General features: G+C 70.0%; 48 protein-coding genes (1 of these 48 running past the window's edge). 24 read left to right on the forward strand and 24 right to left on the reverse strand.

The window, feature by feature from the left end; all coding sequences use genetic code 11:
* Positions 1–2,512 precede the first annotated feature (2,512 nt).
* Complete coding sequence (locus tag ACWDR4_RS35425; protein WP_450414539.1) at positions 2,513–3,127, forward strand: hypothetical protein; 615 nt, start codon at positions 2,513–2,515, stop codon at positions 3,125–3,127.
* Here the strand turns inward: ACWDR4_RS35425 and ACWDR4_RS35430 are convergent.
* The 4 genes from ACWDR4_RS35430 to ACWDR4_RS35445 form a co-directional block, all read right to left on the reverse strand.
* Entirely contained in the window at positions 3,054–3,875 is an 822-nt protein-coding gene (locus ACWDR4_RS35430; protein ID WP_450414541.1) for an IS5 family transposase, read from the reverse strand. The genes ACWDR4_RS35425 and ACWDR4_RS35430 overlap by 74 nt on opposite strands.
* 795 nt (positions 3,876–4,670) lie before the next feature.
* Complete coding sequence (locus ACWDR4_RS35435; RefSeq protein ID WP_450414543.1) at positions 4,671–6,047, reverse strand: hypothetical protein; 1,377 nt, start codon at positions 6,045–6,047, stop codon at positions 4,671–4,673.
* A gap of 205 nt (positions 6,048–6,252) precedes the next feature.
* The gene (locus ACWDR4_RS35440) at positions 6,253–7,557 is read right to left on the reverse strand and encodes a hypothetical protein (RefSeq protein ID WP_450414544.1); all 1,305 of its coding nucleotides are present in this window, start codon (positions 7,555–7,557) and stop codon (positions 6,253–6,255) included.
* A gap of 1,137 nt (positions 7,558–8,694) precedes the next feature.
* Complete coding sequence (locus ACWDR4_RS35445) at positions 8,695–9,660, reverse strand: pirin family protein (RefSeq protein ID WP_450414546.1); 966 nt, start codon at positions 9,658–9,660, stop codon at positions 8,695–8,697.
* A gap of 131 nt (positions 9,661–9,791) precedes the next feature.
* Between ACWDR4_RS35445 and ACWDR4_RS35450 the strand changes: the two genes are divergently transcribed.
* Positions 9,792–11,309, forward strand: a complete 1,518-nt coding sequence (locus ACWDR4_RS35450) for a carboxylesterase/lipase family protein (RefSeq protein WP_450414547.1) — start codon at positions 9,792–9,794, stop codon at positions 11,307–11,309.
* 25 nt (positions 11,310–11,334) lie between these two features.
* On the opposite strand, the gene ACWDR4_RS35455 is transcribed toward ACWDR4_RS35450, so the two are convergent.
* The 4 genes from ACWDR4_RS35455 to ACWDR4_RS35470 all read right to left on the reverse strand — a co-directional run bounded on the left by ACWDR4_RS35455 (position 11,335) and on the right by ACWDR4_RS35470 (position 15,285).
* Entirely contained in the window at positions 11,335–12,111 is a 777-nt protein-coding gene (locus tag ACWDR4_RS35455; RefSeq protein ID WP_450414548.1) for an SDR family NAD(P)-dependent oxidoreductase, read from the reverse strand.
* The gene (locus ACWDR4_RS35460) at positions 12,108–13,340 is read right to left on the reverse strand and encodes an amino acid deaminase/aldolase (protein WP_450414549.1); all 1,233 of its coding nucleotides are present in this window, start codon (positions 13,338–13,340) and stop codon (positions 12,108–12,110) included. The genes ACWDR4_RS35455 and ACWDR4_RS35460 overlap by 4 nt, the downstream gene beginning before the upstream one ends.
* On the reverse strand, positions 13,337–14,167 hold the full coding sequence (locus ACWDR4_RS35465; protein WP_450414550.1) for an SDR family NAD(P)-dependent oxidoreductase: 831 nt from the start codon (positions 14,165–14,167) through the stop codon (positions 13,337–13,339). The genes ACWDR4_RS35460 and ACWDR4_RS35465 overlap by 4 nt, the downstream gene beginning before the upstream one ends.
* Before the next feature lie 107 nt (positions 14,168–14,274).
* A complete protein-coding gene (locus ACWDR4_RS35470; RefSeq protein WP_450414551.1) occupies positions 14,275–15,285 on the reverse strand; it encodes an SMP-30/gluconolactonase/LRE family protein in 1,011 nt (336 codons plus the stop codon).
* A 172-nt stretch (positions 15,286–15,457) separates the two neighbouring features.
* Here ACWDR4_RS35470 and ACWDR4_RS35475 point away from each other — a divergent pair, with 172 nt between their 5' ends.
* The 5 genes from ACWDR4_RS35475 (at position 15,458) to ACWDR4_RS35495 (ending at position 20,709) form a co-directional block, all read left to right on the forward strand.
* Positions 15,458–16,051, forward strand: coding sequence for a TetR/AcrR family transcriptional regulator (locus ACWDR4_RS35475; protein WP_450414630.1), 594 nt, complete (start codon positions 15,458–15,460; stop codon positions 16,049–16,051).
* 36 nt (positions 16,052–16,087) lie between these two features.
* Entirely contained in the window at positions 16,088–17,245 is a 1,158-nt protein-coding gene (locus ACWDR4_RS35480) for a lactate 2-monooxygenase (protein WP_450414553.1), read from the forward strand.
* Between the two features lie 204 nt (positions 17,246–17,449).
* Complete coding sequence (locus tag ACWDR4_RS35485) at positions 17,450–18,598, forward strand: ABC transporter substrate-binding protein (protein WP_450414554.1); 1,149 nt, start codon at positions 17,450–17,452, stop codon at positions 18,596–18,598.
* Positions 18,599–18,829: 231 nt separating this feature from the next.
* On the forward strand, positions 18,830–20,047 hold the full coding sequence (locus tag ACWDR4_RS35490) for a sensor histidine kinase (RefSeq protein WP_450414555.1): 1,218 nt from the start codon (positions 18,830–18,832) through the stop codon (positions 20,045–20,047).
* Positions 20,044–20,709: a response regulator gene (locus ACWDR4_RS35495; RefSeq protein ID WP_450414556.1), complete on the forward strand. Its 666-nt coding sequence runs from the start codon at positions 20,044–20,046 to the stop codon at positions 20,707–20,709. The genes ACWDR4_RS35490 and ACWDR4_RS35495 overlap by 4 nt, the downstream gene beginning before the upstream one ends.
* Before the next feature lie 48 nt (positions 20,710–20,757).
* On the opposite strand, the gene ACWDR4_RS35500 is transcribed toward ACWDR4_RS35495, so the two are convergent.
* Complete coding sequence (locus tag ACWDR4_RS35500) at positions 20,758–21,819, reverse strand: DUF2235 domain-containing protein (protein ID WP_450414558.1); 1,062 nt, start codon at positions 21,817–21,819, stop codon at positions 20,758–20,760.
* 112 nt (positions 21,820–21,931) lie between these two features.
* On the opposite strand from ACWDR4_RS35500, the gene ACWDR4_RS35505 reads away from it, so the two are divergent.
* The 4 genes from ACWDR4_RS35505 (at position 21,932) to ACWDR4_RS35520 (ending at position 25,999) form a co-directional block, all read left to right on the forward strand.
* Positions 21,932–23,152, forward strand: a complete 1,221-nt coding sequence (locus ACWDR4_RS35505; protein WP_450414560.1) for a caspase family protein — start codon at positions 21,932–21,934, stop codon at positions 23,150–23,152.
* 22 nt (positions 23,153–23,174) lie between these two features.
* Complete coding sequence (locus ACWDR4_RS35510; protein ID WP_450414561.1) at positions 23,175–24,461, forward strand: hypothetical protein; 1,287 nt, start codon at positions 23,175–23,177, stop codon at positions 24,459–24,461.
* A 28-nt stretch (positions 24,462–24,489) separates the two neighbouring features.
* On the forward strand, positions 24,490–25,533 hold the full coding sequence (locus ACWDR4_RS35515; RefSeq protein ID WP_450414563.1) for a ComEC/Rec2 family competence protein: 1,044 nt from the start codon (positions 24,490–24,492) through the stop codon (positions 25,531–25,533).
* Positions 25,534–25,630: 97 nt separating this feature from the next.
* Positions 25,631–25,999 (forward strand): cupin domain-containing protein, encoded by a 369-nt coding sequence (locus ACWDR4_RS35520; protein ID WP_450414565.1) that lies wholly within the window; start codon positions 25,631–25,633, stop codon positions 25,997–25,999.
* Between the two features lie 25 nt (positions 26,000–26,024).
* Here ACWDR4_RS35520 and ACWDR4_RS35525 read toward each other — a convergent pair whose 3' ends face one another.
* Positions 26,025–27,002: an NAD(P)-dependent alcohol dehydrogenase gene (locus ACWDR4_RS35525; protein WP_450414567.1), complete on the reverse strand. Its 978-nt coding sequence runs from the start codon at positions 27,000–27,002 to the stop codon at positions 26,025–26,027.
* Positions 27,003–27,257: 255 nt separating this feature from the next.
* Here ACWDR4_RS35525 and ACWDR4_RS35530 point away from each other — a divergent pair, with 255 nt between their 5' ends.
* Positions 27,258–27,959 (forward strand): SDR family oxidoreductase, encoded by a 702-nt coding sequence (locus ACWDR4_RS35530; RefSeq protein ID WP_450414568.1) that lies wholly within the window; start codon positions 27,258–27,260, stop codon positions 27,957–27,959.
* Between the two features lie 50 nt (positions 27,960–28,009).
* Here the strand turns inward: ACWDR4_RS35530 and ACWDR4_RS35535 are convergent, their stop codons facing one another.
* Positions 28,010–29,389 carry a vWA domain-containing protein gene (locus tag ACWDR4_RS35535; protein WP_450414570.1) on the reverse strand — a complete coding sequence of 460 codons (1,380 nt, stop codon included), beginning with the start codon at positions 29,387–29,389 and terminating at the stop codon, positions 28,010–28,012.
* The gene (locus ACWDR4_RS35540; RefSeq protein WP_235472846.1) at positions 29,386–30,243 is read right to left on the reverse strand and encodes an AAA family ATPase; all 858 of its coding nucleotides are present in this window, start codon (positions 30,241–30,243) and stop codon (positions 29,386–29,388) included. The genes ACWDR4_RS35535 and ACWDR4_RS35540 overlap by 4 nt, the downstream gene beginning before the upstream one ends.
* Before the next feature lie 146 nt (positions 30,244–30,389).
* On the opposite strand from ACWDR4_RS35540, the gene ACWDR4_RS35545 reads away from it, so the two are divergent.
* The gene (locus ACWDR4_RS35545; protein ID WP_450414571.1) at positions 30,390–30,983 is read left to right on the forward strand and encodes a TetR/AcrR family transcriptional regulator; all 594 of its coding nucleotides are present in this window, start codon (positions 30,390–30,392) and stop codon (positions 30,981–30,983) included.
* Positions 30,984–31,006: 23 nt separating this feature from the next.
* Here ACWDR4_RS35545 and ACWDR4_RS35550 read toward each other — a convergent pair whose 3' ends face one another.
* The 6 genes from ACWDR4_RS35550 to rhaI form a co-directional block, all read right to left on the reverse strand.
* The gene (locus ACWDR4_RS35550) at positions 31,007–31,660 is read right to left on the reverse strand and encodes a LutC/YkgG family protein (RefSeq protein ID WP_450414573.1); all 654 of its coding nucleotides are present in this window, start codon (positions 31,658–31,660) and stop codon (positions 31,007–31,009) included.
* Positions 31,657–33,138: a LutB/LldF family L-lactate oxidation iron-sulfur protein gene (locus tag ACWDR4_RS35555; RefSeq protein WP_450414575.1), complete on the reverse strand. Its 1,482-nt coding sequence runs from the start codon at positions 33,136–33,138 to the stop codon at positions 31,657–31,659. Before ACWDR4_RS35555 ends, ACWDR4_RS35550 begins: the two co-directional genes overlap by 4 nt.
* Positions 33,135–33,890 (reverse strand): (Fe-S)-binding protein, encoded by a 756-nt coding sequence (locus ACWDR4_RS35560; RefSeq protein WP_450414577.1) that lies wholly within the window; start codon positions 33,888–33,890, stop codon positions 33,135–33,137. The genes ACWDR4_RS35555 and ACWDR4_RS35560 overlap by 4 nt, the downstream gene beginning before the upstream one ends.
* A 73-nt stretch (positions 33,891–33,963) precedes the next feature.
* Positions 33,964–35,415, reverse strand: coding sequence for a rhamnulokinase (locus ACWDR4_RS35565; protein WP_450414578.1), 1,452 nt, complete (start codon positions 35,413–35,415; stop codon positions 33,964–33,966).
* Positions 35,412–37,451: a bifunctional aldolase/short-chain dehydrogenase gene (locus tag ACWDR4_RS35570; protein WP_450414579.1), complete on the reverse strand. Its 2,040-nt coding sequence runs from the start codon at positions 37,449–37,451 to the stop codon at positions 35,412–35,414. Before ACWDR4_RS35570 ends, ACWDR4_RS35565 begins: the two co-directional genes overlap by 4 nt.
* A gap of 137 nt (positions 37,452–37,588) precedes the next feature.
* The gene (rhaI, locus tag ACWDR4_RS35575; RefSeq protein WP_450414581.1) at positions 37,589–38,749 is read right to left on the reverse strand and encodes an L-rhamnose isomerase; all 1,161 of its coding nucleotides are present in this window, start codon (positions 38,747–38,749) and stop codon (positions 37,589–37,591) included.
* Between the two features lie 288 nt (positions 38,750–39,037).
* On the opposite strand from rhaI, the gene ACWDR4_RS35580 reads away from it, so the two are divergent.
* The 8 genes from ACWDR4_RS35580 to ACWDR4_RS35615 all read left to right on the forward strand — a co-directional run bounded on the left by ACWDR4_RS35580 (position 39,038) and on the right by ACWDR4_RS35615 (position 48,120).
* A complete protein-coding gene (locus ACWDR4_RS35580) occupies positions 39,038–40,555 on the forward strand; it encodes a sugar ABC transporter ATP-binding protein (protein WP_450414582.1) in 1,518 nt (505 codons plus the stop codon).
* Positions 40,552–41,592: an ABC transporter permease gene (locus ACWDR4_RS35585; RefSeq protein ID WP_450414584.1), complete on the forward strand. Its 1,041-nt coding sequence runs from the start codon at positions 40,552–40,554 to the stop codon at positions 41,590–41,592. Before ACWDR4_RS35580 ends, ACWDR4_RS35585 begins: the two co-directional genes overlap by 4 nt.
* Positions 41,585–42,586: an ABC transporter permease gene (locus ACWDR4_RS35590; protein WP_450414585.1), complete on the forward strand. Its 1,002-nt coding sequence runs from the start codon at positions 41,585–41,587 to the stop codon at positions 42,584–42,586. Before ACWDR4_RS35585 ends, ACWDR4_RS35590 begins: the two co-directional genes overlap by 8 nt.
* A gap of 100 nt (positions 42,587–42,686) precedes the next feature.
* Complete coding sequence (rhaS, locus tag ACWDR4_RS35595; RefSeq protein ID WP_450414586.1) at positions 42,687–43,769, forward strand: rhamnose ABC transporter substrate-binding protein; 1,083 nt, start codon at positions 42,687–42,689, stop codon at positions 43,767–43,769.
* Positions 43,770–43,786: 17 nt separating this feature from the next.
* Positions 43,787–44,107 carry an L-rhamnose mutarotase gene (locus ACWDR4_RS35600; RefSeq protein WP_235472834.1) on the forward strand — a complete coding sequence of 107 codons (321 nt, stop codon included), beginning with the start codon at positions 43,787–43,789 and terminating at the stop codon, positions 44,105–44,107.
* Positions 44,108–44,154: 47 nt separating this feature from the next.
* Complete coding sequence (locus ACWDR4_RS35605) at positions 44,155–45,579, forward strand: BNR repeat-containing protein (protein ID WP_450414588.1); 1,425 nt, start codon at positions 44,155–44,157, stop codon at positions 45,577–45,579.
* 92 nt (positions 45,580–45,671) lie between these two features.
* Positions 45,672–46,703 carry a LacI family DNA-binding transcriptional regulator gene (locus tag ACWDR4_RS35610; RefSeq protein WP_235472832.1) on the forward strand — a complete coding sequence of 344 codons (1,032 nt, stop codon included), beginning with the start codon at positions 45,672–45,674 and terminating at the stop codon, positions 46,701–46,703.
* Between the two features lie 112 nt (positions 46,704–46,815).
* Entirely contained in the window at positions 46,816–48,120 is a 1,305-nt protein-coding gene (locus tag ACWDR4_RS35615; RefSeq protein WP_450414590.1) for an alpha/beta fold hydrolase, read from the forward strand.
* An 18-nt stretch (positions 48,121–48,138) separates the two neighbouring features.
* Here the strand turns inward: ACWDR4_RS35615 and ACWDR4_RS35620 are convergent, their stop codons facing one another.
* Both ACWDR4_RS35620 and ACWDR4_RS35625 read right to left on the reverse strand, forming a co-directional pair.
* Positions 48,139–48,339, reverse strand: coding sequence for a DUF5999 family protein (locus ACWDR4_RS35620; protein WP_450414591.1), 201 nt, complete (start codon positions 48,337–48,339; stop codon positions 48,139–48,141).
* Positions 48,340–48,446: 107 nt separating this feature from the next.
* Positions 48,447–49,922 (reverse strand): cytochrome P450, encoded by a 1,476-nt coding sequence (locus tag ACWDR4_RS35625; protein ID WP_450414592.1) that lies wholly within the window; start codon positions 49,920–49,922, stop codon positions 48,447–48,449.
* Positions 49,923–50,039: 117 nt separating this feature from the next.
* Between ACWDR4_RS35625 and ACWDR4_RS35630 the strand changes: the two genes are divergently transcribed.
* Together ACWDR4_RS35630 and ACWDR4_RS35635 are read left to right on the forward strand one after the other, a co-directional pair.
* Positions 50,040–50,651 (forward strand): TetR/AcrR family transcriptional regulator, encoded by a 612-nt coding sequence (locus ACWDR4_RS35630; RefSeq protein WP_450414593.1) that lies wholly within the window; start codon positions 50,040–50,042, stop codon positions 50,649–50,651.
* 138 nt (positions 50,652–50,789) lie between these two features.
* Positions 50,790–51,515, forward strand: a complete 726-nt coding sequence (locus ACWDR4_RS35635) for a DUF2470 domain-containing protein (protein ID WP_450414595.1) — start codon at positions 50,790–50,792, stop codon at positions 51,513–51,515.
* Here the strand turns inward: ACWDR4_RS35635 and ACWDR4_RS35640 are convergent.
* From ACWDR4_RS35640 to ACWDR4_RS35650, 3 genes are all read right to left on the reverse strand, one after another.
* The gene (locus ACWDR4_RS35640; RefSeq protein ID WP_450414596.1) at positions 51,483–52,718 is read right to left on the reverse strand and encodes a lactonase family protein; all 1,236 of its coding nucleotides are present in this window, start codon (positions 52,716–52,718) and stop codon (positions 51,483–51,485) included. The two genes, ACWDR4_RS35635 and ACWDR4_RS35640, sit on opposite strands and share 33 nt — an antisense overlap.
* A 578-nt stretch (positions 52,719–53,296) precedes the next feature.
* A complete protein-coding gene (locus ACWDR4_RS35645) occupies positions 53,297–54,334 on the reverse strand; it encodes a hypothetical protein (RefSeq protein ID WP_450414597.1) in 1,038 nt (345 codons plus the stop codon).
* A gap of 47 nt (positions 54,335–54,381) precedes the next feature.
* Complete coding sequence (locus tag ACWDR4_RS35650; RefSeq protein WP_450414598.1) at positions 54,382–55,638, reverse strand: FUSC family protein; 1,257 nt, start codon at positions 55,636–55,638, stop codon at positions 54,382–54,384.
* 196 nt (positions 55,639–55,834) lie between these two features.
* Between ACWDR4_RS35650 and ACWDR4_RS35655 the strand changes: the two genes are divergently transcribed.
* On the forward strand, positions 55,835–56,695 hold the full coding sequence (locus tag ACWDR4_RS35655; protein WP_450414600.1) for a DUF3626 domain-containing protein: 861 nt from the start codon (positions 55,835–55,837) through the stop codon (positions 56,693–56,695).
* Here the strand turns inward: ACWDR4_RS35655 and ACWDR4_RS35660 are convergent.
* On the reverse strand, positions 56,692–57,002 hold the end of the coding sequence (locus ACWDR4_RS35660; RefSeq protein ID WP_450414602.1) for a S1C family serine protease. It continues 772 nt past the right edge of the window; 311 of the gene's 1,083 nt are visible here — the last part of the coding sequence; the start codon falls outside the window, past its right edge; the stop codon is at positions 56,692–56,694. The two genes, ACWDR4_RS35655 and ACWDR4_RS35660, sit on opposite strands and share 4 nt — an antisense overlap.

Genomic DNA, 57,002 nt, shown 5'->3' on the forward strand with positions numbered 1-57,002 from the left:
TGGAGTCATTTCTCACCTACAAAATCAGGTCCCCCAGGCGCCGGGTGGAGTCAGAACTGACCTACAAGTGGAGTCCACCGTCACCTACGAAGCCACTTGGTACTCCCCGCCGACGCGAGGGTGAACCGCGCAGGTCTCCCGCAAGCAGAGCGGCAAGCAGGTGCTCCTCGCCGACGCGGGGGTGAACCGCCGTTCTCGACGAGCACGCCCACCACCTCGCCGTACTCCCCGCCGACGCGGGGGTGAACCGGACACGTCTAGCGCGGGCTGCTACAACAACAAGTGGTCCTCGCCGACCTGGGGTGAACCGCCCGGCGAAGAAGGAAAGGCCGTGTAGCTCATGTGGTCTCCGCCGATGAGGGGGTGAACCGGCGTTCGGCATCGGGCTGAAGGGGATCGGCGTGTGGTCCCCGCCGACGCAGGGGTGAACCGGTGACCTCGGTCTCCGACAGGTCGCCGACGTCGTGCTCCCCGCCGACGCGGGGGTGAACCGCGGGCCGGACTCACCATCGAAGACGTAGCCAAGTGGTTCCCGCCGACCCGGGGGGAAACCGGTGGTCAGTCGGCGGCCGTCCTCGATGGTGTGGCCCCTGCCGACGCGGGGGTGAACCGTAGTTCGGACATCAATCAGTAGGCTCTAGGGAGTGGTCCCCGCCGACGCGGGGGTGAACCAGTGGAGGGACCCGCCGGATTTGCCTCGTTGGAGTCCTCCCCGCCGATGCGGGGGTGAACCGCACTGTCTCGTGCGCAGCAGGTCTTCGCCTCGGTGCTCCTCGCCGACGCGGGGGTGAACCGGTGGTCATGTCCTCTGCCCACCACGGGGCTCCGTGGTCCCCGCCGACGCGGGGGTGAACCAGCGGGACTGAGTAGCGTCCCCCGCACGGCTCCCGTGGTCCCCGCTGACGCGGGGGTGAACCGGCAGCAGTGATCCGGTCGAGGTTGCGTCGTGCGTTGTCCCCGCTGTCGCGGGGGTGAATCGAACATCCTCAGCGACGAACCGCGCCTCAAGACGTGGTCCCCGCCGACGCGGGGGTGAACCGACCATCAGCATTCAGCGGGCATGGAGGCGCCAGTGGTCCCTGCCCACGCGGGGGTGAACCGACGATCAAGTCCAAGTCCGCGGCCCCACAGCAGTGCTCTCTGCCGACGCGAGGGTGAACCGTCGAACTCGGGGGCGCGGGTGGCCACCCGTACGCGGTCCCCGCCGACGCGGGGGTGAATCGCCAGCCTCAGCCCATGACTGGAAGCGATCTGAGTGCTTCCCGCCGACGCGGGAGTGAACCGTACCGGGTCCGTCTCGCGGGTGCGCTCCGGGTGTGCTCCTCGCCGATGCGGGGGTGAACCGAGGCCACCCTCGGTCGTCACCCACCCGAGGCAGTGCTCCCCGCCGACGCGGGGGTGAGCCGGTGTCCTTCGAACTGGTCCAGCGTACGAGGACGTGGTCCCCTCCGACGCGGGGGTGAACCGTACTCGTACACCTGGAAAGGCAGGTAGTTGAGGTGATGCCCGCCGACGAGGGGGTGAACCGGCAGCAGTGATCCGGTCGAGGTCGCGTCGTGCGTTGTCCCCGCTGTTGCGGGGGTGAACCTCTCTTGCACACCGTGCCGTGAGGACCGGTCGGGTGTTCTCCGCCGATGCGGGAGTGAACCGTACCCGCAGAACGCGAAGGCAGCTTCTACCTGGTGGTCCCCGCCGCTGTGGGGGTGAACCGGCGCTCGCCGGACAGACGCCGCGAGAGATGACGTGCTCCCCGGCGACGCGTGGGTGAACCGGCGTACGCGTTCGTGCAGGCCGCCCTCGGAGAGTGCTCCCCGCCGACGCGGGGGTGAGCCGACGCAGGGCGAACTCGCGCTGTACCCGCCGGAGTGCTCCCCGCCGACGGGGGGTGAACCGATCACCAATTGGCCGACCCTGAGACATGGCTCGTGCTCCCCGCAGATGCGGGGGTGAACCGGTGGGTCCCCCGGTCATCTCAGGGTCACCTGGTGCTCCCTGCCGACGCAGGGGCGAGCAGCGTTCGCGCGCCGCCAACTTGCCAGACACCTGGTCCCCGCCGACGCGAGGGTGGCTCGGAGTGGCTGGTCCTCGCTGTGACATTGCGGCCGTGATCCTTGCCGACGCGGGGGTGAACCACCCATGGGCAGGTTCGCCATGATGCTGGCGGTGTGGTCCCTGCCGACGCAGGGGTGAGCCGTCCTTGCTGTACGGGAGCGGGTAGACCCCGTAGTGTTCCCCGCCGACCCGGGGTGACCCGGCGATCCTCGTGTTCCTGGACGCGGTCAGCTTGTGCTGCCCGCTGACGGTGGGGATGAACCGTCGTCGGGTAGCAGCTGGACGCGCACCAGTCCGTGGTCCCCGTGTAGGCGGACGGACCTCAGGTCCCGCAGAAGTAGGTAGCGGCGCCACGGTTCACGCCCTCAATGGTGGGACGGACCCCTGCGGTCGATCGGCGGTGCGTCATGAGAAGCCGTTGTCTTTCCGGATGTGGTCGTTGAGTTTCCGCTGATCAGGCATGGTGTGGGCATTGCTGCGGGAGAGTTCGGGCGTCTGGTTCGGTCTCGGTGATGCGGAGTTGAGCGTGACGTCGGTGATGACGCTGGTGGAGGAGCGCGAAGCGGCTGCCCGGGTGCGGGCGGAGGAGCTTCGGGTGGAGGCGGAGCGGGTTCTTGCCGAACTCGCCGAGGCGGAGGCGTTGTTGGAGCGTCGCGTGATCGCCACGGCCGAGCTCGCCGAGACCTTGGCCGGCCGCGACGCGATGCTGGAGGAAGGGGCCGCCCCGGTGGTCGAGGCGACGGCTGCGGCGATGGCCCCGGTCGCGGGGTCGGTCGTTCCGCGCTGGTATGCGGGGGCGACGGTTTTGGCGCTGTCGGCGGACTACCGGCGGATTGTGGAGCTGGTGGAGGCCGAGCCGGGCGCCGGTGAGGGCATCTCGGCGAAGGAGTTGGCCGGGCGGCTGGGGCTTGCGGCGGTGCCGGCGAAGACCGAGGGAGCGCGTTCGAAGGCGAGGCGGCTGGCCGAGCGGGGCTGGGTGACCGCGTTGCCGTCGGGCCGGTTCACGCCGCGCGAGCCCACCGTGCCTGCCCGGGCCGGGGCCGAGATGCCGTCCGGGCGAGGCGGCGGCTCATGAGCATGGCCATCGAGAAGCAGACGAACGTCTCGCTGGAGGCGGGCAGCGTCTCGAAGTCCCGCACCAGACGCCGCGATCGCATCAGCCACCCCAGAGTCCGCTCCACGCACCACCGTCTGGGCAGCACCACAAAGCCGCTCATGTCGTCACTGCGCTTGACGATCTCCAGGGTGAGCTGGAGTTTCTCCCTGGCCCAGGTGACCAGGCGGCCGGAGTAGCCGCCGTCCGTCCAGATGAGGGTGATCTTGCGGAACTTCGCCCGGAGCCGGGGCAGCATCACGCGGGCGGCCTGGCGGTCGGTGACGTCGGCGGCGGTCACCAGGACCATCAGCAGCAGCCCGATGCTGTCCGTGATGACGTGCCGGCCCCTGCCGTTGATCTTCTTGCCGCCGTCATAGCCGCGTGAGGCAGCGGGCACCGACGCCGCACCCTTGACCGACTGCGAGTCGATGATCGCCGCGGTCGGTTCCACGTTTCGCCCTTCGGCCCGACGGACCCGTCCGCGCAGGCGGTCGTGGAACTCGCGGGCCAGTCCCTTGTCGCGCCACCTGCGAAAGAACGCATACACCCGGTCCCACGCCGGAAAGTCGGCGGGCATCGCCCTCCACTTGACCGCGTTGTCCGTGACATAACGGACCGCGTCCAACATCTGCCGGTGGCAGTAGCCCTCCGGCTGTCCGCCCCGCCCTTCGAGCCAGGCTGGGACCGGCATCGCGTCGCGCACCACCTGCCACTCGGCGTCCGTCATATCGGAGGGGTACTGCCGCATCCGGTCGGGGCGGTCGGCCGCGTTCCCGAACCGGTGAGCGAGGCAATCGCACGCCGACACGCGCGAGTTGGACGGGAACAACGTCGTCACGCAAGACTGGGACAACAGGGCCTCCTGGTGCACGAGTTGGCTTCGCAACCCTCGTGCTGCGCCGGAGGCCCTGCTTTCATGCGCCCGCGCGGCCAAGATCACCCGACCAGGGAACCCGTTCGATCAGGACCGTCCTCATGATCGATAGGAATACGGCTTCTCAGATAGGGAGTTGTGTGGGTCGGTTCATTGCCTTGCTGAGGAATGCGGAGCGCAAGGGGAGCGCGGACGCCTGTGGACGGTGCAACACGGAGTGCGAACAGTGGGACCGTGACACGTACTCTGATCTGGGAAAACGGGATCTGGTACGACCACGGAGCACAACCCGCCACGATCTCTAATCGGGCTCACAATGCGTAGGTCCCGCTACCTTCCGGCGGGTGAGGGAGCAGGCCCCGGGGTGGATCGCGCTCCATGGATTCCAGGGACCATCCCCGCCCTTGCGGGTATCCACCATGAACGCCAGTCGGCGAGAGAGCCAGAGATACTCCCCGCACTCGCGGGGGATAGTTCCTCGACGGGTTTGACGTCGGCATCGGGCGGTATGTCTTCAATCGGTCCGGGATCGGCCGAGACTCTGCGAGCCAACGACAGCAGTTGGTTGGGGCAGATGGTGATCGCAGTAGTCGGCGCTGAGTCGAGGGACGAGCGGAGTTGAGGCTCGTCTAACAACTATTTTGGCAGCTACATGTCCGAGGGTTCTTCGATGCCTCGAACGATACCGCGCAGTTCCTTCTCCACCTCGTAGCGGTTGAGGCGCTTGGAGCGTGCGAATTGAGTGACTGCGGCCTGTACCTTGCACGCCGCTTCGAACCACATCCGCCGCTGCCGTTCGCGTTCTTCGTTGCCGTTCAGCTGCTGCAGCTTTCGGTGCTCGTTGTTGGCGACCTGTTGGAGCTCGATTAGTGAGTCAAGGAGTCTTGCTCCGCCGTCTAATCCGGGCTGCTGGAAACGCTCCGCTTCTGAAGGTGCGGTTGAGCGGAATGCGCGATCGCTCCCAGCTTCGATGGCTGGCGCCGCGGGTTGGGCGGGCAGTAGCGAGAGCGGCACAGCATCCTGGTCGGCTTGCGATGTCGACTGACTCTGCGGATTCGCCGAGAGATCGGGGCGGCAGGTAGGCCGGTTGCGGCTGGCTCTGGTCGGAGTGATGTCGTCTTCCCTGGCCGGGGGAAGCTGGGTGGCGTCGCTGAGCAGATCGTTGTAGCGCTCCTGATCTGCGTTGGTGACCCAGAAGCGGTGGAGCTTGGTGGCGGTGCGGAACTGGATCGGCACGATTGTGCCGGCGGCGGTCTGGCGGACCAGGTCGTCGAAGAGGACGTCCTTGGGCGTCGGTGTGGCGTGGGCTTCGCCGCAGCGGCGTACGCCATGGGGGCAGGGGTGGACGGCGTGGACATCACAGCGCCAGAAGTCCAGTTTGCGGAAGCCGGAGATGACGCGGAGGTCGCCGGTCTTGGCGATGACGTAGGCGGGGAGGTTGTTGCTGCGGGTCCAGTGGGTGTCGTGTCGCTGGGCGTAGTCGGAGCGGTCGGTGTGCCAGGCGGGAGTGATCCCGTTTTTCTCTGCCTTGGCTGCGCGGGCGCGGACACCGCGAAGTCCATCGCTGCCAACTGAGGAGAGTTGGACTTCCCAGCCTATGCGGCGTCCGTCGGCGCCTTCGACGAGAGTGTCGGTCTGTATCCAGCTACGACCCACGCGGGTGCGCACTTCGCTGTCGCTGTGGAAGCCGCCATCTTCAGCGGCGCGCAGGATCCGCTCCTGGTAGGCCTTGTGCTCATCACTCATCGGAACGGTGTGGCGGGCTTCGTCTTCACGCCTCTCGTGAACTGCTTCGCGGCGCCCGTTGGCGCGCAAACGCAGGTGCATCCATGCTTCCACGCCTGCGTCCCGGCATACGCCTCCACACTGCAGGTCCCGCTGGTTCACGGGTACGCTTCGTTGCCCGTAGTACCGGTCTGTTCGGTAGATCGTCTCCCACAGTTCAGGAAGTTCCGGATGATCGAGGTCGTCAATGGTCAGGTCGAGCAAGATCTGGAACTTCGTGTGCCAGACGATGTTGGCCACTCAATACCACCTTTTCTTTGTGAAAGACCGTCAGAACTACGGTAGCGACGACCACTGACAACAGGGCATGGAGCAGACTCGGCGCTGGTCGTAAACTGGCCACCCACCAGGCTGGGTATCTGTGGGGTCGCGTATTCGGCTTCCCTGCCAGTGTCTTGGGTGATTGCTGGGGCGCGGTTACTACAGCCCTGGAACCAACTCGATGTCAGTGGCCAGGCTTCGGTGGGAGTGCTCGCTCAAGGAAGTCGAGTCGTGCCTGGCGAGGCAGCCGGCTGTCCAAGCCGAGGGCTGTGCGGATGGAATCGGCGCTGACGTCACGTGGAATGTCCAGTCGACGCTCGGCATCGCCGATGACCTCGCCAATGACGTGGTGAGCGGCTTGAGGATGGTGCCCGATAAGCCAGTCCAACGTCTTCGTGACGGGTGTTGCGATGCCGTAGAAGGACGAATCCTTACTCCCGGTGGCCTTATCCAGTTCCTGGCCGTAGGCGAACTCGTCGAGGATGGCGTGCCGGATGGTGGCGGCCAGGTCGTAGGGATTGATGATGCTGTCGGTGTCGGCGGCGACGCTCCAGGCGAGCTCGTCGGCGACCTCCTGAACTGCGGCTTCGTTGCGGTGGCGCATGGCCCAACGCTTGCGCCAGTCGGGCCGCTCCCACAGGACGCCGAAGAACCGGCGAGCCAATCGCTGACGCAATTCAGCGCTACCCACGGGTAGACCGGTGTCGTCACTGGAGCTGAGTGTGGCAGCGGCGCTCTCGGGCGAACGGTGGCGTTGCTCAGCCCAGTCCTGGGCCACCGGGCGCGCCCAGAGATTACGGCCGTTCACAGTGGCCTGAGGTGGAGGGACGTCACTTTCGCCGCGGGAGATGTACGCGCGCAGAGTGGACGCGGCGATGCCGCCGATCTCGGCCATCTCCGGCACGCCGATGAGCTGATCCGCAGCGAGTTCGGGCGCGGACACGCGCACTACGCACCGGGACAGCGGCAGAGCGTCGTGGGGGCGGCGTGAGGCCCACAAGGCCAGATGGTCGTTCCACTGATCGGGGAGAGGGGCGTCGAAATCGAGGTTGGCCACCTTCAGGATGCGCCCTCCGGCGGGATGGGCGTTGTCGTCCAAGAGGTCTTCGGCAGTGATGGTGGTGGCGGCTTTGACCGGGCGCTGGTCGAAGCGCTCGCTGGCGGCGTCCCAGACCTGTTCGGGCCGATACCAGCTGGTTCCGTCCCACCAGTAACCGCCCTGGCGGAACAGGAGCTGCGGCCCCCACCAATTGCTGTGCCAGGGAGAGGCGTCCTTGTCACGGACTACGAGGACCGTGCGGCCATGCTCGGGATGATGGCGGACGACCCAGGCCAGGTCATGGCGGATCGGATCGGTGGTGAAGGCCAGCCACGCACCGTCCGCGGTTCGGTCCCTGTCCCAGCGGCCCCAAGTGCCGCCCTCTTCATGGCGGCCGATGGCCTCGACAGCGGCAGGATCTTCGATGGGGATGTGTGTGTCGTCCACCATTGGCAGACCGGGTACGGGGTGGTCGGTGTGCAGGCCGTTCCCGACTGGCTGAAGGCGATGCATAGTGCTGTACCCCTTGGATCGAGAGTGCTGTAGATGCTTACAGCACTCTCGATCCCCTAGGTACAGCAGTTTGAAACGTCGGAGGCAAAAATTTCGCGCGGGCCCTTGATCGGAGGCGTCATGGCCGTCGGTCTGACCGTCGTGAGAAAGGTGATGGCGTCGTCGATGGCGCGGAAGCTGGCGGTCCCGAGTGGACGCGTGCCGCGCTCGGGCGAGGCGGCACGGAACACGAACGGGCAGGAAGCGACTCGGGAACACGCTGCCCAGACACCTTGGAAGTCATCGCCGATCCAGGGACAAGCTGGGGACTTTTCAGGGACTTTCTGTCGCGTAAGCAGGGAAGGCCCTGACAGCGCTGAAAGATAAGAACGCGCTGGTCAGGGTCTACTTCCTCAGCATTCGATGATGTTGACCGCGAGGCCCCCGCGCGCCGTCTCCTTGTACTTGACGTACATGTCGACGTCTGAGGCCAGCAGCCTGCTGAGGTGGCGCATTCTGTAGCGAATGAGGGCTTGTTGCCAGACAGGATGGCAAAGTCTCGGGGCTACATGGCTTGCCGTGCTGGCTCACGCTGGTTGTGGGGCGCAGCTGGGCGTGCGGGGTGGGAAGCATTGCTCAGGGCGTGTGCGGACGCTGCGCGCGACGTCGGCACTGGCTGCAATGAATTGCGCAGCTTGCCCGGTGCCACGGGGCAGGATGCACCACGTGCTCCGCTTGTGGAGACCTCATAACTGCGGTTGCGGTCAGCGTGATTCTGGAGGGGGTGAGGGATCTCGCTCGCCGTAGGGGGAGTAGTCCGCCGACGGCTCCCGGTGCGCGTACGAGGGAGCGGAGGTGAATGTGGCGCGAGAGGGGCGAGCTGAGCCCTCCCCGGAGACCTGACCACCTGTCAGTGAAGTCAGCATTGGGTCAGCATCAGTCCGAGCAAAGCTGACTACGGCTGGCGAAACCTGCACTTCGGGGTGGAGCGGCACGAGGGGTGCGAAGGTGATTTGCTCATGCGGTCTGAGTGAACCGGGCGGGGTTGGTTTCGCCGCGCCCGGTGATACGGCTGGCGTGTTGAAAGGGGCCAGTTCAGCGCACTCGACCTCGCGGCTTCAGGGGTGTTGGCGGCAACTCGGGAGCCGGTAGAGGAGCTCCCTCATAACCCTTTACTTCCCCAAACCGCGACCCGCTCGTCCAGTCCTCGCGAGCCTGTTTGATATCGTCCTGAGTGCGCCCGATGAAGTTCCACCACATGATCAGCTCCTCCTCGAACGGCTCGCCCCCGAGGAGCATGACGCTCGCGTCGGACGCGGCCCGCAGCGGGAGTTCGGTCCGGCCGCAGCCGAGGTAGAGCATCGAGCCTGGCAGCACCGGCACCCCGTCGACGTGCACCTCGCCGGACATCGCCAGCACCCCGTACTCGAAGTCGGGCACGAGCGGCAGGCGTACGTCCGCGCCGTCCGCGAGCGTCAGGTCGGCGCCGACGATCGGGGTGTACGTCGTGCCGGGCGAGGCCGCGCCGTCGAGGGCGCCGAGGATCACCGTCGCCGTGACGCCGGGTGCCGTGACCGAGGGCAGGCCGGCGTGGTGTTCGAAGTGCGGGTCGGTGTGGCGGTGGTCGTCCGGGAGGGCGACCCACAGCTGCGCGCCGTGCAGGAAACGCGCGTGGGACTTGGGGCTCTCCTCGGAGTGGCTGATCGCCCGGCCCGAGGTCATGAGGCCCAGTTCGCGCGGCCGGATCGTCTGGAGGCTGCCGGTCGAGTCGCGGTGCAGCACCTCGCCCTCGTGTAGCCAGCTCACCGTCTGCAGGCCCATGTGCGGATGCGGCGGCACCTGCATACCGGGCTCGTCGGCGATGTCGTCCGGCCCGTAGTGGTCGACGAAGGCCCACGCGCCGATCATGCGCCGGCCGAGGTTGGGCAGCAGGCGGCGTACCTCGGTGCCTTCCCCGAGCTTGACGCGCCGGGGGCTCAGCAGTTCACGTACGGGTTCGGCGACGACGAATCCACGCCCGCCACAGACGCTGGGTACGGGCGCGCGGTCAAGGTTGCTCATGGCGCACAACCTAGTGGGGGATCGGGCCTGCCCTCCCTCGCGGAGGCGAGAAAGTCGGAAGGCTTGGTCCCACTTTGGCGTCATCGTTCGTATAGTGAAGAACAATTCACTACGGCGTGAGAGGTCTTTCGATGAGCGCAGCCGAGTTTCCCGAGGTCAGCACGGTGGCGGGCACGGTCCGTGGGCGTCGTGAAGGAGGCCTCTCGGTGTTCCGCGGGATTCCGTTCGCGCAGCCGCCGGTCGGGGAGCTGCGCTTCGCGGCGCCACGGCCTGCCGAGCGCTGGGACGGGGTGCGGGAGGCGTTCGCGTTCGGGCCTCCGCCGCCGCAGGAGATGATGGGCCCCGAGGTCTCGCCCGCCGGGGACGACTGGCTGACCGTCAACGTCTGGACGCCCGACGCGGACCCGGCGGCACGCAGGCCGGTGCTGGTGTGGATCTACGGCGGCGCCTACAAGTTCGGCTCCGCCGACGACCCGAACTACGACGGCGGCCGTCTCTCCCGTGAGGGCGAGACCGTCGTGGTCACCCTCAACTACCGGGTCGGCATCGAGGGGTTCGCCCGGATCGAGGGCGCCCCGGCCAACCGGGGGCTGCTCGACCAGGTCGCAGCCCTGGAGTGGGTGCGCGAGAACGTGACCGCGTTCGGCGGCGACCCCGACCAGGTCACCGTCTTCGGGGAGTCGGCCGGCGCCGGGTCCATCGCCGCGCTGCTCACCATGGAGCGGGCGCGCGGACTGTTCCGGCGGGCGATCCTGCAGAGCGTGCCCGGCACGTACTTCTCGGACGCGCTCGCCGGGGACATCGCCGAGGCGCTCGCCGGTGAACTCGGGCTGCGCCCGACCGTGGACGACCTGTCCGGCGTGGACCCGCGCAAGCTGCCCGAGGCCGGGGCCACCCTCAGCGCCCGGATGCGCGAGTACGTGCCGAGGTGGGGCGCGGTCGCCCTCACTCCGACCCCGTTCTCGCCGGTCGTCGACGGCGAGGTCCTGACGACCACCCCGTTCGAGGCCCTGGCGGGCGGCGCCGCGCGGGACGTGGAGCTGATCCTCGGGCACACCCGGGACGAGTACCGCCTCTTCCTCCTGCTCGGCGGGCTGCTCGGCCGCGTGGACGACCAGCTGGCGGCGACCGTCCTGAGCCTGTTCGGCCCCGGTCCCGACGCCGAACAGGCCTACCGCGCCGCGTTCCCGGACGCCTCGGCGGAGCACCTGTTCGAACTCGTGCAGTCCGACTGGCTCTTCCGGATGCCCGTGATCCACCTCGCGGAGGCACAGGTGACCGCGGGCGGCCGGGCCCACGTCTACGAGCTGACCTGGGCCGCTCCCGCGAACGGCGGTGTCCTGGGCGCCTGTCACGGCCTGGACGTGCCCCTGACCTTCGGCGTCGGCGGCGATGTCACCGGCGGCCTCGGCGGCATGCTGATGGGGCCCGTGCCCCTGCCCGAGGCCGAGGCGCTCTCCGCCCGCATCCGCTCCGCCTGGACCTCCTTCGCCGCCACGGGCGACCCGGGCTGGCCCGCGTACGACACCGAACGGCGCCTCGTCCAGCTCCTCGACACCGAACCGGCCGTCGCCGCCTACCCGGAGGAGGCCTCCCGGCGCCTGTGGCAGCGGCACACGTTCGGCGCGCTGCCCCTGACGGCGGAGTGACGGACCGGCGGTTCCAAAGGGGGCGCTACCGGGCGGCCAGCAGGCGCAGCATCCGGTCGGAGACCGGCGCGGGCAGGGCACGCAGCGTGCGGACCAACGCCGTTGTCTGCCAGGGGAAACAAGCCTGCGCCGGTTCCCGCTCCAGGGCGCGTACGACGTACCGGGCCGCGCGCTCCTGGCTGACCTGGAAGGGCTTGGGCAGGCCGTCCCCGTCGACCCGGTCCGTGCCCACGAAGCCCGGGTGGATCGAGGTGAACCGGATGCGCCTGGGCGCCAGTTCGACGCGCGCGGTGTCGAGGAGGGTGCGCACGGCTGCCTTCGCCGCCGAGTACGGGCCCTGGCGGGGGATGCCCATCAGCCCGGCGAGGGAGTTGGTGTGGGCGATCAGACCTCCGTCGGGCTGCTCGCCCAACTGCCGGATCAGCGGGACCAGATAGTTGACGACGACGTCGTAGTTCAACGCCATGATCCGTGCGACGTCGGCCGTGCCGACCTGGTCCATGGACATGTCCGGTCCCTGGCCCGCGTTGAGCAGCGCGATGTCGACGGAGCCGAACTCCGCGACGGCGGCGGCCACGACCCCGGCCGCCGCCTCCGGGTCCAGGGCGTCGGCGGCGAGGTCCAGGCAGGCGCTGCCGGCCGCCCGTACCTCCTGGGCCACGGCGGCCAGTTCGGGGGCGCGGCGGGCCGTGAGGACGAGCCGGTTGCCCGCCGGGGCGAGCTGCCGGGCCACGGCCGCCCCGATTCCGGAGGAGGCGCCGACGATCAGGACCGTCCGGCCGGTGATGGTCGTCGCGGTCACAGGAAGTGGCGGCCCTCGCCGCGATAGGTGGGCACGGTGTCGACCACCGCGCCGTCGCTGACCAGGTGCAGATCGCCGATCCGCTCGCACAGCTCACCGGCCTTGGCGTGCCGCAGCCACACCCGGTCCCCGATGTCCAGGACGCTCGCGGCCTTGCCCACCAGCGGGGTCTGTACCTCGCCGAAGGACTCGGTGGCGGTGACCCGCAGCCCCGGAGGCCAGGCCAGCGTGGGCAGCCGGTCCTTGCCGAGCGGCCCGGACGCGATCCAGCCACCGCCCAGGAGCGTCGCCACCGAGGAGGAGGGACGGCGTACGACGGGCAGTACGAAGTAGGCCGCCGGGACGGGGCGGAAGGCGCGGTAGAAGTCGAACAGGCCGGGACCGTACAGGCCGGAGCCCGCCGCGAGTTCGGTGACGGAGTCCTCGCGGGTCGTGGTCTCCAGGCTGCCCGTACCGCCGCCGTTGACGAACCGCAGCGGTGTCACGGCCCGTACGGCCGCGACCGCGGCTTCCCTGCGGTGGCTCAGCTCCTCCACGGAGGAACGCTGCATCGCCCGTACGACGGCCCGCTTGAGCGCGTTGCCGGGCACGTTGTCGCCCAGACCGGCGACCTGACCCTCGTACCCCATGATCCCGGTCAGCTCGAAGCCCGGCCGGGACACGACCTCGCGGGCGAACGCCGCCGCCTCCTGCGGGGTGTGTACCGGGGACCGGCGCGGCCCCAGGTGGAGACGGCCGCCCGCCAGGCGCAGGGCCGCGTCCAGTTCCAGGCAGACCTGGATGCGGGTCTCGCGGGGGCCGGTCGCCGCGTCGATCAGGTCAAGGTGCTCGACGCAGTCCACCATCAGGGTGATGCGGGACGCGAGCCGTTCGTCGGCGGCCAGCCGGCGCAGAGCCGTGCGGTCGGCGGTGGGGTAGCCGACGACGATGTCGTCGAACTCCTCGGCCAGCCACAGGGCTTCGGGCAGGGTGAAGCCGAGGATGCCGGCGAATCCCGGGCGGTCCAGGGCCCGCCGCATGAGGGCGCGGGAGCGCAGCGACTTGCTGGCCAGCCGGATCGGCTTGCCGCCCGCCCGGCGTTCCAGATCGAGGGCGTTGGCGTCGAAGGCGTCCAGGTCGATGACGCCGAAGGGCGGTTCGAGGCCGGCGGTCGCCGCCCGCAGCGAGTCGAAATGGCTCTCGGTCGCGGGAGCCGAACCGGCTCTGGGCGCAGTGGTGTTGAGGGTCATCGGTCGGTGTCTCCTTGCTCGGATGCTGCTGTCGGGGCCGGGACGAGACCCGTGCTGCGGCGCTGGGCCATGGCCACCACCTTGGGGATCACGAAGCGCATCAGCCGGGGGAACACACCGGCGGCCCGCTGCACGCGTCCACCGATGGCGGGGTGGACGACTTCGACCGGCTTCTTCTCGATGGCGTCGACGATCACCGAGGCGACCTTCTCGGGGGTGAGCGGCTTCTCGGCGAAGGTGATCACCGCGCTGGGGTCGGCCATCTCCTGCTCCAGCATGGGAGTTCGAGTGCCGGGCGGATGGACGATGCTGAAGGTCACGGGCCCGTCCCGTTCCTCGATGGCCACGCTGTGGTGGAAGGCACGCAGCCCGTGCTTGGTCGCACCGTAGGTGGTGTAGCCGGGCAGCGGCAGGAACGACGTCATGCTGCACACGGTGACGATGTGCCCGTGGCCCTGGGCGCGCATCCGGGCCAGGGCGGCCAGCGTGCCGGTGATCGGACCGAGCAGGTTCACCTCCACCATGTGGCGGTGCCGGTCCGGCGGCAACTGGCGTGCGTAGCCGGTGTGGATGATCCCCGCGTTGTTGACCAGGACGTCCGCCGGGCCGAGTTGATCCGCCACGGCGTCCAACGTCGCCTCCCACGCGGCCTCGTCACGGATGTCCAGCTCGAACGCGCGGGCGCCGGGCCCGAGTTGACCGGCGATCCGGCTCGCTCCGGCCAGGTCGATGTCGGCGAGGGCGACCCGGTGCCCCCGGCGCACTGCCTCGCGCGCGGTCGCCGCACCGATGCCGCTCGCCGCGCCGGTGACCAGGACGACACTCACTGCGGACTCCCGCCATGAGCGACGGCAAGGGCGGGCGGGGCGCCGTCCGTTCGAGGTGCGTGCATGGGAACTCCCGGGAAACGAGGACGAGTTGGCGGGGGGTGCGGTCAGGACGGCAAGGTGTACGCCTCCAGCCGGGACCCGCCCAGCCCCGCCGCGCGCTGCGGGTCGTCGGTCGGTGTGGTGGCCGCGTACAGGGTGGTGCCGTCGGGTCCGGCGACCAGGCAGCTCAGGGTGCGCTGGCTGGTGGCGACCCGGTCGAGGATCTTGCCGCCCGGTCCGACCCGGACACACTCGCCGCGCAGCGCGTTGGCGACCCACGCCGTGCCGTCCCGGCCCGGTGCGATGCCGTCCGGAGCGATGGGAGTCGCGGAGCGGTCGGCGATCGCCGGGTGGTCCAGAAGGGCGGAGACCCGCCGGGTGATCCGGCCCAGTACCCCGGGGTGGTTGAGGGACGTCCACAGGGCGGACGGGATCAGGGGAGCCCAGGGGCACGGCGGGCCCAGCCGGCCGTCGGGCAGTACGGGGAGCGCGGTGAGGCGCATCGCGAGGGTCTCGGCGACCAGGAGGGTGGGTCCGGCGCCCGCGGGCTGTCCGTCGTCCGCGCCCTGCTCCTCGTCGAGGAGGAACATGCCGTTCGGGAACACCAACGGCTCGCTCAGGCCGAGGAGTTCACCCTTGGGGGAGAGGCAGGCGAGGGGTGTCCTGGGCGGTCCGGGTGGGGCATAGAGCATCGAGTTGGGCTGCTTGCGGACGAAGCCGTGGTAGTCGAAGCCGAAGTTGCCGACGTAGGCGCGACCCCGCCGGTCGACGAACATGTCGTTGACGGGACCCCCGGCGATGCCCTTCAGATCGGCGTGCACGACAAGCGAGCCGTCCGGCTCCCGCCGGTACACACAGCGCCCGTCCATGGAGACGACCAGCATCCGCCCGTCGGGCAGCCAGCCCAGGCCGCCCGCCCGGCCGGGAACCTCCGCCACCGTCTCCGGCTCTCCCCGGGTGTCCCAGCGGTGCACCGTCCCGTGGGCGAGGTCGCAGAACCACAGGGCGCCGTCGTGCCAGCGCAAGGACTCCAGGACGCCGTAGCCGTCCAGGACGACTGTGGCCCTCGCTCGCACCCTGCCTCCTGAGGCTGTTCGTGTCGGCGTTCGGTTCCCGCTACGGTGGCCCAAACGAGAGAAGTAAGTCAAGCGTCCTGGACAACTGACTTACTTCTCGAAGCCCGGTTGGCTATCCTGACGGGCGAACCAACAGGTGAGACCCGTGCGGAGAGGAGAACGCGTGCCCCGCATGGCGGCGAGCGACCGGAGAGCGGAGCTCCTGGAGGCGGCGATCCGGGTCATGGCGCGCGACGGCGTCGCCAAGGCGACCACCCGCGCGGTGGTCACCGAGGCGGGCATGACCCTCGGAGCCTTCCACTACTGCTTCGAGTCCAGGGCCCAGTTGCTCGAACTCGTCACGGAGACCCTCACCGAGCGGTACGTCGCCGAGGTCCGCGGTCTGTTCGCCCCGCACAAGGACATCCGCGACAGCGTCCTCGACAGCCTGCACGCGTTCTGGAAGGGCTTCGAGGCCAACCCCGGCGAGCACCAGATCAGTTACGAGCTGACGCAGTACGCGCTGCGCAACTCCGGCTTCGAGGACGTAGCCGGGAAGCAGTACGAGATCTTCCTGCGCGCCTTCGCCTCCCTGCTCGAACTGGCCGCCGACAACGCGGGGATCGAGTGGACGGAGCCCGTGCCGGTGCTCGCGCGGTACGTCCTGTCGGTGATCGACGGCCTCAACATGATCTGGCTCGTCGACCGCAACACCGACGACAGCCGGGCCGCGCTGGAGATGCTCGCCGATCACCTTCTCCTGCACGCCCGGCCACGAGCCGCCTGAGCGTGCACTGTCCGACCTGAGGGAAAGGGTGCCCGCATGGCGTTCGCCGACTACCAGAACGAGATCTATCTGAACGGGCTGGGCGGTGTCCTGCCCACGTTCCCCATGGAGTTCGCCGAGCTGGAGGAGCGGGCCCGGGCCGCGCTCCCGCCCTCCGTCTGGTCCTACGTCGCCGGGGGCGCCGGGGACGAGCGCACCCAGCGGGCCAACGTCGAGGCATTCGCCCGCTGGGGTCTGATCCCGCGCATGCTCGTCGGCGCAGCCCAACGGGACCTGACCATCGAGCTGTTCGGGACGACACTCCCGTCGCCGGTGTTCCTCGCCCCGATCGGTGTCATCGGCCTGTGCGCCCAGGACGGACACGGCGACCTGGCCACGGCCCGCGCCGCCGCCCGTACCGGAGTGCCGATGGTCGCCTCCACGCTCTCCGTCGACCCGCTGGAGGACGTGGCGGCCGAACTCGGCGACACCCCCGGCTTCTTCCAGCTCTACACCCCGACCGACCGGAGCATCGCCGAGAGCCTCGTCCACCGTGCCGAGCGGGCCGGGTACCGGGGCATCGTCGTCACCCTCGACACCTGGATCACCGGCTGGCGCCCCCGAGACCTCGCGACGGCCAACTTCCCCCAGCTGCGCGGCCACTGCCTCGCCAACTACACGAGCGACCCGGCGTTCCGGGCCGCGCTCGGCCGACCGCCCGAGGAGGATCCGCAGGCCGCGATCCTCCACTGGACCCAGATCTTCGGCAACCCGCTCACCTGGGACGACCTGGACTGGCTGCGCTCGCTGACCGACCTCCCCCTGATCCTCAAGGGCATCTGCCACCCCGAGGACGCGCGCCGCGCCCGCGACGCGGGAGTGGACGCCCTCTACTGCTCCACCCACGGCGGTCGACAGGCCAACGGCGGCCTCCCCGCCCTGGCCGCCCTGCCCGGCGTCGTCGAGGCGGCGGGGGAGCTGCCGGTCCTCTTCGACTCCGGCGTCCGCGGTGGCGCCGACATCGTCAAGGCCCTCGCCCTGGGCGCGACAGCGGTCGGCATCGGCCGCCCGTACGCCTACGGCTGCGCCCTCGGCGGCACGGACGGCATCGTCCACGTCCTGCGGGCCCTGCTCGCCGAGGCGGACCTGATCATGGCTGTGGACGGCTATCCGTCCCTCAAGGACCTTGTGCCCGAGGCACTCCAGGCCGTCTGACCGCCTGGCCGTCCGGCCCTCTGAACGTCTGGCGCTCTGAACGTCCGACCGTCCGGTCTCCCCGTTCAACCGATCGGTTGAACGGAGATTCAATCTGCCGCCGTCCACCTCACTCCGTACAGCCGACGCGAAGCCCCTCTCGCTCGCGTGAGGATCGAACCCAAGAGCCTTCCAGCAGAACCCCCCATCAGAGAGGCCCGCAGAGTGTCCAGCTTCCTCAGCAGACGACGTGTACTCGCCACCGGAGCCGGAGCGGCCCTCGGCGTCGGCGCGCTCGGCGCCACCGGGACCCCCGCCGCCGCGGCCTCGCCCGCCGCGTCCCGCTCGGCCACGGGCGCCGAGGAGACCCGGACGCTCGACGAGCTGTACCAGGCCGCGCTCGCCGAGGGCGGCAAGCTCGTCATCTACGCGGGCGGTGACATCGACGGCCAGGGCAACGGAATCCGGGCCGGCTTCGCCGCCCGCTTCCCGGAGATCGACCTCAAGGTCGTCGTGGACTACAGCAAGTACCACGACGTCCGCGTCGACAACCAGTTCGCGACCGACACCCTCGTCCCGGACGTCGTCCAGCTCCAGACCCTCCAGGACTTCACCCGCTGGAACGAGCAGGGCCGTCTGCTGCACTACAAGCCGGCGGGCTTCTCCAAGGTGTACGACGGCCTCAAGGACCGGCACGGCGCCTGGACCGCCATCGCGGTGATCGGCTTCAGCTACTCGTACAACGTCGCCGCGGTCGGCGCCGACGTCCCGAAGTCCCCGCTCGACCTGATCGACCCGAAGTGGAAGGGGCAGATCGCGTCGTCCTACCCGCACGACGACGACGCCGTCCTCTACCTCTTCAAGCTGTACGTCGACCACTACGGCTGGGACTGGGCGGCCAGGTTCGCCGCCCAGGACGTCCGGTTCGCCCGTGGCAGCCACACGCCAGGGCTGGCCGTCTCCGGCGGGCAGAAGGCGCTCGGCGTCGGCGGCTCGGGCTCGCTCGTGGCGCCGTCCACGGCGGCGTCGCGGTGGGCCGTCGCCGAGGGGCACCCGTTCATGTCCTGGGGCCAGCGGGCGGCGATCCTCAAGGAGGGCAGGAACACGACGGCTGCCAAGCTGTACCTGAACTGGCAGCTGTCTGTCGCCCAGCAGCAGAACGCGTTCAACGGTTGGTCGGTGCGGACGGATGTCAGTCCCGCGGGTGGGTTGAAGCCGATCTGGACGTACCCGAACGCGAATCTTGACGGGTTCCCCCGCTTCATGGCCGACCGGGCGGGGATCGAGCGGTGGAAGCAGACGTTCGCGTTGTACTTCGGTGAGGTGAAGGGCGATCCGACGCCCGGTTGGCTGGGGCTGCACCCCGGGGCGTAGGCGGTTCTTCGGCCGCGGGCCGGTGGGGGCTTGTCGCGCAGTTTCCCGCGCCCCTAAAAGCGGTCGGTTGCGCACATGTCGCCAGTCCCACCCGGCTCCTCACACGGGGCATACAGGCGGTCGATAGGATCGGGGTTCTGTTCGATTAGAACCGTCCGGTCAAGGGGATCTGCCGTGCTCGAGCGTGTTCGCGTCCGTACACCGCTTTCGGTTCGCGGGAGTCGGCCCACGTTGGAGCATGTGTCGCATCTGGCGTTCTTCGTCATCGTCGCGTCCGCGCTTCTGGAACTCGCCCGGCTGAACAGCTCGCTGTGCTGGTACATCGCGACCGCCAGCGGGCTGCTCGCGCTCACCTACGCGGGCGGACTCGTCCTGTGGGAGCGGCTCGGGGCGGTCGGACGGGCCGCCTGGATTCCGCTGCTGCTTCTGCTGTGGGGGGCGCTCCTCTTTCTCGTCCCGGACGTGCTGACCTCCGCCTATGTGTGGTGTGCCCTGCCGCTGGCCTGTGCGGCGCAGCGGGTGCTCGGACGCCGGTTCGCGATGGTCGCGCTCGCCGTGATCACCCTCGTCCTCGTCACGGCACTGGTCGAGGCCAGCGGCCGGTTCGTCCCGGACATCGTGCTGGTGCCCGTGGCGGCCGTCTGGGGCACCGTCGCCCTCTACCGTGCCCAGCAGCGGGACGCCGAGGTGCGCCGGCGTCTCGTCGAGGAACTGCGCGGCACGCGTGACCTCGTCGCCCGGCAGCAGCGCCGGGCGGGTGTGCTCGCCGAGCGGACGCGGATCGCCCGTGATCTGCACGACACCCTCGCCCAGGAACTCGCCGGCGGGCTGATGCTGCTCCAGGCCGCCGAGCGCGACTGGGACGACCGCCCCGACGTGGCCCGCACGCGCGTCCGCGCGGTCGCCGACGGCCTGGGCACCAACCTCACCGAGACCCGCCGGATGATCCGGGACCTCACCCCGTCCGCCGTCGCCGAGACGGGCCTCGAAGGCGCGCTGCGCGTCCTGTGCGCCCGCTCCCAGGCCGACGGGACCGCCGCCCAGGTACGGTTCCGGGCGGTCGGCGACCCCCAGCCCGTCCTCGACGAACACGCCGCCACCACCCTGTTCCGCGTCGCACAGAGCACGCTGGCCAACGTCCGCGAACACGCCCACGCGGTGAACGTGCAGGTCACCCTCAGTCGTCGGCCGGACCAGGTGGACCTCGAAGTCAGCGACGACGGCGTCGGCTTCGACCCGGCCGAGGTCTTCGCCCGCACCTCGCAGGGCCCGGGCCGCGGCTTCGGACTGCCCGCGGCCAGGGCCCGGCTGCGCGAGTACGGCGGTGACCTCGACGTCCGCGGCGAGCCCGGCCGGGGCACCCGGATCCGGGCCACGGTCTCCGCGCGGCCCCGGCCGCAACCCGCTGCCGCGCCCGTCGTGTCCGTCCCCACGGCGACCGCCGGATGACCGCGGACCCGCCCGGCGCGACCGAGCCGCTGCGCGTCCTGATCGCGGACGACCACGCCGTCGTACGGGCAGGCCTGCGCGCGCTCCTTGAGGGCGAGCTGGACATCGAGGTGATCGCCGAGGCCGGCAGTGGTGAGGAGGCTGTCGAGCTGGTCGCCCGGATGCTTCCCGATGTCGCGCTGATGGACCTCCGGTTCGGGAGTTCGGGGGGCGGGATCGACGGGATCGAGGCGATCCGCCGGCTCGCCGCCGAGGCGCCCGGCGTGGCGGTGGTGATGCTGACCAGCTATGCCGGACGGGCCGATGTCGTACGGGCGTTGGAGGCGGGCGCCCGGGGCTATGTCCTCAAGGCGGGGCTGCCCGAGGAACTGTTCCGCGCGGTGCGCGGGGCCGCCGTCGGGGCGTTGGGGCTGGCACCGGAGGTCGTCGGGGAACTCGTCGGCCAAGTGGTCAGCCCGGAGCACGAGTTGAGCGGGCGCGAGATCGAGGTCGTACGGCTGATGGCCGAGGGACACAGCAACAGGGCCATCGCCCAGGCGCTGTTCCTCAGCGAGGCCACGGTCAAGACGCATCTCGTGCGCGTCTACCGCAAGCTCAAGGTCGACAACCGGGCGGCGGCGGTGTCGGAGGCCGTGCGCAGGGGAGTGCTCGAACTCACCTGACCTGGACGGGGAGTTGGAGAGGTGTCGGGAGCGGGCGCCGCCTCGGTGTCAGCCCCGGGCGGTGAGCCAGTCCTCGTCCGCCCAGGTCGCGGTTTTCGGGATGTGTGATCCGTAGTCCTGGAACTCGTCCATGCGGGCGCGGACGCTCGCGTGCACCCGGGCGTGCGGGGGCAGCCGACGGCGCCGGTAGGTCAGCAGGGCCCAGATCCAGCCCATCCGGTGCACCTTGCCCAGCGCGTACTTGGAGTCGAGCGTCAGCTCGCGCCCGTATGTGCCCGGCTTCAGCAGGAGGCCCTCGCCGTCGGGTCCCAACGCACCGTCCACGACCCACTTGAGCGCGATGCCGGCAAGCTGGTGGTCGTCCTCGAAGGTGCCGCCGACGTCCGAGTGGACTCCCGCGAACCACACCTGCTCGACCCCCTCCGGAAGCGCCGGCTTCTCGCCCGGCGTGACCAGGTACTCGCGGTAGGGCGTGCGCTTCTCGTCGATGGAGACGGCGTGCCGGACCCGGTCGGCGTTCGGGAGCTGCCGGGTGTGCGGCCAGCGCAGGTTCCAGCGCAGGACGCCCGCCGCCTTCACGGAGTCCCAGATGCCCAGATACTCGACCGGGACGCCCGTCCTGCCCTCCACCTGGATGCTGAACGTGCCCGCGAAATGGTGGAGTTGGGCCCAGTCGTCGGCGGTGAGGTTCTTGTTCCTGGCGTAGACCGACACGGCGTACGGGACGAGGTTCTCCATCCCCGGCCGCAGCAGGCCGAGCGCCTTGAGCATCCCCGTGAGCGCCCGGGCCGTGTACGCGCCCCGGCTGAAGCCGAACACATAGATGTGGTCGCCCGGTTCGTAGTGCCGCATCAGATACGTGTACGCCTCCGCGAGGTTGACCCTGAGCCCGGAACCGAAAGCGAGCCCGAAGAGTTTCGACACCCTGCGGCCCAAGGCCGTCCAGGCGCCCGCAGCGGAGAACGTGCCGACACCGGGGTCGTAGTACGCGATCTGCCGGGCGGGATCGGAGAGGTCCAGCATCTCGTAGAGCCGCACGACGTTGGTGTTGCCCTTCGCTCTGAGCTGGTTGCCCGTGCCGTCCAGACAGATGACGAGGTTCTTGGCCATGGCGGGCCTCACGTTCACTGACGTATGCCAGGACATACCCGGTTTTACAAAATATAGTAGGAGAAATGCTGCCTTTGGGCATGCTCGGGAGCCGTGGTGTTCCGGAGGATCCATGGCCGGTTCAGTGATCCATCTCGGCGAGTCCGCCGCCCCGCCACGCACCCACGCACTGGTCGTCGGAGTCGGCAAGTACCCGCACCTCGCCGGCGGCGAGTCACCCGTCGCCGACTCCGACGGGATGCGGCAGCTCAGCTCGCCCCCGCTCTCGGCCCGTGCCTTCGCCACCTGGCTGCTCACCGAGTACAACGACCCCGAACGCCCCCTCGGCAGCGTGGCCCTGCTGCTCAGCGAGGAGCACCCGACGCCGTTCACCGACCCCCGCACGGGGACCGGCCACGACGTCGAGGACGCCACCATCGCCAACCTCGTCGCCGCCGTCGCCGACTGGTACGACCGGGGCGACACCCACGTCGACAACCGGCTCCTCTTCTACTTCTGCGGCCACGGCATCTCCCAGGGCGAGGACATGGCGCTCCTGGCCGCCGACATCTTCGCCGACCACCACAACCCCCTCAACGGAGCACTGGACTTCGCCGGCCTGATGAACGGGCTCAAGCGGTGCAAGGCCGGCCAGCAGGTGTTCTTCGTCGACGCCTGCCGCTCCAACTCCGACGTCCTGATCGAGAGTTCGGGCACGCGGTTCGCCGGCCGCACCCCGCTCGGCGCCGGCGCGCGCCCACTGGACCTGCCCCGGCGCTTCCACATCCCGTACTACGCCACCCTCGCCGGCGACCGCTCGCACGCCCGGCCCGGACAGGTCAGCCTGTTCACCGAGGCCCTGCTGAAGAGCCTCGCCGGGGCCGCCAGCGACGACCCCGAGGGCGACTGGCGGGTCAACACCTCCCAACTCCTCACGGCGATCGACCACTTCATGCACCAGCCGCGCTTCGCCGGAGCCGTCGCCGGCGTCCAGGTCCCCTCGGTCGGCGAACTGCCCGTCTTCGTCCTCCACCAGCTGCCCGGCACCCCGGTCGTCCCGGTGTACGTCGGCTGCGACCCGGCCAGCGACAACGCAGCGGCCGAGTTCGTGTGCCGGGAGGACGGACCGGGCGTTCCGGGAGGACCGGACGGACAGGGCGGACAGGGCGGCCGGGAACCGCTGCGGCGCCCGGCCGGTGAGGTCGACGGGGACGACCCCGAGAGCGAGTGGGCCATCGAACTCGGCTTCGGCAACTACGTCTTCGAGGCACACCTCGGCGACCAGGACGTACGGACCAAGCCCGTGACCGTGCGCCCGGTCTTCCGGCGTGTGCAGTTGGGGAAGCAGTCATGAACACCGGCCGTGCGGGGACGTCATGAGCACCGGTCTGACGGTCACCGTGACGCTGAGCCTCCACGAGTCCGACCTGCCCGACGGCGCGAAGGTCGTCGGCGACATCCACCCGGCCGACGGCACCGGCAGCGCCCACCGCGACGTCCTCTTCCCCTGCGGGACCTCGGCCCCGGCGGCCCGCTACGAGGTCGACCCCGGGCACTACATCGTGTCCGCCACCCTGCCCTCCGGCGTCGTGCTGTCCAAGGACGCCGAGGCGAGCGAGGGCAAGGACACCCACGTGACGCTGCGCACCGCGCCCTCGCCCTACGAGTCGCACTCCTGGCAGTACCTCATGGGCAACATCGAGCCGTACGGCGCCTATCACGACGAGACGACGATTCCGGTGCCCCGCTCGCGGGGGTCGCGATCCGGAGTGTGGGACACGCGCGGGGTGGTGCCGCCCGGGAACGCCGTCTGGGTCGGCGATCCCAGACCGGAGAGCTGGCACTTCGCCCCGATGCTCGCTCTGACCGACGCTCCCGCGCCGGAACCCCTCGCCCTCGACCTGGCCCGCTCCGCTCCGCACACGGTGCCCAGCCTCGACCTGGGCGACGCCGCCGCCCGCCTCTACCGCTTCGGCCCGCACGGACCGGTCGACGAACAGGGCACCTCGACCCGCCTCCGAGGGCCCACCGGCCGACGCCAGTTCCTGGTCGTCTCGATGGCCGGCGCCGAGTACGTCGTCACCCTCCCCGCGCCCTGGGGGAACGCGCAGATCGAGGTGCTGGTCAACGAACGCCAGAGCCCGACCGGCAGCACCGTCTCGGTCGCCGTCCGCGACAGCCGGGTGGGACCCGCCCTCGGCTACATGGCCCGGGGCGCCTTCAACTCGGCGGCGGCGCTGGTGAAGGACGCCGAGGAACTGCTCTACGCCAAGATGGACAACCCCCTCGCCGCCGTGGCCGGCGCCTACGTCCTGGTCGGCAGCGAGCTGACCGAGCGACGGCACCGCTGGGACGCCTGGCTCGACCATCTGCGCGGCGAGTTCCCCTGGCTCAGCGACGGCTCGCTGCTGTGGGGCATGCGCCATCTGCGGCGGGCCCACACCGAGACCGAGCTGCGCGCGGCGCGGGACGCGCTCGTCGAGGCCTTCGACCGAGGTATCCCCGTCTTCACTCTGGGCCTGAGCCGCCTCATCCACGGCCTCTCCGAGTTCCCCGACGACCCGGAGTGCGTCACCCGCCTCGACCAGGCCCGTCTGCTGTCCTACCGCGTGGACATGCGCGAGCCGTTCGTGATCGTCGGACTGCGAGGAGTGCCCCAGTAACGCGAGAGACCCGGCGAGGGAGGCCGCGATGATCCGGTTCACGATGATGCCCGGCGAGGACGGCGACTGCCTGCTCCTGGAATACGGCGACGACACGTTCGTCCGGCGGATCCTCGTCGACGGCGGACGCGCGGGCACGTATCCGCTGATCAAACCGGTGCTCGCCGGACTCGACGGGGTGGTCGACGTCCTCGTCGTCACCCATGTCGACCAGGACCACATCCTCGGTGTCCTCGCACTGCTGGACGATCCGGAACGGTCGGTGGAGTTCGGGGACGTGTGGTTCAACGGCTTCGACCACCTGCTCGACACCGAGGGGTTCGGCGCGCAGGACGGCGAGCGGCTCACCAGCGCGTTGCTGGCGCAGAAGGTGCCCTGGAACGACGCCTTCGGCGGGCGCGGTGCCGAGGTCGGGCGGATGCTCGGCTGGTTCGACGACGGGTCCATGATGGAGGTGCTCTCGCCCGACCGCCGCCAACTGGAGCGGCTGGCCCCGGTGTGGGTGAAGGAGTGCGCCGTGCACGGGCTGATCCCGGGCCGGGACCCCGACGAGCCGCCCGCCATCGACGGCTTCGAGCACTTCGGCGGCACCGTGAACGTGGAGCAGCTCGCCGCCACGCCGTTCAAGCGGGACACCTCGCCGACGAACGTCACCAGCATCGGGCTGCTCTTCGAGTTCGAGGACCGGCGGATCGTCCTCACCGGCGATGCGGACGACCGTCGGCTCGTCGAGTCGCTACGGCCCCGCGCCGAGGCGGCGGGCGGACGGCTCCATGTCGACGTCCTCAAGGTCGCCCACCACGGCAGCAAGCACAACATCTCCACGGACCTCCTCGACCTCCTCGACTGCGACCGTTATCTGATCTCCACGAGCGGCGCCCGGCACGACCACCCCGACGACATCGCCATGTCCCGGATCCTCCAGCACGGCGGAGCCCGGAAGGAGATCGTCTTCAACTACCGCGACCGTGCCGCCCCCTGGGACGTCACCTCCCTCAAGAAGCGCTTCGGCTACACGGTGACGGCACCGGCGCCGGACGCGGACGACGGCTTCGTGACCTTCGAACTCTGACACCGGCACATCGCCCGGATGGCGGCCCCGGCTTGACAGGCGGACGATGGAAGGGAGCGGGGGTCCGACAGCCATGACGGGGGATGGGAGGCACGACATGCTGGAGATCAAGACGGTCGAGAAGCCTGACGAGCGGCGCGATTTCCCCAGGGGACACCTCGAAGCCGTACACCTCACGGGGCTCGACTTCGCCGTGGGAACCTTCGAACCGGGCTGGCGCTGGTCCGAGTCCGTCGGGCCCATCGTGGGCACGAAGAGCTGCGAGATCCACCACAACGGCTATGTCCTCCAGGGCCGGCTGCACATCCGCATGGACGACGGCGGCGAGAGCGAAGTGGGCCCCGGCGATGTCTTCGTGTGCCCGGCCGGACACGACGCGTGGGTCGTCGGCGACGAGCAGGTCATCGTCCACGACTTCGCGGGAGGCATGGCGCAGGACTACGCGAAGGCACCGGAAGGAAGCTGACAGAGCCGTCGCTGACAGAGCCGTCTCAGACGGTGATGACGACCTTCGCCCGCGCATGCTCCTTCACGAGATACCGCATCGCGTCGGGAACCTCGCTCAGCGCGTACGTACGATCGATGACCGGGGCTATCTTCCCCGCCTCCGCCAGTTCGCACAGTGCCGTGAGGTTCTCCCGGCTCGCCACCGCCGGTAGTTCGAGGAGCCGCTGGCGGACGAAGGGCGCCACCAGCCTCCGCTTGATGAACAGCCCCATGGGTCCGACGAGGCTGCCGCCCTCGTACACCCCGCCGCCCGACAGCAGAAGCGTCCCGGTGGGTGTCAGCACGCGCCGGAGCGCGCTCAGGGAGTGGTTTCCGACCAGGTCGAGCACGATGTCGTAGCGCTTCTCGCCGAGGGTGAAGTTCTCCTGGGTGTAGTCGATGACGTGGTCCGCGCCGAGTGAGGCGACCATCTCCATGTTCCGGGTGCGGCACACGGCGGTCACCTCCGCGCCGTACGCCTTGGCCAGCTGCACGGCGAACGTGCCCACGCCGCCCGACGCGCCGTTGATCAGCACCGTCTGGCCCGGCGCCACCCGGGCCAGATCGCGCAGGCCGATGAGGGCGGTGTTCGCGGCCAGGGGGATCGCGGCGGCCTGTTCGAAGGTGAGGCCGGCGGGTTTGCGGGCCACCGACTCCTCGGGCGCGCACACGAACTCCGCGAACGATCCGTCCGCCTCGCCGTACACCTCGTCGCCGGGCGAGATGCCCTTGACCTCGCTGCCGACCGCCTCCACCCGGCCGGCGAAGTCCCGGCCCCGGACCTTCAGCTTCGGCCTGGCCAGCCCGAACATCGCGACGCGCGCCAGCTTTGGGTCACCGTGCATGAAATGCCAGTCGTACGCGTTGAGCGACGAGGCGTGCACCCGCACCAGCACCTGCCGGGCCGTCGGCACCGGTTTGTCGATGTCCCTCACCTTCAGCACGTCCGCCGAGCCGTAGGCGTCCTGAGTCACTGCCTTCATCTCGTCCCGTCCCCCCTCGCGCACGGCACTTGCCGCTACTCGCGAGCCTAGGGCGAGCGTCATGGGCGCGGGTATCCGGGAAAAGCCGTATTCGACCCGTAGGGGTCCGATGGCACTTGCCCCGAGAAACCGATCGGTTTACTCTCTTGGGAGCCAGAGGGAAACCGATCGGTTTCCGGATGGCTCGGATGGGCTCTGTTCTGCTCTGCCCTCTCCGCCCTGCCCCATGTCCCACGCTCGCTCCAGGAGAACCTCATGACGCGCATCGAAGGCTCGGTCGTCCTCGTCACCGGCGGCAGCCGCGGAATCGGACGGGCGCTGGTCGAAGCGCTCTACGAGCGGGGCGCGAAGAAGGTGTACGCCACGGCACGCGACCCCCGGACCGTCACCCACCCCGACGCCGTACCGCTGGCCCTGGAGGTGAGCGACCCCGCGTCCGTCGCGGCGGCGGCCGAGCTGGCCGAGGACGTCACCGTCCTGATCAACAACGCGGGCGCGTCGGTGAACGCCAACTTCCTGGACTCGCCCGTGGACGACGTGCGCCGGGAGTTCGAGACCAACTTCTACGGCCCCCTCCTCGTCACCCGGGCCTTCGTCCCGGTCATCGAGCGCAACGGCGGCGGCCACATCCTCAACGTCCACTCGGTGCTGTCCTGGATCGGCCTCGCGGGCTCCTACAGCGCCTCCAAGGCCGCCTTCTGGTCCCAGACCAACTCCCTGCGCCTCGACCTGAAGCCGCGCGGCATCGACGTCACGGGCCTGCACGTCGGATACGTCGACACGGACATGACCGCAGGCATCGACGCCCTCAAGTCCACCCCCGAGGGCGTCGCCGCACAGGCCCTGGACGGCATCGAGTCCGGCGCCTTCGAGGTACTGGCCGACGACCTCAGCCGCCAGGTGAAGGCGGGCCTCGCGGCGGGCGTCGAGGTGCTCTACCCCCAACTCACCGCGTAGTCACGCCGATCGCTCGGTCACCTGGTCCGCCGCCGTCACCGCAGCCGGCGTCACACCGGCAGCAACCGGGTGATCAGCGCCCCGAGTTGGCGGGCGTTGCGGCACTCGCGCATCTCCACCAGCCCGGCGTACGCGGGTGCCGCCGAGTCGCCCGTGCCCCACTGGGACCGTCCCTCGGGGTTCAACCAGTAGACGCGGCGGGACCGTTCGGCCAGCTGGCGTACCGCGGGCAGATTCGGGTCGCTCATGTTCGTACGGGCGTCACCGAGCACGAACACGGTGGTTCGCGGGCCGACCGCGTCGGCGTACCGCTCCGTGAACTCGCCCAGCGCGACGCCGTAGTCGCTGCTGCCGTGCCAGCCCGTCAGGGTCGCCTCCGCACGGATACGGGCGCCCAGCCCCTCGGGGTCGGCGGAGCCGTGCACGAGCAGGCCGGTCACCTCGTCGACACGGTTGACGAAGGCGAACACACGGACCTTGCTGAACTGGTCGTGCAGCGCCTGCACCAGCAGCATCGTGAAGTCAGAGAAACCGGCCACCGAGCCCGACACATCGCACAGCAGCACCAGTTCGGGCCGGGCGGGCCGGCGCCGGCGCAGCACGGGCCGCATCGGTACCCCGCCCGTCGACAGTGACGCGCGCACCGTGCGCCGCAGATCGATCGAGCCGCGTGCGGCCTTGCGGCGGCGCGCCGCCAGCCGGGTGGCCAGTTTGCGTGCGAGCGGCTGAACCGCCCTGCGCAGTTCGGTCAGTTGGGCGCGTCCGGCGATCAGGAAGTCGACCCGGTCGGCGGTCGGGGCCACGGCCCGTCGGGCGATCTCGTCCCGGCCGCGCCGCTCGGCCACCCGGCGCCGCGCCTCCGCGCCGACCAGCCGCCGGAACTCCTCGATCCGCCGCCGGATCTCGTCGTCGAGCAGCCGGTCGGCGAACACCGTCTCCCCGGCCCCCTCCCGGAGGCTTGCCCGCACCCGGGCCAGCAGGGTCTGCGGCCGGAGCCGGTCGAGCGTCTGGTACGAGGACCAGCCGTCCGATCCCGGCGAGGAGCCGTAACCGCCGAAGCCGTCGACCGCCTCGACGGCCAACTGGCCAAGCAGCGCCCGGTCGTTGGCGGCCAGCGCGGCGGCGAGCCGGTCGCGCAGCCCGTCCCGGTCCGCGGGTTCCGTGCCGGGCGCTCCGACGCTCCGGGGAAAGTACAGGTCGAAGACCGGGTCGAACACCGGGCGCTGGTCCGTGCCGTGCAGCAGGGTCGCGGCCAGCCCTTCGCGCAGCAACTCCCGGTCCACGAACCCGAGTTCGGTCACTGCCCGAGCCGCGTCCACGGTCTCCCCGGTGCCGATCCGGACGCCGTGCGAGCGCAGCGCCCCGACGAGCCCCGTCAGGCGTTCACCGACACCGGCAGCGGAACCGGCGTCGGCGGAGCGGGCGTTCACAGCGCGTCCAGGTCCAACTTGGCGCTCGCCTTGAGGACGTCGTCCTGATGCTTGAGGAGAACGCCCAGGCTGTCCCGTACGACCGTCTCGTCCAGCGTGTCCGCCCCCAGGGCCAGCAGGGTACGGGCCCAGTCGATGGTCTCGGAGACCGACGGCACCTTGCGCAGGTCCATCGCGCGCAGCGCGCCCACCACCCGTACGACCGACTCGGCCAGCGCCGCGTCGAGGTCCGGCACCTTCAGCCGTACGATGCGGCGCTCCAACTCGGCGTCGGGGAAGCCGATATGGAGGAAGAGACAGCGGCGGCGCAGGGCCTCGGAGAGTTCGCGGCTGGCGTTGGAGGTGAGGACGACGAAGGGGCGGCGGGTCGCGGTGATCGTGCCCAGCTCGGGGACCGTGACCTGGAAGTCGGAGAGCACTTCGAGGAGCAGGCCCTCGACCTCGACGTCCGCCTTGTCGGTCTCGTCGATCAGCAGCACCTTGGGCTCATCGCCGCGAATGGCGGTCAGCAGGGGCCGGGGGAGCAGGAACTCCTCGCTGAAGATGTCCGTGCGCGTCGCGTCCCATGTCTCGTCGCGGCCCGCGCTGATGCGCAGCAGCTGCTTGGCGTGGTTCCACTCGTACAGCGCCCTCGACTCGTCGACGCCCTCGTAGCACTGGAGGCGGATCAGCTCCGCTCCGGCGATCTCGGCGACGGCCTTGGCCAGCTCGGTCTTGCCGACGCCCGCCGGGCCCTCCACCAGGAGCGGCTTGCCGAGGCGGTCGGCCAGGAAGACCGTGGTGGCGACGGCGGGGGAGGCCAGGTAGCCGGTCTCGGCGAGGCGTGCGGAGACATCGTCGACGGATGTGAACAACGGGGCCTCCAGGGTGGGCGGGAACGGGTCGCGAACGGGTTCGGATCCACTGTCTTCGGATCTACTATCTAAGCGCTTGTTCACCGCCCGTGTCACGAGTGAACCGATCGGTTTCCCCGCTTCGGCCCGCGAGGTAACCTCGCATTATGGCCACTACGGAGAAGGCGCCGGGCAACGCGCCCGACAAGGCATCCCCGCGCGACCGGCTGCTCGACGCCGCCGCCGAACTGTTCTACCGCGACGGCGTCTCCATCGGCGTCGAGGCACTGTGCAAGGCCGCCGGAGTCTCCAAGCGGTCGATGTACCAGCTCTTCACGAGCAAGGACGAGGTTCTCGCGGCCAGCCTGGACCGACGCTCGGCCGCGTACGCCGAGCAGCTCCTGCCCGGCCCGCAGGACGACGGCACCCCACGTGAGCGCGTCCTCGGCCTGTTCGAGCGGCTGGAGAAGGCCTCCACGGAACCCGGCTACCAGGGCTGCCCCTTTCTGGCGGCACTCGTCGAACTGAAGGACCTCGGGCACCCGGCGAGCGTGGTCGCCCAGCAGGCCAAACAGCACCTCCAGGACTGGCTCCGTGCCCAGGCGGAAGCGGGCGGCGCGCGTGAACCCGAGCTGCTGGCACGGCAGTTGATGCTCGTCTTCGACGGCGCGAGCGCCCGCTCCGGCGCCCGCATCGAGTCCCTGGCCGGGCTGACCACGGTGACCGTGACGTCGCTGATGGACGCGGCGGGAGTGGCGTAGCCCCCGCACAACGGGACGCCCGATCAGTGGCCCCCACCGCTCACCAGCACCACCTCCAGAGTGCGCGGCCCGTGCACCCCCTCGACCCGGTCCAGCTCGATGTCACTGGTCGCCGAAGGACCGGAGATCCAGGTCAACGGGCGCGTCGGGTCGAGGAGTTCGAGGGCCTGGGGAACGGACGAGACGACCTGGTCCGGCACCCGTACGACACAGATGTGGTGGTCGGGGACGAGGGTGATGCGGCGGCGGCCCTGGTCCGGGCCGCCGTCCAGGACGATCGTGCCGGTCTCGGCGACGGCGAGGGCGCAGGCCGTGACCACACTGTCGACCTGGTCCAGGTCGTACGGTGTGCTCTCGCCCCGGTCCGGGACGCGTACCGCGTCGGTGGCCGACAGCCAGCGCTCGTCCAGGCCGGGCGGTACGGCCACGGACGTGGACCCGTGTCCGGCCAGTATCCCGGCGAGCAGGGCGGGAAGTTCACCGGCGGTGCAGCGGTGCACGATCGCCCGGTAGTCCACCAGGTTCTCGGCGAGAAGCTCGACCGTCTCCTCGACGGTCCGGTTTCCGTGCTCGCGCAGATAGTCGCGGTCGACGGCCTGGTCGTACGGCGTGTCGTCGTGGGGTACGTCGGCGAGGGCGCGGCGCACCCGGCCCAGGATGAGGTCGCGGCTGTTCACTTGGTGGTGTCCTTTCCGCCGTTGGTGCGCTGCCACCAGTCGCGGAACGGCTCCGCCGGTACGGCCGGCAGATCGCGGGTACCGCTCCAGGCCTTGCCCGGCCCTGGCAGGGTGCGGGGGTGGAATCGGCGTGTCCGGGAGGCGAGGCGCTGGCCGGTGCGCAGGGCGCCGGGGTGGCTGAACGCCCAGCGGGCGGCGCGCATCGCGGCCCGCTCGGCGGCGTGGCCCTTCGCCGGCTTGAGGACGACCTTGTTGCCCTCCCGTGTCACCGGCCCGCCCTCGACGACGCGTTCCCGCAGGTGCACCAGCACCTCGGGGATGTCGATGGCGACCGGACAGACCTCGTAGCAGGCCCCGCACAGCGAGGAGGCGTACGGGAGCGAGGCGTCGATCTCGCTTGCGGTGCCCCGGAGTTGGGGGCTGAGGATGGCGCCGATCGGGCCGGGATAGACGGAGCCGTAGGCGTGGCCGCCGGCCCGCTCGTACACCGGGCAGACGTTCAGGCAGGCGGAGCAGCGGATGCAGCGCAGGGCCTGGCGGCCGACCTCGTCGGCGAGGGTGTCGGTGCGGCCGTTGTCGATCAGGACGAGGTGGAAGGTCTGCGGGCCGTCGCCGTCCGTCGTACCGGTCCAGGTCGACGTGTACGGGTTCATGCGCTCGGCGGTCGAGGAGCGGGGGAGGGTCTGGAGGAAGACCTCCAGGTCCCGCCAGGTCGGCACGATCTTCTCGATGCCGACGACCGAGATCAGCGTCTCGGGCAGGGTCAGGCACATCCGGCCGTTGCCCTCCGACTCGACCACCACCAGGGTGCCTGTCTCGGCGACCATGAAGTTGGCGCCGGAGACACCCACCTTGGCGCGCAGGAACTTCTCCCGGAGGTGCAGGCGTGCCGCTTCGGCGAGTTCGGCGGGCGTGTCGGTGAGGCCTTCCGGTGCCGGGCGGCCCCACTCGCTCATCTCGCGCACGAAGATGTCCCGGATCTCACCCCGGTTGCGGTGGATCGCCGGGACGAGGATGTGCGAGGGTCGGTCCTTGCCCAACTGCACGATCAGCTCGGCGAGATCGGTCTCGTAGGCCGCGATGCCCTCGGCCTCCAGGGCCTCGTTCAGCCCGATCTCCTGCGTGGCCATCGACTTGACCTTGACGACCTCCGACTCCCCGGTCATCCGCACCAGTTGGACGACGATCCGGTTGGCCTCCTCGGCGTCGGCGGCCCAGTGCACATGGCCACCCGCCGCCGTGACCGACTCCTCCAACTGGACGAGGTAGCGGTCGAGATGACGGAGCGTGTGGTCCTTGATCCGCTTGCCCGCCTCCCTCAACTCCGCCCAGTCGGACACCTCGGCGACGGCCTTCGCCCGTTTGCCGCGGATCGTGTGGGTGGCGTGGCGCAGATTGCCGCGCAGGGTCTGGTTGTTGACCGCCTCGTGGGCCGCCTTGGGAAAGGCCGGCATCCCGACGAACGTCCCGCCGCTCATGTCAGGGGCTCCTTTTCCGTGCTCGCCAGGATCTCCGCGATGTGCACCGGCCGCATATCCGTGTGCAGGCGGGTCATGGTCCCGCCGATGTGCATGAGACACGAGTTGTCGGCGGCGCACAGCACGTCCGCCCCCGTCGACTCGGCGTTGCGCACCTTGTCGGCACCCATCGCCGCCGAGACATCGGAGTTCTTCAGCGCGAACGTCCCGCCGAATCCACAGCACTCGTCGGCCCCGGGCAGCTCGCGCAGCTCCAGCCCCTTGACGGCCTGGAGCAGCCGACGCGGCCGGTCGGCGAGCCCGAGGCTACGCAACCCGTGGCACGTCGGGTGATAGGTGACGGTGTGCGGGTAATAGGCGCCCACGTCCGTCACCCCCAGCACATCCACCAGGAACTCCGTCAGCTCGTACGTCTTCGGCACCACGGGTGCCAGGGTCGCGGCGAGGGTGTCCCCGCGCCCCTCGGCCCGTGCCCGCTCACCCATCCGGGGATACAGCTCCCGCACCATCGCCCCGCACGACCCGGAGGGCGTCACGATCGCCTCGTACGCCCCGAATACATCGGAGAAATGCCGGGCCAGCGGCTCGGCCTCATGCCGGTACCCGGTGTTGTAGTGCGCCTGCCCGCAGCAGGTCTGGGCCATCGGGAAGTCGACCTCGACGCCCAGCCTGGTCAGCAGTTTCACCACGGCGCGGCCCGTGTCCGGATAGAGCGTGTCGTTGACACAGGTCAGGAACAGGGCGACACGCATCGCAGCTCCTCGTTGGTCGATCATCGGATGAGTGCAGGGTACGCGGACGATACGTGGTGGGGGGAGCCCCCTCTCACCGGGCGTCGGTGAGCCGGGCCTCCGCCGCCCGCCAGGCCGCCGGGTCACCGGACGGTTCGTAGCGGGTCAGCGGCTGGGTACGGGCGAGCAGCCGGCGCATGTCCGTAAGGTCGCCGACGAGCCCGTGGGCCCGGCCCTGGACGAGGACGTTGCCGAGCGCGGCGGCCTCGGCGGGCCCCGCCACCACCGGCAACCCGCAGGCGTCGGCGGTGAGTTGGCACAGCAGTGCGTTGCGCGTCCCGCCCCCGACGATGTGCACGACGTCGACGGCGTGCCCGGCGAGCTGCTGGGCGTCGACCACCGCCCGCCGATGGGCGAGGGCGAGGGAGTCGAGGATGCAGCGCGTGATCTCGCCCGGAGACCGGGGCACCGGCTGCCCGGAGACCCGGCAGGCCTCGGCGATCCGCTCCGGCATCCGCCCCGGCGCCAGGAACCCCGAGTCCCCCGCGTCCACCACGGACCGCAGCCCCGGCACCTCGGCCGCAGCCCGCAGCAGCTGACCCAGCTCGGGGTCCCCCCAGGCCCGTACGCACTCCTGGAGCAGCCACAGCCCCATGATGTTGCGCAGATAGCGGACCGTCCCGTCGAGCCCCAGCTCATTGGTGAAGTTGGCGGCCCGGCTCTCCTCGGAGAGCACAGGAGCCTCCAGCTCCAGCCCCGCCAGGGACCAGGTGCCGGTGCAGATGTACGCGAACCGCTCGTCGACAGCCGGCACGGCCGCCACCGCCGAGGCGGTGTCGTGCGACCCGACCGTGGTCACCGGCACGGGCCCGGTGAGCCCGGTCTCCTCCAGCACCTCGGCGCGCAGCACGCCCGCCGGATCGCCGGGCTGCCGCAGCGGCGCGAACAGCCCGAGGTCGATGTCCAGTTTCCGCGCGATGTCATGCGCCCAGTCGCGGGTCCGGGGATCCATCAGCTGGGTGGTGGAGGCGTTGGTCAGTTCGGTACCGGCCTCGCCCGTCAGCCAGTACGTCAGCAGATCGGGGATGAGCAACAGGCGGGAGGCAGCGGTCAGTTGACGCGAGTCGCGAGCCGCCGTCAGCTGGTAGAGGGTGTTGAAGGGCGCGTACTGCAACCCGGTCGCCGCGTACAGCTCGGCGGCCGGAACGCTTGCCCAGACCTTCTCGGCGACGCCCTCGGTGCGGGCGTCGCGGTAGTGCACCGGGTTGCCGAGCAGCGCCCCGTCGGCATCCAGCAGGCCGTAGTCCACGGCCCAGCTGTCGATGCCGACGGAGTCGACCTGCCCGGCGGCCCGCAGCCCGTCCAGCACCCCCGCGTACAGGGACAGCACATCCCAGCGAAGCCCCTCGGGCACCCGCACGGGCCGGTTCACGAACCGGTGCGCCTCGGCCAGCTCCAGCGTGTCGGACCCGACCCGGCCGACCATGACACGCCCACTGGAAGCGCCGAGGTCGACAGCCGCGTACGACTTGACGGTCCGGCTCATCGCAGGAAGGCGGCGGCGACGCCGGCGTCGACCGGGACGTGCAGCCCCGTGGTGTGCGTCAGCTCGCCGCCGGTCAGCGCGAAGACGGCGTTGGCGACGTGCTCGGGAAGCACCTCGCGCTTGAGGATGGTCCGCTGGGCGTAGAACTCACCGAGCTTCTCCTCCTCGATGCCGTAGGTGGCGGCGCGCTGGGCACCCCAGCCACCCGCGAAGATCCCGGACCCGCGCACGACCCCGTCGGGGTTGACGCCATTGACCCGGATACCGTGCGCCCCCAACTCGGCGGCCAGCAGCCGCACTTGGTGGGCCTGGTCGGCCTTGGTCGCGGAGTAGGCGATGTTGTTCGGCCCGGCGAAGACGGCGTTCTTGGATGCGATGTAGACGACATCGCCGCCCAGCTCCTGCGCGATCATCACCCGAGCCGCCTCACGCGAGACGAGGAACGACCCGCGCGCCATGATGTCGTGCTGCAGATCCCAGTCCCGGGCCGAGGTCTCCAGCAGCGGCTTCGAGATGGAGATCCCCGCGTTGTTGACGACGAGGTCCACTCCACCGAAGGCGAGCACGGCGTCCCGGAATGCCGCGCCGATCTGCTCCTCGGAGGTGACATCCACGGTGACGGCGACGGCCTTGTCAGGCCCACCAAGCTCCTCCGCCACCGCAGCCGCGTTCTCCGCGTTGAGATCGGCGACGACGACACAGGCCCCCTCGGCGACCAGCCGCTCGGCGATGGCCTTCCCGATCCCGCTGCCCGCACCGGTCACCAGTGCGACCCGCGTGGCCAGCGCCTTCGGCTTGGGCATCCGCTGAAGCTTCGCCTCCTCCAGCGCCCAGTACTCGATACGGAACTTCTCCGACTCCTCGATCGGCGCGTACGTCGAGACCGCCTCGGCCCCGTGCATCACGTTGATCGCGTTGACGTAGAACTCGCCGGCCACGCGAGCGGTCTGCTTGTCCTTGCCGAAGGAGAACATGCCGACGCCGGGTACGAGCACGATCGCCGGGTCGGCGCCGCGCATCGCGGGCGAGTCGGGCAGGGCGTTGCGCCGGTAGTAGGCCGCGTACTCCTCGCGGTACTCGGCGTGCAGCTCCTTGAGCCGCGTGATCGCCTCGTCGAGGGGAGCGGAGGCCGGCAGATCGAGGACGAGCGGCCGGACCTTGGTACGCAGGAAGTGGTCAGGGCAGGAGGTACCGAGCGCCGCCAGCCGAGAGTGCTCGGCACGCGAGACGAAGTCCAGCACGACGTCCGCGTCGGTGAAGTGTCCGACCTGCGGCTTGTCCTGCGAGGCGATGGCCCGGATGTAAGGGGCAAGAGCAGCGGCACGCTCACGCCGCTCGTCCGGCGCGAGGGGACCGTACCCCTCGACAACCGAGCCGAACGGCTCGGCCTTCCCGCGCTCGGCGAGGAACGCCTCGGCGGTACGGATGATGTGCAGCGAGTTCTTCTCGCACTCCTCGGCGGTGTCGCCCCAGGCGGTGATGCCGTGCCCACCGAGGACACATCCGATGGCCTGCGGGTTGTCGGCCTTCACGGTGGCGATGTCCAGCCCGAGCTGGAACCCGGGCCGCCGCCACGGCACCCACACCACACGGTCCCCGAAGCACTCGGCGGTCAGCTTCTCCCCGTCGGCCGCGCAGGCCAGCGCGATTCCGGAGTCGGGGTGGAGGTGATCCACGTGGGCGGCGTCCACGAGCCCGTGCATGGCCGTGTCGATGGACGGCGCCGCCCCACCCTTGCCGTGCAGGCAGTAGTCGAACGCGGCGACCATCTCGTCCTCGCGCTCCACGCCCGGATACACACCCTTGAGCGCGTGCAACCGGTCCAGCCGCAACACGGCGAGCCCACCCTCGGTCAGGGTCCCCAGATCACCCCCGGACCCCTTGACCCACATCAGCTCCACATCACCCCCGGTGACGGGATCGACGTCGGTCCCCTTGGCGGACGTATTGCCCCCCGCGTAGTTCGTGTTCCGGGCGTCAGCACCAAGCCGACGAGACCGAGCGATGAGGGCGGCGGCTTCAGGATGGATAGCCATGACGTGAAGAGTCCTTACGTGATGTCTCAAACGAGGGGGACGAGGAGCGCCCCTTAAGGGGCGCGGGGAACTGCGCGATCAACCACAGACAACCGAGAGCCTGCAACGAACCGATCCAGGCAGACGAGTCCCAGAACCTAGGCCCCCCACCCCGCCTGCTCCCCACCAACCCGCTCCGCAACGATCTTCGCCCCCCACCCCGACCGGGCATACGCAGCGATCGGATCCCCGTCCAACCCCAACTCCTCCCGAACCTCCACCAGCAACGGCCGCACATCCGTGTTGTACGCATCCATCAACACCGCGTTGGCAGCCAGCACATCCCCGCCCCGCTGAGCAGCCCCCAACGCCGACGCGTCAACAAGCAGCGCCTTGGCCGTAGCCTCCTGCACATTCATGACCGACCGAATGATCGCCGGAATCTTCGCCTCGATGTTGTGGCACTGATCCAGCATGAACGCCACCTCAGGCACGAACCCCCCACCCCGAATCACCTCGTACATGATCCGGAACAACTGGAACGGATCAGCAGCCCCCACCATCAGGTCATCGTCCGCATAGAACCGCGAGTTGAAGTCGAAGGCCCCGAGCTTCCCCTCCCGCAGCAGCGTCGCGACGATGAACTCGATGTTGGTCCCGGGGGCGTGATGCCCGGTGTCGACGACAACCTGCGCCTTCGACCCCAGCTTCAGACAGTGGGCGTACGCCGTCCCCCAGTCCGGCACGTCGGTCGCGTAGAAGGCGGGCTCGAAGAACTTGTACTCAAGGAGCATCCGCTGGTTGTCACCGAGCCGCTCGTACACCGCGGCCAGCGCCTCCGAGAGCCGGTCCTGCCGCTCACGGATGTCGTCCTGACCGGGATAGTTGGTCCCGTCGGCGAACCACAGCTTGAGATCGGCGGACCCCGTCGCGTCCATGATGTCGACGCACTCCAACAAATGACCGAGCGCCTTGCGCCGCACCACCGCGTCCGGGTGACAGATGCTGCCGAGCTTGTAGTCGTCGTCCTGGAAGGTGTTCGAGTTGATCGCCCCCAGCTTCAGGCCGCGCTCCTCCGCGTACTTCGCCAGAGCCGCGTAGTCCTCCACCTTGTCCCACGGAATGTGCATCGCGACGGTCGGCGCGACCCCCGTGAAGGCGTGCACCTGAGCCGCGTCGTCCAGCTTCTCGAAGGGGTTGCGGGGTACGCCGGGCTGCGCGAACACCTTGAAACGGGTCCCCGAGTTCCCGTACGCCCATGACGGCGTTTCGATGGCCTGGGTCTTGAGAGCGGCCTTCACCGCGCTGCGCTCGGTCACTGCGGGACTCCTGTGACATCGGGTCGGAACGACGACTGGGAAACAGCCTGCGGAACGACGATCTGATGAAACGATTCAGAACGGGAAGCTATGAGTCCCCCGAAGGGGTGTCAACCCCTCCGGCCAACTCGGAGTGCCGTGACTTGGCCGTGACCTTCAACTATCGAAAGAATTTCGACACGGACCCATTGACGTGACATGGCTCCCGTGTCTAACGTCCCGGCAACCCAGTTGAAACCTTTCACGACGTCGTGAGGCCAGTCCCACCGGCGTCGTCGAGGAGCCCTCATGACCCACCCGTCCGACCCGGGGCCGGCCCCAGTGCTGGCGCTCAAGGACATCTCGAAGTCCTTCGGTGCGGTGCGTGCCCTGCGGGACGTCTCCCTGGAGCTGTTCCCCGGCGAAGTGCACGCACTCGCCGGTGAGAACGGCGCCGGCAAGTCGACCCTCATCAAGACGCTCGCCGGCGTGCACCGACCGGACGCCGGCCAGGTGCTGCTCGACGGCGTGCCCGTCGTCTTCCACGGCCCCGGCGACGCCCGCGACGCCGGTATCGCCGTGATCTACCAGGAGCCCACGCTCTTCCCGGACCTGTCGATCGCCGAGAACATCTTCATGGGCCGCCAGCCCCGCCGCGCCCTCGGCCGGATCGACCACAAGGCCACCCACTCGGCGACCGCCGCCCTGATGCGGCGCCTCGGCGTCGAACTCGACCCCGACCGCCCCGCACGCGGCCTGTCCATCGCCGACCAGCAGATCGTCGAGATCGCCAAGGCCCTCTCCTTCGACGCCCGCGTCCTGATCATGGACGAGCCGACCGCCGCCCTCACCGGCAGCGAGGTCGCCCGCCTCTTCGGCGTCGTACGCACCCTGCGCGAACAGGGCGCCGCCGTGCTGTTCATCTCGCACCGGCTGGAGGAGATCTTCCAGATCTGCCAGCGGGTGACGACCCTCCGCGACGGAGCCTGGATCGCCAGCGAGCCGATCGACGGCATGACCGAGGACGACCTCGTACGCCGGATGGTCGGCCGCGACCTCGACGAGCTCTACCCGAAGCAGGACGTGCAGGCCGGAGAGGTCGCGCTCAGCGTGCGCCGGCTGACCCGCGAGGGCGTCTTCACCGACGTCTCCTTCGAGGTCCGGCACGGCGAGATCGTCGGCCTCGCCGGGCTCGTCGGCGCCGGCCGTACCGAGGTCGCCCGGGCCGTCTTCGGCATCGACCGCTGGGACGCCGGCGAGGTCGAGGTGGACGGCACGGTCCTCACCAGCGGCGCCCCCTCCACGGCCATGGCGGCCGGGCTCGCCCTCGTCCCCGAGGACCGCCGCGCCCAGGGCCTGGTGATGGACATGTCCATCGAGCGGAACATCGGCCTCACCGGACTGCGTACGACCGTCAAGGCCGGGTTGATGGACCGGGGCGCCGAGCGCAGCCGCTCCCTCGACTGGGCCGTCAAGCTCCAGGTCAAGTACGCCCGTATCGCCGACACCGTCAACACGCTGTCCGGCGGCAACCAGCAGAAGGTCGTCCTGGCGAAGTGGCTCGCCACCGGCCCCAGGGTGCTGATCGTCGACGAGCCCACCAGGGGCATCGACGTCGGTACGAAGGCCGAGGTGCACCGCCTGCTCAGCCAGCTGGCCGCCGACGGTGTGGCCGTCCTGATGATCTCCTCCGACCTGCCCGAGATCCTCGGTATGGCCGACCGCGTGCTCGTGATGCACGAGGGTCGCCTCGCCGCCGAGATCCCGCGCTCCGAAGCAACCGAGGAAACGGTGATGGCCGCAGCCACCGGGAGGGCCGCCGCATGACGGTGACCGCTCCCAACCCCGCCCCCGCCGCCGAGGTGCCCAAGTCCAGCGGCACCCGGCTGGTGGACCGCGTCTTCAAGATGCGCGAACTCGCCATCCTGGTCGTCTTCCTGGTGATGATCGCCGTCACCCAGGCCGGCAACAGCGAGTTCCTGTCCGAACAGGGCATCAAGGACCTGCTGCTCAACGCGACGATCCTGGTCCTGGTCGCCACCGGACAGTCGCTGGTCGTCATCACCCGCAACGTCGACCTGTCGGTCGGCTCCACCCTCGGCATCAGCGCCTTCGCCGCCGGCCTCTACCTCCAGGACGGCGGAAACCCCGTCGTGGCCGTCGCCCTGGCCGTCCTCCTCGGCATCGGCTTCGGCCTCCTCAACGGACTGCTCGTCAGCTTCGGCCAGGTGCCCGCCCTCGTCGTCACCCTCGGCACGCTCTACATCATCCGGGGCATCGACTCCATCTGGGTCGGCTCCCGGCAGATCACGGCGGCCGATCTCCCGGACGGATTCGTCGACTTCGGCTCCGGCGGCATCACTGCGGTGCCCTACCTCGCGCTGATCGCGCTCGCCGTACTCATCGCCACCGCCTACTACCTCAAGCACTTCGGCAGCGGCCGTGAGCTGTACGCGCTCGGCTCCAACCCCGAGGCCGCCCGGCTCGCCGGCATCCCCGTGCGCAAGCGGATCCTCGCCGCGTACACCTTCTGCGGTGCCCTCGCCGGACTCGCCGGGGCGCTCTACCTCGCCCGGTTCGGCAACGTCGACTCCAGCACCGGCAACGGCTACGAACTCACCGTCGTCAGCGCGGTCGTGGTCGGCGGTGTGGTCTTCACCGGCGGCTCCGGCAGCGTCTACGGGGCCGCGCTCGGCGCACTGCTGCTGACCTCCATCAACAGTGTGCTGCCCGCCCTCGGCGTCAGCTCGGTGTGGGTCATGGCCATCAACGGCATCCTGCTCATCCTCGCCATCGCCGTCGACCGGATCGTCGCCCTGCGCGTGGCGTCCGCACTGAAGAAGAGGAACGCCCGCCATGGCTGACTCGTCCTCGTCACTCGCGCGCGCGATCCGTGGGTCCTCCTTGAAAAGGTGGGACTCCGCCGTCGGCGTCCTCCTCGTCGTCGTGCTGCTGCTGTCCTTCGGGTTCGTGGACGGGTTCGGCAACGGGCTCAACCTGTCCTTCCTGATCGGCAACACCCTCCCGATCGCGCTCATCGCGCTGCCCATGACCCTCCTCGTCGTCTCCGGCGAGATCGATCTGTCCGTCGCCTCCACCGCCGGCCTGTCCGGCGCGGTGATGGGCGCCCTGTGGAACCAGGGCATGACGATCGAGACGATCATCCCGATCTGCCTGCTCCTCGGGGTGGTCTGCGGGCTGATCAACGGGCTGCTCGTCACCCGGTTGGGGCTGCCCTCTCTCGCCGTCACCATCGGCACCATGGCCGCCTACCGGGGCATCGCACAGATCGTGCTCGGCTCCGACGCGGTGACCGACTTCCCCACCCAGTACCTGGACTTCGCGGCCGGACGCATCGGCGACACGTTCGTCCCGTACGCACTCCTGCCCTTCCTCGTGCTGCTCGCCATCGCCGTGGTCGTGCTGCACGCCACGCCGTTCGGCCGGTCGCTGTTCGCGATCGGGGCGAGCGAGGAGGCTGCGCGCTTCGCCGGTATCCGGGTGAAGCGGCAGAAGTTGATCCTCTTCGCGGTGACCGGGCTTACGGCCTCGCTCACCGGGATCTTCTGGGCGCTGCACTACGCCAGCGCTCGCTATGACAACGCCACCGGGCTCGAACTGTCCGTCATCGCCGCCGTGTTGCTGGGTGGGATCGACTTCGACGGGGGCAAGGGGACGCTCGGTGGTGCGATTGCGGGGGTTTTCCTGCTGGGTGCGTTGCAGAACGTGATGAGCCTTCAGGATGTTTCGGCTCAGTCGCAGATTGTCGTCACCGGTGTGTTGTTGGTTCTCTCCGTCCTCGGGCCTCGGGTTGCCCGGCAGGTCTCGCTGGCTAGGGCCTCGCAAAGGCTGACGTAGAAGGTTGTCGTTTGCTGCGGGTCCGTTGTGGCTGGTCGCGCAGTTCCCCGCGCCCCTAAAGGGCGCTCCTCCTCATCCTCTGTCAAAAAGGAACCCTGTCATGCGTAAGTCATCCATCCGTCGTGCCTCCGCGGCTCTTGCCGCGGCCACCTCGCTCGCTCTGGCTCTCACCGCCTGTGGTGGTACCACCAAGGAGGACGTGAAGGACGAGGGCGCCTCGGCCGCCGCCACCGGTAAGGCCGACCCGAACGCGGCCACCAAGAAGGGGCTGACCGTCGGCTTCCTGCCGAAGCAGGTCAACAACCCGTACTTCACCTCCGCCGACAAGGGCGGCGAGGCCGCGCTGAAGACGCTGGGCTCCAGCTACAAGGAGGTCGGGCCGTCCAGCGCCACCGACACCTCCGGGCAGGTGTCGTACGTCAACACCCTCACCCAGCAGCAGGTCGACGCGATGGCCGTGTCCGCGCAGGACCCGGGTGCCCTGTGCACCGCCCTCAAGCAGGCCATGAAGAACGACATCAAGGTCGTCACGTACGACTCCGACACCAAGGCCGACTGTCGCAATGCCTTCGTCTCGCAGGCCAGCGCCGAGGACCTGGGCCGTACCGAGGTGCAGCTGCTCGCCGAACAGATCGGCTACAAGGGCGAGATCGCGATCCTGTCCGCCGCGCAGACCGCGACGAACCAGAACGTCTGGATCGACTTCATGAAGAAGGAGCTGGCCGACCCGAAGTACAAGGACATCAAGCTGGTCAAGGTCGCGTACGGCAACGACGACGCCCAGCAGTCCTTCCAGCAGACCCAGGGCCTCCTCCAGGAGTACCCGAACCTGAAGGGGATCATCTCCCCGACCACCGTCGGCATCAAGGCCGCCGCCCAGTACCTGTCCGGCTCGAAGTACAAGGGCAAGGTCAAGCTGACCGGCCTCGGCACCCCCAACGACATGCGCAAGTACGTCAAGAACGGCACCGTCGAGGGCTTCGAGCTGTGGGACCCGGCGAAGCTCGGCGAGCTGGCCGCCTACACCGCTGTCGCGCTGGTGTCGGGGCAGATCACCGGCAAGGAGGGCGAGACCTTCAAGGCCGGCGACATGGGCGAGTACACCATCGGCGCGGACGGTGTGATCAGCCTCGGCAAGCCGACCGTGTTCACCAAGGACAACATCGACCAGTTCAACTTCTGATCCCCTGGGGGCTGTTGATGCAGCGCGTGTGCTTTCTGTTGAAGGTCCGGGCGGACCGCCTCGACGAGTACCGCGAGCGGCACGCCGCCGTGTGGCCCGAGATGCTCGACGCGCTCTCGGCCACCGGCTGGCACAACTACTCGCTCTTCCTGCGCGAAGACGGCCTGCTGGTCGGCTACTTGGAGACCGAGGACTTCGCCGCCGCCCAGGCCGGCATGGAAGCCGCAGAGGTCAACGCCCGTTGGCAGGCGGAGATGGCGCCGTTCTTCGAGTCGCTGGACGGCGCCCGCCCCGACGAGGCCATGAAGCCCCTCACCGAGGTGTTCCACCTCGCCTGAACACTCCCCGCTCCGCTCACCTCGCCAGACAATGGAGTCCCCTCGAGATGAACAGACGTACGTTGCTGGGCGCCGCCCTCGCCGGTGCCGTGGTGACCCCCGCCTTCGCCGTCGGCAGTGCCCGCGCCGCCGACCCCGGCCCCTCGGTCACCCAGACCGGCAACACCACCCTCGACTCCCAGGCGGTCTTCTTCGTCTCCTACGACGGCCTGGTCAACAACAACTCGTTCCAGAAGAACGCCCTGTTGACCTACAAGGGCTACCAGTACGCCGTCTGGTACACCGCCGACAAGAACGCCGTCGTCGCCCGCCGCGTCCTCGGCGCCAGCACCTGGTCGACGGTCCAGGTCGGGCACACCCTCAAGGCCAGCGACTCCCACAACGTCATCTCGATGGGCGTCTCCAAGACCGACGGCCGGCTCCACCTCAACATGGACTCGCACAGCGACGGCTTCACCTACGTCAAGTCGGTGGCCGGGCTCATGGACAACCCGTCCGGCCTCAGTTGGACCGCGGCCCGCTTCGGCTCACCCCAGTCGACGCTCGACGGACTCGCGCTCACCACCCAGTTCACGTACCCCCAGTTCGTCTCGACGCCCGAGGGTAAACTCCAGCTCAGCTACCGCGTCGGCATCTCCGGCAACGGCCGCAACGCCCTTGCCGAGTACGACGGTTCGACCTGGACGGCGCTCGGCGAGTGGACCAGCTCGACCGGCACGTACACCAGCGAGCACGGCTCGTCGACGGTCCGCAACATGTACCTGCACGGCATCGACTACGACAAGAACGGCCGGCTGCACTCGTTCTTCACCTGGCGCGAGCAGAACGGCGCCGTCATGTGCAACAGCGGCGGCATCACCAACCACGATACCGGTTACGTCTACTCCGACGACCGGGGCCGCACCTGGCGCAACAACGCGGGCACCGCCGTCGGCACGACCGGCGGCACCGACAAGGTCGCCGTGACGGACAGCGGACTCGTCGTCGACTCCCTCAACCCGGACCACTCCCTGATGAACCAGGAGAGCCAGTTCACCGACTCGGCCGGGCTGCCGCACGCGATCATCAGCTACGTACCCGGCCGTTTCGGCCAGTGCACGACGAACTACGTCACCAACCGCACCGCCAACGGCCGCGCCTTCCACGTCCGCAAGAACTCCGGCGGCACCTGGCAGAAGACCGAGATCCCGGTCCCGCTCAACTCCAGCCAGCGCACCAAGCTGGTCCTCGACAAGTACGACAACGCCTACGCGATCTTCCCCTTCGGCCGGATCGCCGGCGCCTCGAAGTCCTCCGGGTACACCGACTGGGCGATCCTCTACGACGGCAGCACGCTCAACGCCTTCGGTGAGGTCGTCATCGACGAGACACGGATCGCCCAGGACAACGTCCTGTCCGTCCTCTACCAGGAGAAGTCGAGCGGTACGACCCCCTCGGCGCTCCACGTCGTCGACTTCAGCCTTCCCGCGTGACCGGATTAGGCCGGATTAGCAAGGGCCGGGCAGGCCGCGGTTAGTGTAAGGGCCTGCCCGCCACCGTTCGTTTCCCTGGAGGTCCCCGCCCGATGGCCCAGCCGGTGGGTATCAAGGACGTCGCCCGTGCCGCCGGAGTCTCCGTCGGCACGGTCTCGAACGTCATCAACCGTCCGGACTCGGTCGCGACCGAGACCCGCGCGCGGGTGCTGTCCGCGATCGACCGCCTCGGCTATGTCCGCAGCGAGTCCGCGCGTCAGCTGCGCGCCGGACGCAGCCGCATCATGGGCCTGCTCGTCCTCGACATGGGCAACCCCTTCTTCGTGGACGTGGCACGCGGCGCCGAGCGGGCCGCGCGCGATGCCGGGCTCGGGGTGATGGTCTGCAACAGCGCGCAGAGCGCCGGCGAGGAGGCCGACTACCTGTCGCTCTTCGCCGAGCAGCGGGTGCGCGGAGTGCTGCTCACCCCGGCCGACGCGACCGGCCGCAACATCGCCTCCTTCCGTCGGCACGGCATCCCGTTCGTGCTGGTCGACCGGGTCGCCGAGGGCACCACCGAGTGCTCGGTCTCCGTGGACGACGTCGCCGGCGGCGCCCTGGCCGTCCGCCACCTCATCGACGCTGGCCATCGCTCCATCGCGTACGTGAGCGGCCCGCCCGGCTTCAACCAGGTCCGCGACCGCCGTACGGGCGCCCTGAACGCGCTCGCCGAGGCCGGCCTCAGCCCCTCGGCCCTGCGCGAGCTGCCCACCGAACGCCTCGACGTGGCCGCCGGGCGGGACGCGGGCGCCCGCCTCCTGGGCCTCGCCGAGCGCCCCACCGCGGTCTTCTGCGCCAACGACCTGCTCGCCCTCGGCGTCCTCCAGGCCATGTACGCGGCCGGCGTCGGCGTCCCCGACGACCTCGCGATCGTCGGCTATGACGACATCGAGTTCGCCGCCGCGGCAGCCGTTCCGCTGACCTCCGTACGCCAGCCCGCCGTCACCATGGGCGCCCTGGCCGCCGAACTCCTCCTGGAGGAGACCGAGGCGGAGACGGAGACCGGGCCGAGGCGGCACGAGCACCGCAGGGTCGTCCTCCAGCCGGAACTGGTGGTCCGCCGCTCCAGCCTGTCGGCCCGCTGATGTCCTGAACTGATCCCGCGTTCAGTACGTTGTCATGATCCAGGGGCTCGGCAGGGCCGCGAACATGTGCTGAACTGGGGCGGCCTGGAATCCAACCGTCTCGGGAGCACCGTTGACCGTCAGCTACCGCCAGCCCGGCGTCGTCCTCACCGACCGCCGCTTCACCGTGCCCCTGGATCACGACGACCCCGGGGGCGAGACCATCGAGCTGTACGCCCGTGAGGTCGTCGCGAGCGGTGAGGCGAACCGGGACGACCTGCCGTGGCTGCTCTACCTCCAGGGCGGTCCGGGCTTCGGGGCGAATCGTTTCGTCGGCCAGGCGGCCTGGCTCGGCCGGGCCCTGGAGGAGTTCCGTGTCCTCCTCCTCGACCAGCGCGGCACCGGCGCCTCGACACCCGCCAACCGCCAGACGCTCCCGCTGCGCGGCGGCCCCGCCGAACAGGCCGCCTACCTGACCCGCTTCCGCGCGGACTCGATCGTCCGGGACTGCGAGGCGATCCGCCCCGCGGTCACCGGCGGCGCCCCCTGGACCGTCCTCGGCCAGAGCTTCGGCGGCTTCTGCACGGTGCACTATCTGTCGACGGCCCCCGAGGGCCTGACCGCCGCCCTGATCACCGGCGGCCTCCCGTCCCTCGACGGACACGCGGACGACGTCTACCGGGCCGCCTACCCCCGTATCGAACGCAAGGTCGCCGCGCACTATGCGCGTTACCCCCAGGACCTGGAACGGGCGAGACGCATCGCCGAGTACGTGAGCGGCCACGAGCCGCTCCTCCCGAACGGCTACCGCCTGACCGTCGAGGCCTTCCAGTCCTTCGGCATCCTCCTCGGCGGTAGCGAGGGCAGTCACCGCCTGCACTACTTCCTGGAGGACGCCTTCGTCCGCACCCCCGACGGCACGGCCCTCTCCGACGCGTTCCTGGAAGAGGCCCAGGGCCTCCTGTCGTACGCCGGCCACCCGCTCTACGCCCTCGTCCACGAGGCCTGCTACGGCCAGGACTCCCGCCCCACCGACTGGTCCGCCGAGCGGGTGCGCGCCGAGTTCCCGCAGTTCGACGCGGGCAAGTCCCTCGCGGGCGACAGCCCGTTGCTGTTCACCGGCGAGTCTGTCCACCCCTGGATGTTCGACGTCGACCCGGCCCTGCGCCCCCTGCGCGAAACCGCCGAACTCCTCGCCGCTCACACGAACTGGCCGCCCCTGTACGACCGTTCGCGCCTCGCCGTCAACGAGGTCCCGGTCGCCGCGGCCGTCTACCACGACGACATGTACGTCGACACGGGCCACGCCCTGGAGACCGCGCGGGCGATCCGGGGGCTGCGGACCTGGGTGACCGACGAGTTCGAGCACGACGGGGTACGGGCAGGCGGGCCCAGGGTGCTCGACCGGTTGCTGGCCCTCACCCGCGACGAGGTGTGAGGACGGGCAACCGGTGAGTCAGGCGGCGACGGCCAGCGTGCCGACGCCGCGCAGCGGGCCCACCGCCCGGCCGTCCGGCAACAGCTCACCCGTGTCGTCGAAGACGATCGTGCCGTTGCAGAGCAGGTTCCAGCCCTGCTCCGGGTGGGCCACGACGATGAGTGCCGCGTCGTGGTCGGAGCTGTCGACGGCCGGGCACGGAGGCTGGTGGGTGCACATGGTCTCTCCCGCGTTCCAAGGGTCTGCCTCTGCAGTAGAGCGGAGGTTGTTTTCCTCTGTATGTGGAGACCCCTACACGCCGAGAAATTCATCTGTGAGATTCCTGCTCAGGCAGCCGCCAACTCCACGCCCGGGGACCGGCGTTCGAGGTGCAGCCGCAGTCCCTCAGGCATCACCGTCAGCCGTTCCGTCACCCGCAGCCGGTAGTCCGGGTCGGGCTTGAGGTCGTAGCGGCGCAGCAGTAGGCCGAGGACGAGTGTCGCCTCGTGCAGGGCGAACTGGCGGCCGATGCACGCCCGGGCCCCGGTGCCCCAGGGCTTGAACGCGTGGGCGGGGCGGGCGCGTACGGCCGCCGCGTCGAAGCGGTCCGGGTCGAACCGGTCGGCGTCGGCGCCCCAGACGGCCGGGTCGCGGTGCAGCAGCGGAGCGAGGACCAGCGTCCAGGCGCCCTTCCGCATCGGGTGTTCGCCGCCGAGCACCGTGTCGTGCCGGGCCTCGCGGGAGAAGCCGGGCGCCGTCGGCCACAGCCGCAGCGCCTCGTCCAGCACCCGGCGCACGTACCGCAGCTTGGCGACCTGGTCGTAGCCGGGGACGGCCGCCCCGTCCCAGACACGGTCCACCTCGGCGCGGGCGCGGGCGGCGATCTCCGGGTGCTGGGAGAGGTAGTGCAGGGCGAAGGAGAGCGCGCCGGACGTCGTCTCGTGGCCCGCGATGAGGAAGGTGAGCACCTGCCGGCGCACGTTCTCCGGCGCGAGGCGTTCCCCGGTCTCCGGATGGGCGGTGTCGAGCATACGGTCAAGCAGATCGCCGCTGCCGCTGTCCTTGCCGTCCGACGCTCGGCGGGCCCGTACCAGCTCGTCGACCGTGCGGTTCAGATACGCCATGGCCGCCTCGTTGCGGCGCGTGGCCCGGCGCAGCAGCAGCGGGGCGAGCGGCGCGGGGACGACGTTCAGATACTGGGCATGGTTGAGGGTGCCGACCATCGCCGTCACGAAGGGGTGCGGGCGGTCGCGCTCGAAGGAGCCGAAGTCGTGTCCGAAGCCGGTGCGCGCGATCGTCTCCAGGGTCAGCTTCGTCATGTCACCGGGCACGTCCACGGCATGGCCCGCCGTCAGCTCCCGGTCCCAGTGGTCGGTGAGCCGCTCGGCCACGGCCAGCATCATCGGGTGATAGCCGGACATCGCCTCACGGCTGAAACCGGGGGCGAGGACATCGTGCGCCAGCTGCCAGTTGGACTCGTGGTTGTACGCCGTGAACAGCCCGTCTCCGGCGATCGGGCGCAGGTTGGCCACCCCGAGGCCCACATGCTTGGCGAAGCGCGACTCGTCCGCGAGGTCGGCGGTGAGTTCCGCGCCCCACACGAACACGATCTCCTTGCCGAACGCCTTGCGCCGGAAGACCGGCCCCAGCCGCTGCCCGACGCGCATCGAGTCCTGGAGGGGCGTGCGGGGATTGACGCCTATCAGATCGCCAAGCAGCGGAATCCGGCGCGGCGGACGCGGAATGCGGTGCAGCTCCGGCCAGCCCAGCTCGGCGCTGCGGAATCCCCTGGGCGAAGCGGTCCGGGACGCTGTCTCGGTCATGACGCCATCTCCCTTGATCCTGTGGCGTGTTGAGCCTGTTGTACGTGGGTTCAATAACGGTTTCAGTCTGGTCCCGCTGTTGAATCGACGTCAAGTAGCGTCGAGTAAAGTGCGGACATGACCGCGAAAGAGGGGGAGCGCACGCGGCGTCGGCGGTTGAGCACCGGCGAGCGTCGGGAGCAGCTCCTGTCGGTCGGTGCGCGTCTGTTCTCGGAGAGCCCGTACGACGAGGTGTGGATCGAGCAGGTCGCCGAGATCGCCGGTGTCTCACGCGGGCTGCTCTACCACTACTTCCCGACCAAACGGGACTTCTTCGCGGCGGTCGTGGAGCGCGAGAGCGAACGCATGATGCGGATGACGGCCGCCGTCCCGGGCGTTCCCGCCCGCGAGCAACTGGACGCCAACCTCGACGCGTTCCTCGCGTACGTCGAGGAGCACGCGCACGGCTATCGCGCCTTCCATCGTGCCGACGCGTCCGGCGACCAGGCCGTACGGAAGGTCTATCAGCGGGCGCTGGCCACGCAGGAGCGGCAGATCCTCGAAGCGCTCGCGGCCGACCCGGAGTTCGGCCGGCTGGCCGAGGAACGGCCCGAACTGCGCCTCGCCGTCCGGGGCTGGCTGGCGTTCACCACTGCCGTCTGCCTGGAGTGGCTGCGCGGCTCGGAGCTGTCCCGGGAGCAGGTGCGGGAGCTGTGTGCACGGGCGCTGCTCGGCACCCTCGGGCTCTGAACACCCCCTGAACCCGGCCGATTCGGGGCCGGGTTGCGGCCGGGCCGCGTTACAGGAATCGCACAGGATCGCGGGAGGTGGTTGGCGTACACCCAGATCTTCGATAGGTTAGGCAAGGCTTACCTAAGGAGGTTTGGGATGGGTGACAGTCCGACCTGGACGGCCGCGCCCGCGGCGGCGGAACGCGCGCGCTCGGTGCTCGCCGCCGCGTGGTCCTGCGCGGTGACAGCGGACGGCGGGCGCGAGGAGTTCGTCGGCGCGCACACCGTCGGCGAGGACGGCCGGGTGATCCTGGACGTGCCGGCGGACAGCACGCTGCTCGCCATCGCCGTCTGCGCCCCGCGCGGCGAGCCCTCGGCCGTGCTGGAGTTCGCCGACGTCTCGCCCGTCCCCGTGCGCAACCGGATCCGCGCCCGGCTGTGGATGGCCGGCTGGTTCTCCGTCGAGGGCGAGCAGCTGGCGTTCCGTCCGACGCGGGTGGTGCTGCGCCAGACGTCCGGTGCCACCGTGATCGACCTCGACGACTTCGCCGCCGCCGAGCCCGACCCGCTGGCCACGGCCGAGGCCAGTCTGCTGACCCACCTCGCCGACTGCCACGGGGACGCCGTCGAGCGCCTCACCCGCCTGGTCGAGGCGGAGAGCCTGCACGGCGCCGTCAAGGTCCAGCCGCTCGCCGTCGACCGGCACGGACTCACCCTGCGCATCGAGCGGGCCCGCGCCCACGGCGACGTACGGCTGGCGTTCCACCGGCCCGCCGACACCGTGGCGCAGCTCGCCGAGCGCATGCATATCCTGCTCACCCAGGCCAGCGCCGCTTCGTGCCCCCGCGCGCTACAGCGGCAGCGCACAGACGACGACGGGTGACGCGAACGGCTCGCCCGCGAGCCGCAGTTCACCGCTCGCACGGTCGACGCGGAAGACGCTGACCGTGCCCGACCGCTGGTTCGCCGCGAACAGCAGGTTCCCGTTCGGCGAGAGGGCGATCTGGCGCGGGAAGTCTCCGGCGACCGGCACCGTGTCGAGGAGCCGGAGCCGGGCACCGTCCGCCTCCACGGCGTACCGCGTCAGACTGTTGTGGCCGCGATTCGCCAGATACGCGAACCGCCCGTCCGCGGTCACCACGAACTGGGCCGGGTAACTCGTGCCCGAACCCGTCCCCGTGGACTGCGCCTCCCCGATGGTCAGGCGCCCGTCGGCGGGGGAGTAGGCACAGACCGCGACCGTGTTGTCGACCTCGTTGGCGAGATACGCGTACCGGCCGCCGGGGTGGAACGTGAGAGCGCGCGGACCCGCACCCGGGCGGGTCTGTGCCCGCGAGACCCCGGTGAGCGTGCCGCGCGCGAGGTCCAGACGGTATGTGTAGACGGTGTCCGTGCCCAGATCGACCGCCAGGACATGGCCGCCGTCGGGACTGGTGACGAACTGGTGCGCGTGCGGGCCCTGTTGGCCGGGCCCCGGCGCCGGGCTGGAGTGCGTGACCAGGTCGGTGCGCTCGCCCAGCGCGCCCGAGGCGTCGATGGGGTGCACCGCCACGCTGCCGGAGCCGTAGTTGGCGCTGAGCAGCCACCGTCCGCTCGGATGCACGGACAGATGGCACGGCGCCGCCCCGCCGGTGCTCCGCGTGCCCAGCACCTGATGCGGCTTGCCCTCGCCGCCGAGCCGGATCGCGGTCACGCCGCCGTCCTCGCGCTCGTTCACCGCGTACAGGGTGCGGCCGTCGGGGTGTACGGCGAGGTACGACGGGTCGCCCACGCCCGTGAGGGTTCCGGTGCCGGTGATCCGCCCCGATTCCGGGTCGTAGGTGGCCAGGCCGATGCCGGTGCCGCCGTCCTCGGCGGAGGTGTAGGTGCCGAGGAAGAGGGGGCGGGGGGTGGCTGGCCGAGGGGTGGCCGGTGCGGATGGCTCCGGCGCGGGTGATTCCTGCGTGGTGGCGGGTTCCACCGGGACGGCGGCCATCGCTCTCGCCGGGACGGACGCGGCAGCGGCGGTACCCGCCGCCGCACCCACGAACCGGCGCCTGCTCCAGCCGCCTCGCGTACCTTGCGCCGGTTCCGTACCACCGCTCATTGCCTGCACCCCGGGTCTCGGTCGCCTCAGCCGTCATCCATCGGTCGTGACAGCAACTCTGACGTGGATCACCTGGTGAGGGCAAGAGGAGCAACGTGCGTTGCAAGGGCTGCAATGGGTGACGCGGTCTTTCTTTCGCCCCCGCCGCCCCTACCCGTCCCATCCCTGAGGGGCTGCCGCCCCCAGACCCCCGCTACGGCCCTGAACGGGCCTTGTCCTCAAACGCCGGACAGGCTGAGTTGGGGTGCGGGCCGGTGGTGAGGTGCGGCGGGGTGGGTGGGGAAAAGCTCGCGCTGAACGCGCTTGTCCTCAAACGCCGGACGGGCTGGGGGTGCCGGCCGGTGCTGAAAAATCAAGCCCCGGTCGGCGTTCGAGAACAACCGGGCTCAGCCCACCCCCTTTCCCGCCCACCCGCCCCCGCCGCTTCCGCAGTACAGGCGGTGCCTCTTCAGCTCCGGCCGGGGCTGGTCTTTCAGCCCGTCCGGCGATTGGGGACGAGCGCGTTCAGCGCGACAAAGGGGGGTCTGGGGCGCAGCCCCCAGGGATGGGACGGGTAGGGGCGGCGGGGGCGAAACCAACTACCAGTCCCCGTCCTCCACCGGCTTCCCCGTCAGCGGCTTCACCTGCCCAGGCGACGGCTCCTGCCAGGGCTCGTGGTCGTCGCCGAGCCAGTCGCCGACCGGCTGTACGGCCGTCAGGGGGGCTGTGGCGGTTAGGTCCTCCGCGTCCTCGTCGTAGTAGTCGAACCAGGGCAGACCGGCCCGGGTGTAGGCCGCGCGGTCCACGGGTGACGGGGGCGGGGCCTCGCCCGTGATGCGGCGCCACTCGGGCGGCGTCACGAGGTGCACGAACACGCGTCCGGCGGGGCGCTCGGCCCATGCCGTGAGCGGCCGGTCGTCCCGGTAGACCTCCTGGCGCATCGAGCCGCCGACGCCCAGCCCCATCGCCGCCCCCGACCGCTGCGGGCCCGCCGCACCGCTCGGCGCCGGCGGGGCCGCCATCGCCATGGGTGCCATGGGTACGGTCCCGCCGTAACCCCGGTTCCGGGCGGTCGCCGCCCGTTCCGCCCGGCGGCGCTCCTCCTCGCGCCACTTCACCAGTTCCTCCTCGGACAGCGGGAACGACTGGAGCTGTACGCCGCCCCACACCTCCTCGCCCGTGACCTGGCCCTCGACGGTCGCGCCCAGCCCGAGCGGCACCGCCACGAACTGGCGGACCGTGCCCTTGCCGGAGTTGATGCCGTCCAGCCAGGGCTGACGCGGCAGCACCACGTAGTTCTGCGGCTTCCGGGACAGCCGGTCCCTCCACGGCTCGCCCGACACCGCGCACACCTTGCCCACGCCCACCTGCAACGCGGCGGGCTCCGCGGTGCCCGCGAAACTCAGCCACATCGCCTCGCGCAGATACACCGGCAGCAGCACACCGCCGCGCGCCCGCCAGGCCTCCGGCACGGTGTCGGGGTAGTCGGCGACCCGGCGGACCGGGAACTCGCCGAGCCCCGGCGGCAGCGGATGCGTGCCCGTCTCCGGCAGCCGGAGGGTGCGGACGAAACGTACGGCCACACCGCCCGGCAGCCGCAGTGTGTTCCCGTCGATCCGCACGCCGGAGTCACCCATGCGCCGCCCCCTTGGTCGTCAGCTGTTCTGTGTTCTATGTGACTTCGTCACATAGAACGACGTGACACGCCCTCGCGGTTCCTGCCCGGCACGCGCACCCGCTTCACGAACTTCCGCAGCCGGGCCAGCCGGGGCATCCGCTCCCACTCCTCCCGGGTGCAGCGGTCCAGTTCCTCGAGGAGCCGCCGGGAGCGGTGCTCGGTGTCCAGCTCGTCGAGGATGCGGTTGACCTCGGTCAGGACGGCACCGTGCAGCTGCCACTGGGACGCGTCCTGCTGGATCTCCGCCAGGAGCAGCTGGGCCAGCTTGTCGCGGGTGGCGGTCGCGGCCCGGAGTTCGGTGGCGAGCCGGGTCTCCGCCGACTCGGCGCTGACGGTGACGTCGGTGGTGACGAGGACCGCGAAACTGACCAGGGCGTCGGCGATCTCGGACAGCAGCCGCTCCAGCGCGGCGCCCGTCTCCGGGGCGAACAGCGGCTCGGGGTCCCGTTCCTTGGCCAGGTCGGTCAGGGTCCGGGCGAGGACGCGCAGGACGACCGTGCAGATCTCCAGCGTGTCCAGGCCGGTGCGCAGCACGACCCGGTGCAACAGGCCTTCCCGGACCCGCGGGTTGAGCCGCAGGCTGTCCTCGGCCTGTTGCAGGGCCGCGTCCACCTCGACGATGTCGTGGTCGAGCCGACGGGCCTCGTGCAGCCGGGCCGTCGCGTGGTCCACGGGAGTGCGGCCCGCGGCCTCCTCACCCATCCGCAGCATCAACTGCCGTACCCGGCGCGCCAGATCCCCGATGGACTCGCCGGCCTTGTCCACCCACACCGGGGGAGCCAGCAGCAGGTTGAAGGCGAGCCCGACGACCGCGCCGATCACGGTCTCCAGGACCCGCGCCCAGGCCGTGTCCCCGACCCGGGTGACCCCCAGCACCAGCATCGCGCTGATCGCCACCTCGGGCACGAACTCGCTGACCCGCACCAGATGCCCGACCGCCAGCGAGGCCAGGATGATCAGTCCCAGGCTCCACCAGGTCAGGCCCACCAGCACGCTGAAGCCGATCGCGATGACGACTCCGGCGACCACGGAGTTCACCCGGCGGATGCCGGTGGTGATCGTGGCGTAGAGGGTGACCTGGACGACCAGCAGCGCGGTCAGCGGAGCGGTGAGCGGCGCGGACTCGGGACTGACGCGGAGGGCGACGACGTACGCGATCGTCGCGGCTGCCGCCGACCGCAGGGTCTGGACGACCACGGGTTCGCGGTGCTTGCCCACGAACCGGACGGCGGACTCCGTCCATTCACCAGGTACCACTCGCATGCGCGCGCACGCCTCCTTCCGGTTCTTCCCGCCTTCCCGCAAACGGACCGAGCGTACTCACGGAAGGCCGCGGGCGTGTGCGGTACGGACGGAGGTATTCCTCACGTGATCAGGGATGTTTCCCCTTGTTGACCATAGGTTTTGTTGACCAATAAGTTGTGGATCTTCGGTGCCGCCGGGTGGTGTTCTGGTCCGTATGGCCAACGACCCCGATTTCCCGCACACGAGGGCTCTCCGCCATGTCGCGGCCCTCTCCGCCGGCCCGGCCGTGCCCCCGGACCTCCGGGTGACCCTGAACTTCCACCCCGACCGGGCGGCCCGCGAACTGCCCCTGCTGCGGGCGCTGGCCCAGGACGGTGTCTACCGCTCGCAGTTCGTCACCGGCACCAGCAACGGCGGGCTCACCGCTCATCCCGGCGGCGACCGCTGGCGGTGGGAGAGCCGGATGTTCGCGGGGACGTACGACAGCGCGCCCGCCCACCAGCGCCCGGTGTACGGCGCGTTGAACTTCCGCCGCCAGGTCGTCGGCGCCGCCCCGAGGTTCGGCTCCTCGTACTTCCGGCTGACCGGCGCCGCTCTCGCGCGGGCCACCTTCTGCTACCCGGACAGCGCGGCGGAACCCGCCCACTTCGGGGTCGCCGCCGGTATGTCCCTCCTCGCGCTCGCCGAGGCCGACGAGCGGGACGCGCTCGACGACTACATCGAGGCCCAGATACACGGCCCCGTCGTGCTCGCCCGGGACGTCGAGGCGCTGGTCCTCGACGCGAGCTATCGCGGCACCCCGGTGGAGAAGGCTGCCCGCACCCTGCCCGTACCGCTCGAATGGCACCCCGGATACCGGCTCTCCGTAGGGGAGTTGCGCCGTCACGTCGACTTCCGGGGGCCCGAGTACGTCGAACTCGGCGCCCGGATCGCCGAGGACGGCCGGCTCGACCCGCGGATCATCGGCGACGCGGCCCGCACCGGCCGCCATGAACTCCAGCACCTGAAGATGGTGTGGCACTGCCTTGCCCGCTTCGGCGCCCCCGAGGGTGCGGGGACCGCCCGTTCCACCTAGTTTCCCTTGCCCGGCAGCGTCAGGTCGGTGGACCACGTCTCGCCGAACTCGTACTTGGGCGTGGCGGCGTTGTAGGTGTAGATGCCCGCGAGCGGCAGTTTCTCGCCCGGAGCGGCGGACTGCAGGACGTCGCACAGATCGCCGACGGTACGCAGCGGCACGTCCTTGACGCTCGTGATCACGTCACCCTCCTCCAACTGTGCCTTGTGCGCGGCGGAGTTGGTCGCCGTGCTCATCACGAACAGACCGGTGACGCCCTCGTCGAGGAGTTGGTTCTGCATGTCGAGGACGTACCGCTGGTCCTGGA

It is taken from the genome of Streptomyces sp. NPDC000878, assembly GCF_053599695.1.

What these genes read in the sequence shown, in the direction of transcription:
- ACWDR4_RS35425 (WP_450414539.1), top strand. Translation starts at nt 2,513, where the DNA reads ATGGTGTGGGCATTGCTGCGGGAGAGTTCGGGCGTCTGGTTCGGTCTC.
- ACWDR4_RS35430 (WP_450414541.1), bottom strand. Translation starts at nt 3,875, where the DNA reads ATGACGGACGCCGAGTGGCAGGTGGTGCGCGACGCGATGCCGGTCCCA.
- ACWDR4_RS35440 (WP_450414544.1), bottom strand. Translation starts at nt 7,557, where the DNA reads ATGGTGGACGACACACACATCCCCATCGAAGATCCTGCCGCTGTCGAG.
- ACWDR4_RS35445 (WP_450414546.1), bottom strand. Translation starts at nt 9,660, where the DNA reads ATGAGCAACCTTGACCGCGCGCCCGTACCCAGCGTCTGTGGCGGGCGT.
- ACWDR4_RS35450 (WP_450414547.1), top strand. Translation starts at nt 9,792, where the DNA reads ATGAGCGCAGCCGAGTTTCCCGAGGTCAGCACGGTGGCGGGCACGGTC.
- ACWDR4_RS35460 (WP_450414549.1), bottom strand. Translation starts at nt 13,340, where the DNA reads ATGACCCTCAACACCACTGCGCCCAGAGCCGGTTCGGCTCCCGCGACC.
- ACWDR4_RS35475 (WP_450414630.1), top strand. Translation starts at nt 15,458, where the DNA reads ATGGCGGCGAGCGACCGGAGAGCGGAGCTCCTGGAGGCGGCGATCCGG.
- ACWDR4_RS35480 (WP_450414553.1), top strand. Translation starts at nt 16,088, where the DNA reads ATGGCGTTCGCCGACTACCAGAACGAGATCTATCTGAACGGGCTGGGC.
- ACWDR4_RS35495 (WP_450414556.1), top strand. Translation starts at nt 20,044, where the DNA reads ATGACCGCGGACCCGCCCGGCGCGACCGAGCCGCTGCGCGTCCTGATC.
- ACWDR4_RS35500 (WP_450414558.1), bottom strand. Translation starts at nt 21,819, where the DNA reads ATGGCCAAGAACCTCGTCATCTGTCTGGACGGCACGGGCAACCAGCTC.
- ACWDR4_RS35505 (WP_450414560.1), top strand. Translation starts at nt 21,932, where the DNA reads ATGGCCGGTTCAGTGATCCATCTCGGCGAGTCCGCCGCCCCGCCACGC.
- ACWDR4_RS35510 (WP_450414561.1), top strand. Translation starts at nt 23,175, where the DNA reads ATGAGCACCGGTCTGACGGTCACCGTGACGCTGAGCCTCCACGAGTCC.
- ACWDR4_RS35515 (WP_450414563.1), top strand. Translation starts at nt 24,490, where the DNA reads ATGATCCGGTTCACGATGATGCCCGGCGAGGACGGCGACTGCCTGCTC.
- ACWDR4_RS35520 (WP_450414565.1), top strand. Translation starts at nt 25,631, where the DNA reads ATGCTGGAGATCAAGACGGTCGAGAAGCCTGACGAGCGGCGCGATTTC.
- ACWDR4_RS35525 (WP_450414567.1), bottom strand. Translation starts at nt 27,002, where the DNA reads ATGAAGGCAGTGACTCAGGACGCCTACGGCTCGGCGGACGTGCTGAAG.
- ACWDR4_RS35530 (WP_450414568.1), top strand. Translation starts at nt 27,258, where the DNA reads ATGACGCGCATCGAAGGCTCGGTCGTCCTCGTCACCGGCGGCAGCCGC.
- ACWDR4_RS35545 (WP_450414571.1), top strand. Translation starts at nt 30,390, where the DNA reads ATGGCCACTACGGAGAAGGCGCCGGGCAACGCGCCCGACAAGGCATCC.
- ACWDR4_RS35555 (WP_450414575.1), bottom strand. Translation starts at nt 33,138, where the DNA reads ATGAGCGGCGGGACGTTCGTCGGGATGCCGGCCTTTCCCAAGGCGGCC.
- ACWDR4_RS35560 (WP_450414577.1), bottom strand. Translation starts at nt 33,890, where the DNA reads ATGCGTGTCGCCCTGTTCCTGACCTGTGTCAACGACACGCTCTATCCG.
- ACWDR4_RS35565 (WP_450414578.1), bottom strand. Translation starts at nt 35,415, where the DNA reads ATGAGCCGGACCGTCAAGTCGTACGCGGCTGTCGACCTCGGCGCTTCC.
- ACWDR4_RS35570 (WP_450414579.1), bottom strand. Translation starts at nt 37,451, where the DNA reads ATGGCTATCCATCCTGAAGCCGCCGCCCTCATCGCTCGGTCTCGTCGG.
- ACWDR4_RS35580 (WP_450414582.1), top strand. Translation starts at nt 39,038, where the DNA reads ATGACCCACCCGTCCGACCCGGGGCCGGCCCCAGTGCTGGCGCTCAAG.
- ACWDR4_RS35585 (WP_450414584.1), top strand. Translation starts at nt 40,552, where the DNA reads ATGACGGTGACCGCTCCCAACCCCGCCCCCGCCGCCGAGGTGCCCAAG.
- ACWDR4_RS35590 (WP_450414585.1), top strand. Translation starts at nt 41,585, where the DNA reads ATGGCTGACTCGTCCTCGTCACTCGCGCGCGCGATCCGTGGGTCCTCC.
- rhaS (WP_450414586.1), top strand. Translation starts at nt 42,687, where the DNA reads ATGCGTAAGTCATCCATCCGTCGTGCCTCCGCGGCTCTTGCCGCGGCC.
- ACWDR4_RS35600 (WP_235472834.1), top strand. Translation starts at nt 43,787, where the DNA reads ATGCAGCGCGTGTGCTTTCTGTTGAAGGTCCGGGCGGACCGCCTCGAC.
- ACWDR4_RS35605 (WP_450414588.1), top strand. Translation starts at nt 44,155, where the DNA reads ATGAACAGACGTACGTTGCTGGGCGCCGCCCTCGCCGGTGCCGTGGTG.
- ACWDR4_RS35610 (WP_235472832.1), top strand. Translation starts at nt 45,672, where the DNA reads ATGGCCCAGCCGGTGGGTATCAAGGACGTCGCCCGTGCCGCCGGAGTC.
- ACWDR4_RS35620 (WP_450414591.1), bottom strand. Translation starts at nt 48,339, where the DNA reads ATGTGCACCCACCAGCCTCCGTGCCCGGCCGTCGACAGCTCCGACCAC.
- ACWDR4_RS35625 (WP_450414592.1), bottom strand. Translation starts at nt 49,922, where the DNA reads ATGACCGAGACAGCGTCCCGGACCGCTTCGCCCAGGGGATTCCGCAGC.
- ACWDR4_RS35630 (WP_450414593.1), top strand. Translation starts at nt 50,040, where the DNA reads ATGACCGCGAAAGAGGGGGAGCGCACGCGGCGTCGGCGGTTGAGCACC.
- ACWDR4_RS35635 (WP_450414595.1), top strand. Translation starts at nt 50,790, where the DNA reads ATGGGTGACAGTCCGACCTGGACGGCCGCGCCCGCGGCGGCGGAACGC.
- ACWDR4_RS35640 (WP_450414596.1), bottom strand. Translation starts at nt 52,718, where the DNA reads ATGAGCGGTGGTACGGAACCGGCGCAAGGTACGCGAGGCGGCTGGAGC.
- ACWDR4_RS35645 (WP_450414597.1), bottom strand. Translation starts at nt 54,334, where the DNA reads ATGGGTGACTCCGGCGTGCGGATCGACGGGAACACACTGCGGCTGCCG.
- ACWDR4_RS35650 (WP_450414598.1), bottom strand. Translation starts at nt 55,638, where the DNA reads ATGCGAGTGGTACCTGGTGAATGGACGGAGTCCGCCGTCCGGTTCGTG.
- ACWDR4_RS35655 (WP_450414600.1), top strand. Translation starts at nt 55,835, where the DNA reads ATGGCCAACGACCCCGATTTCCCGCACACGAGGGCTCTCCGCCATGTC.